This window comes from Roseateles sp. GW821-FHT02E12, assembly GCF_059421665.1.
In genome coordinates this window covers 2051219-2108889 of sequence record NZ_JBWKVK010000001.1, presented here as the reverse complement: position 1 = coordinate 2108889, position 57671 = coordinate 2051219, and the positions used below count along the sequence as shown (strand labels likewise).

The 57671-nt window shown below is 69.8% G+C and carries 43 protein-coding genes (2 of these 43 running past the window's edge); 19 read left to right on the top strand and 24 right to left on the bottom strand.

The window, feature by feature from the left end; genetic code table 11:
* From AC07V5_RS09865 to AC07V5_RS09830, 8 genes are all read left to right on the top strand, one after another.
* A protein-coding gene (locus tag AC07V5_RS09865; protein WP_495115474.1) for a PAS domain-containing sensor histidine kinase crosses the window boundary here: on the top strand, window positions 1-973 show its 3' portion. Its footprint begins 692 nt before the window's first position; only the last 973 of its 1665 coding nucleotides appear in the window; its start codon lies off the left edge, out of view; the stop codon is at window positions 971-973.
* A complete protein-coding gene (locus AC07V5_RS09860) occupies window positions 970-1617 on the top strand; it encodes a response regulator (protein ID WP_495115473.1) in 648 nt (215 codons plus the stop codon). The genes AC07V5_RS09865 and AC07V5_RS09860 overlap by 4 nt, the downstream gene beginning before the upstream one ends.
* 143 nt (window positions 1618-1760) lie before the next feature.
* Window positions 1761-3353 (top strand): hybrid sensor histidine kinase/response regulator, encoded by a 1593-nt coding sequence (locus AC07V5_RS09855; RefSeq protein ID WP_495115472.1) that lies wholly within the window; start codon window positions 1761-1763, stop codon window positions 3351-3353.
* 23 nt (window positions 3354-3376) lie between these two features.
* Window positions 3377-5053, top strand: coding sequence for an ATP-binding response regulator (locus AC07V5_RS09850; RefSeq protein WP_495115471.1), 1677 nt, complete (start codon window positions 3377-3379; stop codon window positions 5051-5053).
* Window positions 5054-5103: 50 nt separating this feature from the next.
* A complete protein-coding gene (locus AC07V5_RS09845; RefSeq protein ID WP_495115470.1) occupies window positions 5104-6087 on the top strand; it encodes a GGDEF domain-containing response regulator in 984 nt (327 codons plus the stop codon).
* Between the two features lie 4 nt (window positions 6088-6091).
* Window positions 6092-7057, top strand: coding sequence for a diguanylate cyclase domain-containing protein (locus AC07V5_RS09840; RefSeq protein ID WP_495115469.1), 966 nt, complete (start codon window positions 6092-6094; stop codon window positions 7055-7057).
* Window positions 7058-7104: 47 nt separating this feature from the next.
* The gene (locus AC07V5_RS09835; RefSeq protein ID WP_495115468.1) at window positions 7105-8103 is read left to right on the top strand and encodes an ABC transporter substrate-binding protein; all 999 of its coding nucleotides are present in this window, start codon (window positions 7105-7107) and stop codon (window positions 8101-8103) included.
* A gap of 162 nt (window positions 8104-8265) precedes the next feature.
* The gene (locus AC07V5_RS09830) at window positions 8266-11574 is read left to right on the top strand and encodes a hybrid sensor histidine kinase/response regulator (RefSeq protein WP_495115467.1); all 3309 of its coding nucleotides are present in this window, start codon (window positions 8266-8268) and stop codon (window positions 11572-11574) included.
* Here AC07V5_RS09830 and AC07V5_RS09825 read toward each other — a convergent pair.
* The gene (locus AC07V5_RS09825) at window positions 11528-12556 is read right to left on the bottom strand and encodes a sensor domain-containing diguanylate cyclase (RefSeq protein WP_495115466.1); all 1029 of its coding nucleotides are present in this window, start codon (window positions 12554-12556) and stop codon (window positions 11528-11530) included. The genes AC07V5_RS09830 and AC07V5_RS09825 overlap by 47 nt on opposite strands.
* Window positions 12557-12736: 180 nt before the next feature.
* Between AC07V5_RS09825 and AC07V5_RS09820 the strand changes: the two genes are divergently transcribed.
* Complete coding sequence (locus AC07V5_RS09820) at window positions 12737-13345, top strand: DVUA0089 family protein (RefSeq protein WP_495115465.1); 609 nt, start codon at window positions 12737-12739, stop codon at window positions 13343-13345.
* Window positions 13346-13387: 42 nt separating this feature from the next.
* The gene (locus AC07V5_RS09815; RefSeq protein ID WP_495115464.1) at window positions 13388-13843 is read left to right on the top strand and encodes a hypothetical protein; all 456 of its coding nucleotides are present in this window, start codon (window positions 13388-13390) and stop codon (window positions 13841-13843) included.
* Here the strand turns inward: AC07V5_RS09815 and AC07V5_RS09810 are convergent.
* A complete protein-coding gene (locus AC07V5_RS09810) occupies window positions 13824-14687 on the bottom strand; it encodes a carbonic anhydrase family protein (protein WP_495115463.1) in 864 nt (287 codons plus the stop codon). The two genes, AC07V5_RS09815 and AC07V5_RS09810, sit on opposite strands and share 20 nt — an antisense overlap.
* Window positions 14688-14834: 147 nt before the next feature.
* Complete coding sequence (locus AC07V5_RS09805) at window positions 14835-15305, bottom strand: Lrp/AsnC family transcriptional regulator (RefSeq protein WP_495115462.1); 471 nt, start codon at window positions 15303-15305, stop codon at window positions 14835-14837.
* A 192-nt stretch (window positions 15306-15497) separates the two neighbouring features.
* Between AC07V5_RS09805 and AC07V5_RS09800 the strand changes: the two genes are divergently transcribed.
* Complete coding sequence (locus AC07V5_RS09800; protein WP_495115461.1) at window positions 15498-19040, top strand: indolepyruvate ferredoxin oxidoreductase family protein; 3543 nt, start codon at window positions 15498-15500, stop codon at window positions 19038-19040.
* On the opposite strand, the gene AC07V5_RS09795 is transcribed toward AC07V5_RS09800, so the two are convergent.
* Both AC07V5_RS09795 and AC07V5_RS09790 read right to left on the bottom strand, forming a co-directional pair.
* Complete coding sequence (locus tag AC07V5_RS09795; RefSeq protein WP_495115460.1) at window positions 19035-19385, bottom strand: hypothetical protein; 351 nt, start codon at window positions 19383-19385, stop codon at window positions 19035-19037. The two genes, AC07V5_RS09800 and AC07V5_RS09795, sit on opposite strands and share 6 nt — an antisense overlap.
* Window positions 19385-19942, bottom strand: a complete 558-nt coding sequence (locus AC07V5_RS09790) for a DinB family protein (RefSeq protein WP_495115459.1) — start codon at window positions 19940-19942, stop codon at window positions 19385-19387. The genes AC07V5_RS09795 and AC07V5_RS09790 overlap by 1 nt, the downstream gene beginning before the upstream one ends.
* Window positions 19943-20045: 103 nt before the next feature.
* On the opposite strand from AC07V5_RS09790, the gene AC07V5_RS09785 reads away from it, so the two are divergent.
* The gene (locus AC07V5_RS09785; RefSeq protein ID WP_495115458.1) at window positions 20046-22763 is read left to right on the top strand and encodes a sensor domain-containing diguanylate cyclase; all 2718 of its coding nucleotides are present in this window, start codon (window positions 20046-20048) and stop codon (window positions 22761-22763) included.
* Between the two features lie 46 nt (window positions 22764-22809).
* The gene (locus AC07V5_RS09780; protein ID WP_495115457.1) at window positions 22810-23937 is read left to right on the top strand and encodes an ABC transporter substrate-binding protein; all 1128 of its coding nucleotides are present in this window, start codon (window positions 22810-22812) and stop codon (window positions 23935-23937) included.
* A gap of 27 nt (window positions 23938-23964) precedes the next feature.
* Here the strand turns inward: AC07V5_RS09780 and AC07V5_RS09775 are convergent, their stop codons facing one another.
* Window positions 23965-24408 carry an Lrp/AsnC family transcriptional regulator gene (locus tag AC07V5_RS09775; protein ID WP_495115456.1) on the bottom strand — a complete coding sequence of 148 codons (444 nt, stop codon included), beginning with the start codon at window positions 24406-24408 and terminating at the stop codon, window positions 23965-23967.
* An 84-nt stretch (window positions 24409-24492) separates the two neighbouring features.
* Here AC07V5_RS09775 and AC07V5_RS09770 point away from each other — a divergent pair, with 84 nt between their 5' ends.
* Together AC07V5_RS09770 and AC07V5_RS09765 are read left to right on the top strand one after the other, a co-directional pair.
* On the top strand, window positions 24493-25083 hold the full coding sequence (locus tag AC07V5_RS09770; protein ID WP_495115455.1) for a LysE family translocator: 591 nt from the start codon (window positions 24493-24495) through the stop codon (window positions 25081-25083).
* A 114-nt stretch (window positions 25084-25197) separates the two neighbouring features.
* On the top strand, window positions 25198-27963 hold the full coding sequence (locus AC07V5_RS09765; RefSeq protein ID WP_495115454.1) for an FG-GAP repeat domain-containing protein: 2766 nt from the start codon (window positions 25198-25200) through the stop codon (window positions 27961-27963).
* On the opposite strand, the gene AC07V5_RS09760 is transcribed toward AC07V5_RS09765, so the two are convergent.
* Both AC07V5_RS09760 and AC07V5_RS09755 read right to left on the bottom strand, forming a co-directional pair.
* On the bottom strand, window positions 27960-29003 hold the full coding sequence (locus AC07V5_RS09760) for a transglutaminase family protein (protein ID WP_495115453.1): 1044 nt from the start codon (window positions 29001-29003) through the stop codon (window positions 27960-27962). The two genes, AC07V5_RS09765 and AC07V5_RS09760, sit on opposite strands and share 4 nt — an antisense overlap.
* Entirely contained in the window at window positions 28969-31617 is a 2649-nt protein-coding gene (locus AC07V5_RS09755) for a circularly permuted type 2 ATP-grasp protein (RefSeq protein ID WP_495115452.1), read from the bottom strand. Before AC07V5_RS09755 ends, AC07V5_RS09760 begins: the two co-directional genes overlap by 35 nt.
* A 135-nt stretch (window positions 31618-31752) precedes the next feature.
* Between AC07V5_RS09755 and AC07V5_RS09750 the strand changes: the two genes are divergently transcribed.
* A complete protein-coding gene (locus AC07V5_RS09750; protein WP_495115451.1) occupies window positions 31753-32154 on the top strand; it encodes a cupin domain-containing protein in 402 nt (133 codons plus the stop codon).
* Between the two features lies 1 nt (window position 32155).
* Here AC07V5_RS09750 and AC07V5_RS09745 read toward each other — a convergent pair whose 3' ends face one another.
* The 6 genes from AC07V5_RS09745 to AC07V5_RS09720 all read right to left on the bottom strand — a co-directional run bounded on the left by AC07V5_RS09745 (window position 32156) and on the right by AC07V5_RS09720 (window position 41347).
* Entirely contained in the window at window positions 32156-33004 is an 849-nt protein-coding gene (locus AC07V5_RS09745; protein WP_495115450.1) for an alpha/beta fold hydrolase, read from the bottom strand.
* 84 nt (window positions 33005-33088) lie between these two features.
* Window positions 33089-36502, bottom strand: coding sequence for a transglutaminase family protein (locus AC07V5_RS09740; RefSeq protein ID WP_495115449.1), 3414 nt, complete (start codon window positions 36500-36502; stop codon window positions 33089-33091).
* A 15-nt stretch (window positions 36503-36517) separates the two neighbouring features.
* Window positions 36518-37462, bottom strand: coding sequence for an alpha-E domain-containing protein (locus AC07V5_RS09735; protein WP_495115448.1), 945 nt, complete (start codon window positions 37460-37462; stop codon window positions 36518-36520).
* A gap of 14 nt (window positions 37463-37476) precedes the next feature.
* Entirely contained in the window at window positions 37477-38910 is a 1434-nt protein-coding gene (locus AC07V5_RS09730) for a circularly permuted type 2 ATP-grasp protein (RefSeq protein WP_495115447.1), read from the bottom strand.
* Window positions 38911-39047: 137 nt separating this feature from the next.
* A complete protein-coding gene (locus AC07V5_RS09725) occupies window positions 39048-41033 on the bottom strand; it encodes a TonB-dependent receptor (RefSeq protein WP_495115446.1) in 1986 nt (661 codons plus the stop codon).
* Between the two features lie 68 nt (window positions 41034-41101).
* The gene (locus AC07V5_RS09720; RefSeq protein ID WP_495115445.1) at window positions 41102-41347 is read right to left on the bottom strand and encodes a DUF2946 family protein; all 246 of its coding nucleotides are present in this window, start codon (window positions 41345-41347) and stop codon (window positions 41102-41104) included.
* Between the two features lie 382 nt (window positions 41348-41729).
* Here AC07V5_RS09720 and AC07V5_RS09715 point away from each other — a divergent pair, with 382 nt between their 5' ends.
* Together AC07V5_RS09715 and AC07V5_RS09710 are read left to right on the top strand one after the other, a co-directional pair.
* Window positions 41730-42923, top strand: a complete 1194-nt coding sequence (locus AC07V5_RS09715; RefSeq protein WP_495115444.1) for a M20 aminoacylase family protein — start codon at window positions 41730-41732, stop codon at window positions 42921-42923.
* Entirely contained in the window at window positions 42920-43462 is a 543-nt protein-coding gene (locus AC07V5_RS09710) for a DUF1415 domain-containing protein (protein ID WP_495115443.1), read from the top strand. Before AC07V5_RS09715 ends, AC07V5_RS09710 begins: the two co-directional genes overlap by 4 nt.
* Before the next feature lie 148 nt (window positions 43463-43610).
* On the opposite strand, the gene AC07V5_RS09705 is transcribed toward AC07V5_RS09710, so the two are convergent.
* Window positions 43611-43964 carry a hypothetical protein gene (locus AC07V5_RS09705; protein WP_495115442.1) on the bottom strand — a complete coding sequence of 118 codons (354 nt, stop codon included), beginning with the start codon at window positions 43962-43964 and terminating at the stop codon, window positions 43611-43613.
* 162 nt (window positions 43965-44126) lie between these two features.
* Here AC07V5_RS09705 and AC07V5_RS09700 point away from each other — a divergent pair, with 162 nt between their 5' ends.
* Complete coding sequence (locus AC07V5_RS09700) at window positions 44127-44816, top strand: response regulator transcription factor (protein ID WP_495115441.1); 690 nt, start codon at window positions 44127-44129, stop codon at window positions 44814-44816.
* On the opposite strand, the gene AC07V5_RS09695 is transcribed toward AC07V5_RS09700, so the two are convergent.
* From AC07V5_RS09695 to AC07V5_RS09655, 9 genes are all read right to left on the bottom strand, one after another.
* Window positions 44813-45730, bottom strand: a complete 918-nt coding sequence (locus tag AC07V5_RS09695; protein WP_495115440.1) for a CheR family methyltransferase — start codon at window positions 45728-45730, stop codon at window positions 44813-44815. The two genes, AC07V5_RS09700 and AC07V5_RS09695, sit on opposite strands and share 4 nt — an antisense overlap.
* An 88-nt stretch (window positions 45731-45818) precedes the next feature.
* Entirely contained in the window at window positions 45819-47531 is a 1713-nt protein-coding gene (locus tag AC07V5_RS09690) for a sensor domain-containing diguanylate cyclase (RefSeq protein WP_495115439.1), read from the bottom strand.
* Window positions 47528-48154 carry a Crp/Fnr family transcriptional regulator gene (locus tag AC07V5_RS09685; RefSeq protein WP_495115438.1) on the bottom strand — a complete coding sequence of 209 codons (627 nt, stop codon included), beginning with the start codon at window positions 48152-48154 and terminating at the stop codon, window positions 47528-47530. Before AC07V5_RS09685 ends, AC07V5_RS09690 begins: the two co-directional genes overlap by 4 nt.
* On the bottom strand, window positions 48151-49980 hold the full coding sequence (locus tag AC07V5_RS09680; protein ID WP_495115437.1) for a patatin-like phospholipase family protein: 1830 nt from the start codon (window positions 49978-49980) through the stop codon (window positions 48151-48153). The genes AC07V5_RS09685 and AC07V5_RS09680 overlap by 4 nt, the downstream gene beginning before the upstream one ends.
* A complete protein-coding gene (locus tag AC07V5_RS09675) occupies window positions 49977-51020 on the bottom strand; it encodes an adenylate/guanylate cyclase domain-containing protein (protein ID WP_495115436.1) in 1044 nt (347 codons plus the stop codon). The genes AC07V5_RS09680 and AC07V5_RS09675 overlap by 4 nt, the downstream gene beginning before the upstream one ends.
* Window positions 51013-51354: an Hpt domain-containing protein gene (locus AC07V5_RS09670; RefSeq protein ID WP_495115435.1), complete on the bottom strand. Its 342-nt coding sequence runs from the start codon at window positions 51352-51354 to the stop codon at window positions 51013-51015. Before AC07V5_RS09670 ends, AC07V5_RS09675 begins: the two co-directional genes overlap by 8 nt.
* A gap of 75 nt (window positions 51355-51429) precedes the next feature.
* Window positions 51430-53670: a response regulator gene (locus tag AC07V5_RS09665; RefSeq protein WP_495115434.1), complete on the bottom strand. Its 2241-nt coding sequence runs from the start codon at window positions 53668-53670 to the stop codon at window positions 51430-51432.
* Window positions 53671-53686: 16 nt separating this feature from the next.
* Window positions 53687-57355, bottom strand: coding sequence for a response regulator (locus tag AC07V5_RS09660; protein ID WP_495115433.1), 3669 nt, complete (start codon window positions 57353-57355; stop codon window positions 53687-53689).
* A protein-coding gene (locus AC07V5_RS09655; RefSeq protein ID WP_495115432.1) for a GAF domain-containing protein crosses the window boundary here: on the bottom strand, window positions 57352-57671 show its end. 3820 nt of this gene lie beyond the right edge of the window; 320 of the gene's 4140 nt are visible here — the last part of the coding sequence; its start codon lies off the right edge, out of view — the gene reads right to left on this strand; the stop codon is at window positions 57352-57354. The genes AC07V5_RS09660 and AC07V5_RS09655 overlap by 4 nt, the downstream gene beginning before the upstream one ends.

Sequence of the window (57671 nt, the reverse complement as noted above, 5' to 3'; positions counted from 1 at the left end):
GGCGCTCACCGACAGCCAGTCCAAGTTCCGCGCCCTCTTCCACACGGTGCCGGTCGGCATCGCGTTGATCGACGTCGCCAGCGAAACCGTCATCGAGTCCAACGACGAACTCGGCCGCCTGCTCGGCTGGCCGACGCTGTCCGTCGTCGGCCAGACCGCCACGGCCCTGGGCCTGGCGCCACTGCCGGGCGTGGATGGCCGCACTGAGATCGACGACCGGGAACTGCTGCCCATCTCCGGCTGCCACCTGCATGCCAAGCTGGTGGCCGAGCCGGTGGAGCTGCGCGGCCGGTCGCTGCTGCTGTGCGCCGTTGTCGACATCTCCGTGCAGGTCGACGCCGAGGCCGCGCTGTCGGCCCTGGCCAAGCAGCTGATGGACCAGGAACGCCGCACCACGCAGAACCTCGCCCAGGCGCTGCACGACCAGCTCGGCCAGACGCTGACCGCGCTGCGCCTGACGCTGGACCTGGGCGCGGCCGACTCGCGCCAGCAGGCCCAAGGCCTCATCGACCAGGCCCTGCGCGAGGTGCGCCAGGTGCTCGTCGACCTGCGCCCGCCGCTGCTGGAGGACGAGGGCCTCGCTGCGGCGCTGGACAACGAGCTCGCCCAGCGCCGCGCGCTGCACCCGGGCGTGCGCCTCGTGCTGGACGTCGAAGACGCGTTGCTGCAGCAGCGCCTGCCGGTCCAGGTCGAGTACGCTCTCTTCATGATTGCCCGTGAAGGCCTGGAGAACGCGCTGCGCCATGCCGAGCCCGCCCACGTCGAGGTGAGCCTCTACGGCTTTCCGGACGAAGTCGAGCTCGGCGTCGCCGACGACGGCTGCGGCCTGGACGACGACTTCGAGCACCGCCCCGGACACCTCGGCCTGGTCGGCATGCGCGAACGTGCCCGTGCCATCCGCGCGACGCTGGAGCTGGGTCCGCGCGAAAGCGGCGGCACCCAGCTGACGCTGCGCTGGCAGGCACCGGAATGACCCAACGCGCCCGCGTCTACCTCGTCGACGATCACGCCATGGTGCGCCAGGGCCTGCGCGCTCTGCTCAGCGAGGCTGGCCATGACGTCGTCGGCGACAGCGGCGACATCACCGCGGCGCTGGCCGACTTGCAGCAACTCGTGCCCGACGTCGTCCTCGTCGACCTGTCGCTGGGCGAGCGCTCCGGCATGGAGCTGCTGGCCGAGCTGCAGCGCCGCCACCTGCCCACGCGGCCGCTGGTGCTGACGATGTCGGCCCAGCCCCGCCACGTCGGCATGGCGCTCAAGCTGGGTGCGGCCGGCTATGTGCTCAAGGGCTCGCCGTCGGAGGAGCTGCTGCAGGCCATCGAGGCCCTGCGCGCCGGCCGCCGCCACCTCGGCGACGGCGTGGCCGAGCTGGCCGCCCGGGCCCTGGCCCAGGGCGACGGCGAAGACCCTTTCTCCAGCCTGTCGGTGCGCGAGCGCCAGGTCGTCATCATGGTCGTCGACGGCCACTCCAGCAGCGAGATCGGTACCGCCCTGCACCTGTCGCCCAAGACGGTGGACAGCTACCGCAGCCGGCTGATGGCCAAGCTCGGCGCCGCCGACGTGACGGCCCTCGTCAAGCTGGCGTTGCGTCACGGCCTGATCAGCAACGACACCTGAACACGGGGCTGCACAGGCCCCCTGACAGCCGGGATCAAGAACTCCCCGCATCGCTCCGGGGTGGGCCCGCCTAGATTGCTGACACCGGCCACCCGGCCGCCGAAAGCCAGCAATGCCCACACCCCAACGCCCCGAGGCCAGCCATGCGGGCCCATGAACTCCCCGCCAACGAGGCCGAGCGGCTGCAGTGCCTGGTCGAGCTGGGCCTCAGTCGCCCGCCCGCCCAGCCCGAGCCCGACGCCGTGCTGGACGGCCTCGTGCGCTGCGCCGCTCACCTGTTGGGCTATCCCATCGCGTTGATCAGCCTGGTCGGCGAACGCCGCATGTGGTTCAAGGCCCGCTACGGCACCGAGGCCGTCGACGGCGAGCGCGACCAGTCCTTCTGTGCCCACACCATCCTCGGCGAGACGCTGTTCGAAGTGGCCGACGCCCACGCCGACCCGCGCTTTGCCAACAGCCCCTGGGTCACCGGCGAGGCCAACGACGGGTTCCGGCTGCGCGCCTACGCCGGCCTGCCCATCCGCATGGGCGGCCTGACGCTGGGCGCGCTGTGCGTGGGCGACACCGTGCCGCGCCGCCTGGACGCCGTGCAGGCCACGCTGCTGGCCGATATCGCCAACGCCGTCGGCGCCTGGTTCGCCCATCGCCGCGAGCATGTCGACCTGCTCGCCAGCCGCGCCCATCTGCAGCAGCAGGCCGAACTGCTCGGCCGCCTTAGCAGCGAGACGCCCGGCATGCTGTTCCAGTACCGCAGCCAACCCGGCGGGGGCGGCCAGCTCGGTTTCGTCAGCGACAGGTTCGAACATGTCTTCGGCGCCGCCGCGCCGCTGCGGCCGGAGGGCCTGCGCGCCTTTGCCGAGCGCGTCCACCCCGACGACCTGCCCGGCCTGCTGGACGGCATGCGCCAGGCCGAGGCCACCCAGCAGCCCTGGCAGCGCCTGTTCCGCGTCTGCCTGCCCGGCGCGGACAGGCCGGCCTGGCGCTCCGGCCGCGCCAGCCCCTCGGCGCAGCCGGACGGCAGCGTGCTCTGGCATGGCTTCATCGCCGACGTCGACGAGCACATCGAGATCGAGAACCTGCGCCGCGACAAGCTGGCCGCTGAAGCAGCCAGCGCCACCAAGAGCGCCTTCCTGTCGCGCGCCAGCCATGAGCTGCGCACACCGCTCAACGCCGTCCTCGGCTTCAGCCAGCTGCTGCTGCTCAGCACCGACGAGCCGCTGACACTGCGCCAGCAGGAACGCATCGAGTGGGTGCTCAACTCCGCCAAGCGCCTGCATGAACTCGTCGACGGCCTGCTCGACGTCGAGCGCGGCCAGGGCGGCGGCCGCAACCCAGGCCGCGACGCCGGCCCCGACGCCTTCACGCTGCTCTACATCGAGGACGAGCCGCTGAACACCTTGCTCGTGCAGGAGGCCCTGCGCGACCGCCCCGACTGGCGCGTGCTGCATGCCGGTGACGGCCACAGCGGCCTGGCGCTGGCCAGGACGCGCAAGCCCGAAGTGGTGCTGACCGACATCAACCTGCCGGGCCTGTCGGGCCTGGACGTCGTCAAGGAGCTGCGCGCAGACGCAGCCCTCGCCGGCACGCTGTGCATCGCGCTGTCGGCCGACGCGACGCCGGGCCAGATCGAGCGGGCCATGCAGGCCGGCTTCGACGACTACTGGACCAAGCCCCTTGATGTGCTCGAGCTTCCCGGCCGCCTGGCCGACGCGCTTGCGCAGCACGGCGGCCGCTGACCGGATCTCAGGGAGAGAACATGATGAACACCGTCACCCGCGCCAGGCTTGTCACGCCTTCACGCCTGGGCCGCCCCACCCGGCGCCCGCCGGCGGCAGCCGCTGCCGCCAGCGCGCCGGCCACGCGCACGCGCCTCATCCACCTGCTCGTCGTCGACGACGACCTCGCCACCATCGAGTACCTGGGCCAGCTGCTCAAGGGCTTCGCGCAGATCAGCTTCGCCACCAATGGCGAGGACGCGCTGCGGCTGGCGGAGCTGCACCACCCCGACCTCGTGCTGCTGGACGTCGAGCTGCCCGACCTCGGCGGCTTCGAAGTCTGCCGGCGGCTGCGCGCGGCGCCGGCCCTGCGCGACATCCCCGTCATCTTCGCGAGCAGCCACTGCGACGCGGCCACCGAGGTGGCGGCCCTCAAGCTGGGCGCCGACGACTTCCTGCGCAAGCCCTTCGACGACGTGCAGGTGCTGGCGCGGCTGCGCACCCAGTTGCGCGCCACAGCCACCAACTCCGCCAGGCCCGAGGCCACGGCCAGCGGCCCGGCGCGCATCCTCATCATCGACGACGACACCACCAGCATCCAGCTCGTGCGCAGCCTGCTGGCCGATGTCGGCGAATGCCACTTCGCATTGAACGGCGCGCAGGCCCTGGCACTGGCCGGCGAGCTGCAGCCGGACCTCATCCTGCTGGACATCGACCTGCCCGACAGCGACGGCTTTCGCGTCTGCAAGCAGCTGCGCGCCGACCCCGGCCTGGGCCAGGTGCCCATCATGTTCCTGACTCAGTCCAGCACCATCGGCCACGAGGCCCGCGCGCTGGCCCTGGGCGGCGACGACTTCGTGCGCAAGCCCTTCAGCGCGCCGGTGCTGTGCGCCCGCGTGCGTCGCCTTGTCGACCGCAAGCGCTCGCAGGGCGGCCGGCTCGATCCGGCCGGCGATGACCAGGCCGAGCACGAGCGCGCGCAGGCCCGGCAGCGCCGCCTGGACGAGGCCGCCATCGCACGCCGCGCGACCGCGTCCATGCTGTCCTACATCGCCCACGAGATCGGCAACCCCGTCAACGTCATCAAGGGCTTCGCCCAGCTGATGCAGGGCGAGCATCTGTCGACCGGGCAGGCCGAGAAGCTCTCCCACATCCTCGACGCCGTCGGCCGGCTGGGCGGGCTGCTGGCGGAAGTGACCGACGTCGCGCGCATGGAGTCAGGCCAGTTCGTCGTCGAGCTCGGCGATGTCGACGCGCGGGAAGTGGCCACCCAGGCCTGCGCGCAGATCGAGACCCAGGCCGCCCAGGCCGGCATACGCCTCGCCGCGCCGCCGCCGACGCCCCACATGTCCGTGCGCGCCGACGCGCGCCGGCTGCGCCAGTGCCTGGACAACCTGCTGTCCAACGCCTTGAAGTACGGCGGCAACAGCAACCATGGCGGCCCCGGCATCGAAGTCGAGATCCAGGCCCGCGGGGACGACATCGCACTGACCGTGCAAGACCACGGCTGCGGCCTCAGCGAGGAGCAGCTCACCCATCTGTTCGAACCCTACAACCGCCTCGGCCGCGAGGGCGGCGCCATCCCCGGCACGGGCCTGGGCCTGATGCTCACGCGCGACCTCGTGCAGAACATGGGCGGCCAGCTGCTCGTGCACAGCAAGCCCGGTCGCGGCTGCCGCTTCGAGATCCTGCTGCCCGCCAGCCAGCCGCCAGCGAACTGAACATTCGAATTGACTCACTGTCGCCGCGTGGCCCCACAATGTCCTGCGCCATGCCATTGACCGTACCCAGCCCCATCCGCTCCGCCGCGCCCAGCCCGTTGGCCAGCCGGCTCGATGGCCTGCTGCCTTCGCTGGCAGATGCCCGCCTGCTGCTCGTCGACGACGACCCCGGCATGATCCAGATGCTCGGCCGCCTGCTGTCGGGCTACAGCCAGTTGCGCTTCGCGACGGACGGCGAACAGGCCCTGGCCATCGCGCAAACCTGGCAGCCCGAGCTGGTACTGCTGGACGCCGAGATGCCCGGCCTCGACGGCTTCGAGGTCTGCCGCCGCCTCAAGGCCGACCCGCTGCTGACCGAGGTGCCCGTCATCTTCGTGACCCAGCACACCGATGCCCGCGTCGAGTCCGCCGTCTTCGAGCTCGGCGCGGCCGACTTCGTTGCCAAGCCCGTTGCCGGCCCGGCGCTGCGCGCCCGCGTCGCCATGCAGCTGCGCCTGTACCGCACCGCCCAGCGCCTGGTGCGCCTGGCGCGCCGCGACGCGCTGACCGGCCTGGCCGAGCGCGCCCAGTTCGACGACGAGCTGGACCTGGAATGCCGGCGCGCCCGCCGCAGCGGCCAGCCGCTGGCACTGCTGCTGGCCGGCATCGAAGGCCTGGCCGCCTACCAGCAGCGCCACGGCCGCGGCGCCGCCGACAACGCGTTGCGCCATGTCGCCGGCGTTGCCCAGCAGGTGCTGCAGCGGCCGGCCGACCTGGTGGCCCGCCATGGCGATGACGTCTTTGCGCTGCTGCTGCCCGACACGACCGCCGCCGGTGCCGTGGCGCTGGCCGCGCGGCTGCGCCAGGCCCTGGCGGCTGACGGCCCCGACGGCCTCACGCTGGCGCTGGGCATCGGCCTGCTGGCCACCGGCGCGGGCGACCCTGCCGCCGCCGCACAGGCCGCGCTGGCGGCTGCGCGCGCCAGCGCCCCGGGCGGCGTGCAGCTCTGCACCGCCCTGCCCGGCGGCGGCCATGAAGCCCCTGTGCCGGCCTGATGCCATGAAGACACCCACTAACACCGCGTGGCCCACCGACATCGACACGCGCCAGAGCCTGCTCGTCGTCGACGACGACGCTGCCAGCGTGCAGGTGCTGGCGCGCATGCTGAGCGGCCTTGGCGAGCTGCGCTTCGCGCTCTCCGGCGAAGACGCGCTGCGCCTGGCGCGCGAGAGCCCGCCCGACCTCGTTCTCATCGACGCCGAGATGCCTGGCCTGAGCGGCCTGGAGGTTTGCGCCGCGCTGCGCGCCGACCCGCTGCTGGCCGACCTGCCCATCATCATCGTCACCGGCCACACCGAGGTGACGGCCGAGGTGGCCGGCTTTGCGGCCGGCGCATCGGACTTCATCCGCAAGCCACCGGTCGCTGAGGTCGTCGTCGCGCGCGCCCGCACCCAGCTGCGCCTCAAGGCCTTGGGCGATGCCCTGCGCGCCTCGGCGTTGACCGACGGCATGACCGGCCTGGCCAACCGCCGCCGCTTCGACCAGGACCTGCGCGTCGAATGCGAGCGCGCCCGCCGCGGGCACGACAGCCTGGCCCTGCTGCTCATCGACGTCGACCACTTCAAGCGCTTCAACGACCGCTACGGCCACGTCTCCGGTGACGCCTGCCTGCGCGAGGTCGCCACCGCCATCCGCAACTGCATCCGCCGCCCGGGTGACCTGGCAGCGCGCTACGGCGGCGAGGAATTCGCCGTGCTGCTGCCGCAGACCGACGCGGCGGGCGCGCGCGCCATGGCGCAGCGCATCGTCGATGCCGTCGCCGCGCTTGCGTTGCCGCACGTCGACGCGCCGCCAAGCCGCCTCGTCAGCGTCTCGGTCGGCTGGGCCGCGGCCCGGCCCGATGCCGACGCCAGCGTCGTGCAGACGCGCGGTGAGGCCCTGGTCGAGGCAGCCGATCGCCTGCTCTACGCCGCCAAGGCGGCCGGCCGCGGCCGTGTCGGCGAAGCTGCTGCGGCCGGCGCGTGATCGTGCGCCGCGCGCCCCCTGTTTTCACCCCCACACAAGGCCTGGACATGCCCCGGACCTCGCAACTCCCGCTCGCGGCGCGCCGCCGGGCTGCTGCCCTGCTGGCCGGCCTGGGCCTGCTGATGGGCCTCTTCGCCGAGGGTGCCCGGGCCGCACCGCTGGCCATCGCCATCGGCGAGTCGACGCTGTTCGCGCCGCTGCAGATCGCCGTCCTGGAAGGCTATTTCGCCGCCGAGGGGCTGGAGGTGCGCGTGCAGCCCTGCATCAACGGCCGGCGCTGCCTGAAGCACCTGACCGATGGCGAGGTCCAGGTGGCCACCGTGGCGGACACGCCCATGGTCTTCGCCCTGCATGGCGGCCATCGTTTCGACATCGTCGCCACCTTCGGCACCTCCGCCAAGGACACCGCCTTGATCGCGCGTGCCGACCGCGGCATCCGCACGCCGGCCGATCTCGCCGGCAAGCGCATCGGTGTCGCGCGCGGCACCAGCGCCCACTACTTCGCCAACGTCTTCCTGCTCGTCAACGGCGTGTCGCGGGATTCGGTGCAGTTCGTCTTCCTCGACCCCGGCCGCGGCGCCGAGCCGCTGCTGCAGGGCGAGGTGGACGCCGCCTCCTTCTACCGCCCCGTCGGCCCGCAGGCGCTGCAGCAGCTCGGGGCGAAGGGCGTGCAGCTGCCGACGCTGCGGCCCTACACCGTCATGGCCAACATCGTTGCCCAGCCGGGGGTGAGCCAGGACACGCTGCTGCGCCTGCTCAAGGCCACGCAACGCGGCATCGCGCTGATGAACAGCCAGCCTGCACGCGCCCAGGCCCAACTGGCGACGCTCTGGAAGCAGGACGCGAAGACCGTCGCCAGCCAGCTGGACGGCTACGACTTCCGCCTGGCCTTGGACCAGAACCTGCTGTCCACGCTGGAGGCCGAATCGCGCTGGGCAGTGCGCGAGGGCCTGGTGGACAACCCCAAGATGCCCGACTACCTCGACCTGATGCGTGTCGAGCCGCTGCGCGCGATGGACCCGCGCGCGATGACCGTCATCAAGTGATGGCGCCCCTCGCCTATCCACGCCCGGCTGAACGCGGGCCTGTCCAGTCGGTCCCCCTGGGGGACGGCGATGCATGCGGCGTTGAGCCGCAAGCACATCGCCAGGGCGGGCCGGCTTGGGAGCGGCCCGGCACTCGTCCCGCGAACGCCTGCGGTCACTGACGTGCGCTTGCGCCCCGCCCTGATGACCTGCGTGATCGCCGCGCTGCTGGTCGTCGGCGCGCGGCTGACGAACATCACCATCGAGCGCCAGGCCTCCGAGCGCAACGACAGGCAGCGCGAAACCGTCGAGGTCATCGCCCGCGACGCCGCTGGCCTGCTCGTGCTGACGCAGGACTACGGCCTGCACCAGAACGAACGCGCGGCCAGGCAATGGGGCCTTGTGCATGAACGGCTGTCGCACGCGTTGGCCGACTACGCCACCGCCGATGCCGGCAGCGCCGACCAGGTCGACGAACTGCAGGGCACGGCGCGCGCGCTGCCGCAGATCTTCGCGGCCTTGCGCCGCGCGACCGTCCGCGACGACATCGACGCACTAGCGCGCCGCGAGACGCTGACCGACCAGCTCGTCAACGAGACGCGCCGCGTCAGCGATGGCGCCTTCGATCTGTCGCGCAACCTCGCCGAACGGCGGCGCCTGGAGGCCGAGCGTCAGCGCTGGCTGGCCGTGGGCACGCAGCTCACGCTGCTGACGCTGACGCTCGTGCTGGCCGGCCTGCTGCTGCGCCGCGTGCTCGCGCCCATCGACCGCCTGCGCGGCGTCGCCCAATCCGTCGAGGCCGGCGACCTGTCGGCGCGCAGCGCACTGCAGCGCCGCGATGAACTCGGCCAGCTGTCCCAGGCGCTGGACGCCATGACCGAGGCCCTGCAGCAGCGCGATGCGGCGCTGCGCGACTCCAACCGCCATCTCGCGCGCAACGAGGCCTTCCTGGAGCGCGCCGGCCAGATGGCGGGCGTGGGTGGCTGGGAGCTGGACCTGGGCAGCGGCCGGCTCACCTGGACCACACAGACCCACGCCATCCACATGCTCAAGCCTGGCCCCGAGCTCGACCCCGAGGCGGTGCTGCGCAGCTTCATGCCCGAGTCCGAGCAGCGCCTGCGCGAGGCCATGGCCGTGGCTGCGCAGACCGGCCAGGGCTGGGACCTGGAGCTGGAGCTGCTGGCACCCGATGGCCAGCTCCGCTGGCTGCATTCGGTCGGCGCCGCCGTGCGCGACGCCGGTGGCGAGACGGGCGGCCAGGAGGGCAAGGTAGTGCGCCTGGTGGGCGCCGTGCAGGACATCACCGAGCGCCGCGCCGCTGCCGACACGCTGCGCCGCGCCACCGAGGCGGCCGACGCGGCCAGCGCGGCCAAGAGCGACTTCCTGGCCAACATGAGCCACGAGATCCGCACGCCGATGAACGCCGTCATGGGCCTGTCCTTCCTGCTCGAACGCACGGCGCTGGACGCCGGCCAGCGCGACCTGCTGGGCAAGATCAGCAGCGCCAGCCGTTCGCTGCTGGACGTCATCAACGCCGTGCTGGACCTGTCCAAGATCGAGGCCGGCGAGATGGTGCTGGAGGCCGCGCCCTTCGACCCACGCGCGCTGCTGCAAGACATCGCAAGCCTCTTCCAGCCCCAGGCCGAGATCAAGGGCGTCACGCTCAGCCTGGACCTCGACGCCGGCCTGCCGGCGCTGCTGCTGGGCGACGCGGCGCGGCTGCGCCAGGTCGTCGGCAACCTCATCTCCAACGCCATCAAGTTCACCGCGGAGGGCAGCGTCAGCCTGGCGGCGCGCTGCCCGCGCCCTGACGAACGGCCGCTGCCGCTTGAGATCGCCATCGAGGACACCGGCATCGGCATCCCGGCCGACGCGCTGTCGCGCCTCTTCACGCCCTTCACCCAGGCCGACAGCTCCACCTCGCGCCGCTACGGCGGCACGGGCCTGGGCCTGTCCATCGTCAAGCAGCTCTGCGAGCTGATGGGCGGCCAGGTGGGCGTCAGCAGCAGCCCCGGCGGCGGCACGCGCTTTGTCGTGCGCGTGGCCTTCGAGCCGGCCCTGGGCCTGGCGCTGGCCACGCGCCCGCTCGTGCTGCTGCTGGCCAGCGACGACGCCAGCCAGCGCGACGCGTTGCAGCGCCTGTGCGCCGACCTCGGCTGGCAGCCCGAGGCCCTGGCCGACACGGGTGCCTTGAGCGAACGCCTGGCCGGCGAGGCGCCCGACCTCGTGCTGCTGGACCACCGCCTGCTGCAGCCGCTGGCCGAGGCCGAGCGGCAGGCACTGACGGCCCGGCTCGCCCCGCTTCCCTGCGTGCTGATGAGCCGCGCCTCGGGGGCCGAAGGTGCGGGCCAGTTGCAACTGCCGGCCGATGTGTCCAGCCTGTTCGACGCCGTGCATGCCGCGCTGGCCGCGCGCGGTGCCGCGCGCTCCCTGCTGGCCAGCACGCGCGGTGCCTCGGCCGTGCAGTTGCTGCCGGGCATGCGCGTGCTGGTGGCGGACGACAGCAGCATCAACCTCGAAGTGGCCCAGCGCATCCTGGAGCAGGAAGGTGCCCTCGTGACACTGGCCCAGGACGGCGCCGCCGCCGTCGCGCGGCTGCGGGCCGACCCGACCGGCTTCGACGCTGTGCTGATGGACGTGCAGATGCCGGTGCTCGATGGCCTGGCCGCGGCGCGGTGCATCCGCGACGATCTCGGCCTGCGCGACCTGCCCATCCTCGCGCTGACGGCCGGCGCGCTGCTCAGCGAGCGCCAGCGCGCGCTGGACGCCGGCATGAACGGCTTCGTCAGCAAGCCCTTCGACCCCGCGGGCCTGGTGCTGCTGCTGCGCGAGCAGGTCGAGCGCGCACAGGCGCGGCGCCTGCCGGTGGCCACGCGCGGCAGCGAAGCCCCGCCGACAGAGGACTGGCCGGCGCTGGAGCACATCGACATCGCCACGACCCGGCAGCGCCTGCCGGGCGACCTGGACTTCTTCGCCCGGTTGCTGACACGTTTGCTGGACGAGTTCGCCGATGTCGCCGAGCCCACCGCCATGCCTACCGATGCGGCCCAGACCGCAGCGCGGCTGCACAAGCTGGGCGGAAGCGCCGGCCTGCTGGCAGCGACGGCCCTGCACCGGGCGGCGCAGCGCGGCGAGGCCCAGGCCCGCGCCGGGGCCGACTTCAGCGCCGAGCTGGCCGAAGTGGGCCGACTGATGGCCGCGCTGACGGCCGAGGCGCGGCCCTGGCTGCAGCGCCACCAGGCCGCGCGGCAGGCCGCCGAGCCGGTGGCCGCCGGCCCGCTGGACATGCAGGCGCTGGCCAGGCTGCAGAAGGCGCTGCTGGCGCACGACCTGGCGGCGCTGGACCTGTTCGAGCCGCTGGCTCCGGCGCTACGTGCGGCTTGTGGTGAGCCGGGCTACGGGCGGCTGCGGCGTGCGCTGGAGACGCTGGCCTTCGAGGCCGCGCTCACCGAGCTGGCAGCGCTCCGTCCTGCTGGCGACGCGCCAGCTTGACGCGGTACATCGCCGCATCGGATTCGCGCAGCGCCTGCTCGGCGCCGACCTGGTGCGGGTCCAGGCAGGCCACGCCAACACTGGCACCGGCGTAGTCGACGGTGGCCGCACCGGCCGCGTAACGGCCCACGGTGGCCGACGCCAGCCGTTGCTGCAGCAGCCGTGCGGCCGCCAGGCCGTCGGCATCCAGCTTGGGGCCAAGGCCGATGACGACGAACTCGTCGCCGCCCATGCGCGCCAGCACGTCGCCACCGCGCAGCGCCGCCTGCAGCTGAGCCGCCATGCCGCGCAGGAACTCGTCGCCGGCGTCATGGCCGTGGACATCGTTGATCTGCTTGAAGCCGTCCAGGTCGATCGCGCCCGCCAGCAGCCAGCTACCGGTGCGCTGGGCCAGCGACACGAGGCGCACCAGCTCCTGCATCAGCGCGCGCCGGTTCTGCAGCCCCGTCAGCGCATCGGTCAATGCCTGCGTCCTGAGCTCGGCGTTCACGCGCTGCAGCTTCTCGACGAGGCGCTCGCGCTCCACATGCTGCTCGATCAGGCGGGCAAAGAGCTGCAGCGCCTGTGAGGCCGCTTCGGTCAGCGGTTGGCGGCGCGAACTGGCAGCGCACAGCGTGCCGTACAGCGCGCCGTCGTCGGTACGCACCGGCGTGCTGACGTAGGTTTGCAGGCCCAGCTGCTGCGCCGCTTCGGAGTCGCCCCAGATGCTGGCCACGTCGTCGGTGTAGGGCCGTCCTTCGTCCAGCGCGCGCTTGCACAGCGTGTCGCCCCAGGGCACGCTCAGGCCCTCGGGAATCTGCAGGTCGCGCGAGTTGTGCGCGTACACGACATGCTGCAGGCCCTCCGCCAGGTCGATGGTCGTCAGATAGGTCGACTCCAGGCCGGAGACGGTTTCGAGCATCTCGAGCAGGGGCCGGGTCAGCTCCTCCAGCGTGCGCGCCTTGGAGACCGAGTCGGAGAGCTGGGCGAAGAACGAGTCCATGGGAGGCGACAAGTGGCGACCAGCCTAATGTAGACAGGCCGCCGCCTCGTTGCCAAGAGACAAGGCGGTTACTGGGGCCACGTCTTGACCCCCCGCAACCGGGGCAGGACGGCGGTTCTAGGGGTCGACGCTGGCCGAACCCGGCGCGCAGCATGCCTGGCGCCTCGACAAGGAGTTGCCATGCTGCCCAGATCCGCCGCCACGCTCGCCGCCTTGGCCGCTCTCGTCGCGAGTACGGCCGCGCCAGCGGCCACGCTGTCCGCGCGAGGCCTGCTGGCGGCCGGCGACCCGAACGACGTCGCGTTGATCGAGTTCGAGACCAGCGCCGTCGCGGCCCTCGACGCTCAGACCTGGAGCTTTGGCGGGGGCGTGAACGCCGCCGGCCAGGCCATCGCGGCCGGCGGCTTCGACACCTATGTGTCGCTGTTCGCGGGCTGGAGCGGCACCGCCACCTTCCTGGCCTCGAATGACGACGGCCTGTGCCCGCCCGGCACGGCCGCGCCCAGCTGCGCTGATTCGACGCTGCACGTCGGCGCGCTGCCGGCGGGGCGCTACACCATCGCCATCAGCCTCCCCGCCAACTTCTCCTTCGCCGAGAACCTCGGCAGCGGCACGCTGGGCGACGGCTTCATCGGGCTGGCGGCGAGCTGGTCCGACGGCGCCTGCGCGGCCAGCTGCAGCAGCGCCTATGCGCTGGACATCACGTCCAGCGCCCTCGTTCCCGAGCCGGCGGCGCCCCTGCTGCTGGCGGCGGGCCTGCTGACGCTCTGGCTGAAACGGCGCGACTGAATCCCGCCCGCTCCTTTGGCTTCCCTTTGAAAGGACATTGCCATGCGACTCCTGCCTGTTCTGCGTTGCCTGGGTCTTGCCGCGCTGTCGGCGCTGCCCCTCGCGCCCGCGCTGGCCGTCACCAAGGCGGCGCTCGTCGAATCGGTGCTGCCCAGCCGGCCCTTCAACAACTCGGCCAACGGCTCGGCGAACTACGTAACCATCGGCCCCGGCACGGGCGGCGTGCTCGGCATCACCGCGATCACGCTGACCAACCTGGGCAGCGTCAACCGCGCCATCTTCGTCTTCGCGCCCGTGCTGGCCGACGGCCAGGTCTGCGGCAGCACGAACGTGATCGGCGGCAGCTTCCCGCGCTTCTACGTGCAGGTGCCGGCCGGCCAGACCGTGCACCTCACCTATCCCTCGCCGCTGGTCTACAACCCGATCAGCGGCCAGTCCTGCGTTGCCTTTGGCGGCGCGGCCGGTGTCGACATCACCGTCAACGGCCTGCTGAACTGATGGGGGCGGTGCCGGCCGAGCGCGGCAACGCGGGGCTGGTGGTGTAGACCAGCGTCGGTGCCGTCTTGGTGCCCCGCACGTTGTTGGCGATCAAGCCGGCCTTGTTCAGGCCTGCCCCCAGGGTGTAGAGGGGGTCACCGTTGCCACCGTACTTGAGCGGGGTTTGCAGCACGAACCATTGCACGCCGCCGCTGCAGGGCGGTGTCGTCAGCGAGCCGCTGTAGGAAAAGAAGGCTCCCGTCGAGAAGGCACCGAGCAGCGGCATGACGTCTGCCGACTGGGTGGATGCAGGGCTGACATAGGCCTGGTTGGCGGCCACCAAGAAGGTGTCGAGCACCGTAGGGGCCGGTCCAACGGAGTCCTGCGCCAATGCGATGGAGAACACCCCGTTGCCTGCGGGCGAGCTGCCAACGATGTGCAGCTCGCCGTAGGTACGACTGCCCTCAGCGGGCACCCACGTACTGAGCTGATGCTCGGTTGGCGTGCCACTTTCGGCCCCGAAGTGGAAGTGATAGCCAAGGATCAGGTACTTGTGGCTGAACACCACCGTGCCGTTCTGCGATAGCGTGACGCGGACCTGGGAGGCGAAGACGACGTTGTTGTCATGCGGGTCGAACTGCCCCGGCGGGATCAGGGTTACGGTCGCCGTGGCTGCCTGGGCCGGCGTACTCAGCTGGGTGAAGTCGATGGGCGACTGCTGGACCGTGGTGCTGTCGCACTGCGAGCCGGTGATGAAACGGGAGCCCCAACTCGCCCCCTGCTCGGGGTAGCCCCAGTTGGCAGCTTGGACAGACGGCAGGGCGAGTGCCGAAACGAGGCCGAGGGTCACGCGATGCGTGTTCATGAGGGTCTCCGGGTGTGGGCGCGGCGGCAGAGTGCCAAGCCGCCAGGCAACGCTATCGCCCACCCCTCGCGCTTGGCTTGAAGCAGCGCTGAAGGGATCTGAAACCTTCTGAAAGCGGCACGCCACCTGGCCGCCGCCTGGCCGCGGTCAACCCACCGGCAGCGCCGTCTCGTACTTCACCTCGCGCAGCACGACGTTGCTGCGCACGCTGCTCACGCCCGGCAGCTTGAAGATGTTCTGCTGCAGGAAGAGGTCGTAGGCCTTCATGTCGGCCGCGACGACCTTGATGACGTAGTCGGCCTCGCCGGTGATGGCATGGCATTCGATGATCTCGCGCTGCGTGGCCACCAGCCGCTCGAACTGCTCCACCGCGCCCTCGCTGTGCCGCACCAGGCTCACATTGGCCAGCACGCAGATGGACAGGCCGATCTTTTCGCGGTCCACCAGCACCACATGGGCGCGGATGACGCCGCGCTCCTCCATCTCCTTAACGCGCCGCCACACCGGCGTGGCCGACAGGCCGACCTTCTCGGCCAGGGCCTGCGTGGACAACCGCGCATCGGCTTGCAGGGCCTCCAGGATCTGCAGGCTGGCGCGGTCGAGTTCGTTTGTTTCCATGTCAGTGGTGCCCGGCCGCCCGAAGCCGCTGACACGTCCCCTCGGGGGGCAGCGAGCAGCGCGAGCGTGGAGGCGTTTCGTTTAATTGCCTGTTTGGAGAAGAATCATCTCATTGGCCCGGCAATCCACCGGCATTGAGGCAAGTTCTTCCGGCCCTGAGGGGGAAGAATTCCTCGCCCTCCAGGAGCCCCGATGTCAGACACCGCCACGCCCAGCCTGCGCCCCTACCAGCTCAGCGACAACCTCGCGGCCGACAGCGGCGCCGTCTTCCTGACCGGCACCCAGGCTTTGGTGCGGTTGCTGCTCGCGCAGAAGGCGCAGGACGAGCGCGCGGGGCTGAAGACCGCGGGCTTCGTCTCCGGCTACCGCGGCTCGCCGCTGGGCATGGTCGACCAGCAGCTCTGGAAGGCCAAGAAGTTCCTGGAGAAGGCCCACATCGAGTTCCTGCCCGCCATCAACGAAGACCTGGCCGCCACGGCCTGCCTGGGTGTGCAGCGCGTGGGGCTGGACCCGCAGCGCACCGTGGATGGCGTGTTTGCCATGTGGTACGGCAAGGGGCCCGGTGTGGACCGCTCGGGCGATGCGCTCAAGCACGGCAACGTCTATGGCACGAGCACGCAGGGCGGCGTGCTCGTCGTCTGCGGTGACGACCACGGCTGCGTGTCCAGCAGCACCCCGCACCAGAGCGACCAAGCGTTGCAGGCCTGGAGCATGCCGCTGGTGCACCCGGCCAACGTGGCCGAGTACCTGGAGTTCGGCCTCTACGGCTGGGCGCTGAGCCGCTTCTCGGGCGCCTGGGTTGGCTTCAAGGCGATCTCGGAAGTTGTCGAGAGCGGCATGACGGTGGATCTGGACGCGGTGGCGCTGGACTTCGACAACCCCGTCGACTACGTCGCGCCGACGAATCTGCACATCCGCACGGTGGACCTGCCCTCGCTGGAGCTGGAGTCGCGCCTGGCGCACAAGATCGACGCAGTGAAGGCCTTCGCCAAGGTAAACAGCATCGACAAGCACATCGTGACGAGCCCCGCCGCCACTTTGGGCATCGTGACGGTGGGCAAGGCGCACTACGACTTCATGGAAGTGCTGCGCCGGCTGGACCTGGACCCCAACGCGCTGGCCGCGGCCGGCGTGCGGGTCTACAAGGTCGGCCTGGTGTTCCCGCTGGAGCCGACACGCATCGTCGAGTTCTGCAGCAACCTGACCGACGTACTCGTCATCGAGGAGAAGGGGCCGGTCGTCGAGCGCCAGATCAAGGAGCTGCTCTACCACCTGCCCGAGTTCCAGCGCCCGCGCGTCGTCGGCAAGACGGACGAGCATGGCGCGGCCGTGCTGAGCGCGCTCGGCGAGCTGCGCCCCAGCCGCATCATGGGCACCGTGGCCGACTGGCTGGCACGGCTCAACCCCGCGCTGGACCGCCGCCACCTCGTCGTTGACTTCCTGACGCCCTGCCTGCTGAGCAACGCGGCGGACGGGGTGCGCCGCCAGCCTTACTTCTGCTCGGGCTGCCCGCACAACACGTCCACCAAGCTGCCGGAAGGCTCGCGCGCGCTGGCCGGCATTGGCTGCCACTTCATGGCGAGCTGGATGGAGCGCGGCACGTCCGGCCTCATCCAGATGGGCGCCGAGGGCGTGGACTGGGCTGCGCAGAGCCGCTTCACGAAGGAGAAGCACGTCTTCCAGAACCTGGGCGACGGCACCTACTACCACTCGGGCTATCTGGCCATCCGCCAGGCCATCGCCGCCAAGACCAACATCACCTACAAGATCCTCTACAACGACGCCGTCGCCATGACCGGTGGCCAGCCGGTGGACGGCCAGACCAGCGTGCCGCAGATCGCGCGGCAGGTGGAGGCCGAGGGCGTGAAGCGCTTGTGCGTTGTGTCCGACGAGATCGGCAAATACAACGGCCATCACGGCCTGTTCCCGGCCGGCACGACCTTCCATGACCGGGCTGAGCTGGACGCCGTGCAGCGCGAGCTGCGCGAGATCGAAGGCGTGACGGTGCTGATCTACGACCAGACCTGTGCCGCCGAGAAGCGCCGCCGCCGCAAGAAGAAGGAGTTCGTCGATCCGCCCAAGCGCATCTTCATCAACGAGGCGGTCTGCGAAGGCTGCGGCGACTGCGGCGTGGCCAGCAACTGCATGAGCGTCGTGCCCGTCGAGACCGACTGGGGCCGCAAGCGCGCCATCGAACAGAGCAGCTGCAACAAGGATTTCTCCTGCGTGAACGGCTTCTGCCCGAGCTTCGTGTCGGTGCATGGTCCGGAGCTGAAGAAGAAGGCCGGCGCCAGCTACACGGCGCAAGACCTGGCGCGCGAGATCGCCGCCATCAAGCCGCCGGCCGCGTGGAACTGGACGGGGCCGTTCGACCTGCTGGTCACCGGCGTGGGCGGCACCGGCGTCGTCACGGTCGGTGCGCTGGTGTCCATGGCCGCGCACCTGGAAGGCAAGCAGGCCTCGGTGCTGGACTTCATGGGCTTTGCGCAGAAGGGCGGCGCGGTGCTCTCCTTCGTGCGCGTGGCGCCCACGCTGGACCTGCTGAACCAGGTGCGCATCGACACCCAGCAGGCCGACGTGCTGCTGGCCTGCGACATGGTCGTCGGTGCCTCGCCCGATGCGTTGGGCACGGTCAAGCCAGGCCGCACGGTCATCCTCGCGAACACGCACGAGCTGCCCACAGCCGGCTTCGTTCGCAACCCGGATGCGTCGCTCCAGGGCGACTCGCTGCTGGCCAAGATGAAGTTCGCCGTCGGCGAGCAGGGCGCGCTCGACACGGTGGACGCCCAGGACATCTCGCAGCGCCTGATGGGCGACACCCTGCCCAGCAACATCATCATGCTGGGCGCCTGCTGGCAGCGTGGGCTGATCCCCGTCAGCGAGGCCGCGCTGATGCGGGCCATCGAGTTGAACGGCGTGGCTGCCGAGGCCAACAAGACCGCCTTCGCGCTGGGCCGCCTGGCCATCGCCGCGCCGGACGCCATTCCGAGGCTGGCCGGCGACGTGAACGTCGTCAAGCTCTTCAACTTCGACCAGCTCGATGGCCCTGACGGCCTGATCGAGCGGCGCGCCAAATTCCTGACCGACTATCAGGACGCCGCCTATGCGCAGCGCTATCGCGCCTTGGTCGAGCGCGTGCGCGCGGCTGAAAGCGCGCTCGGCAAAGGCCAGCGCCTGACGCAGGCCGTGGCCCGCTACTACGCCAAGCTGCTGGCCATCAAGGACGAGTACGAGGTGGCGCGCCTGTACACCGACGGCCGCTTCGAGGCCGCCATGAAGGCCCAGTTCGAGAACTGGGAATCCTTGAGCTTCCACCTCGCCCCGCCGCTGATCTCCAAGCCCGGCGCCGATGGCCGCGCGAAGAAGATCGAGATGGGCTCCTGGACCTTCACGGCCTTCAAGTGGCTGGCCAAGTTCAAGGGCCTGCGCGGTGGTGTGCTGGACATCTTCGGCAAGACCGAGGAGCGCCGCATGGAGCGGCAGCTGATCGTCGACTACGAAAAGCTGGTGGATGAGATCCTGGCCTCACTGACGACAGACAACCTGAATACCGCCGTCGACCTGGCCCGCCTGCCCGAGAAGATTCGCGGCTACGGGCATGTGAAGCACGCCAACGTCATTGCGGTGAAGAAGCAGTGGCAGGCGCTGCTGGACCGCTTCCACGGCCGCACCGTGGAGGTGGCGGCTCAGCCGGTGGCGATGCCGGTGCGGGTCAAGGGTGTGGCGGAGCTATGACCGGTTTCTGACAGCGTCCGAGAGGGTTTGCCAGACCGCGTCTGGCCTGTCGTGTTTGTCCTCCAGCGCGCTCTTCCATTCCAGAAGCAATTCCGCCACGCGTAGTGCCTGCTCTGGGTTGGGCGTCAGTCCCATCCCGGAGCTTTCGATTTCCACGAGGAAATCAGCAAGCGCCTGTGCGGTGGTTGACTGCAGCAGCATCCCTGTCGCGCGCAGCGCGTAGCCCGAGTATTCGTCTCTGGCAGTCGGTGAGTTGGAAACACCTATGGGGTCCCACAGGTAGTAAAGCGCCTCGTCAACTCGTTGGCCGAGTTCGACTTCGAAGGGGGTGGGTTTTCGACTCACTACACAGGCTCCGCCCACCCCAACGACGCCATGTCGTCCGTTCGATGCTTGTCGTCCCCCAACAGGATGAAGTCATCCAGCTGCGGCGGCTTCACCGAGGTGCCGGCCAACATCGCATGCGCCTGCCCGCGGTGATGGGTCTGATGCATGAAGAGGTGGGCCAGCACCCGCCCTACCGGCTCGCGCGGGCCGTTCTCGATGCCGGCGCCACGGTCGAAGGCGACGATGCGGTCTTCGTCGCCCGGCCGTAGTCCGGCACAGAAAGCCACCAGCCGCCCGTCGCTCACATCCTGGCGCTCGGCCAGTTCCTGCGCTGTTTGCGCCGGCACATAACTGGCCCAGATGCTGCGCATCGCCACGTCGCCATGCAGCGCCGCGAGGTAGTAGTAATCAACGTTGAGGACGTGGTTCAGCGTCAGCGCGAGGCTCGGGAAAAAGCTCGTCCGCGCGGCGTGGAATTCCGCTGCCGACAGCGTTGCCACCGCGCCAAGCAGGCGCCGGTTGGCCAGGCGGTTGGCGCGGGCCTGGGTGTGAAAGAGGTCGAGGGCGTGATTCATGCGGCAATTCTGCTGCCGCGCCCAAGCCCTGCGCGTTTGAATGAGCTGACGCCGCGGCTGCGCCATGCTTCAATGGCTGAAAACCAGCACAAGAGAGACAAGCTTGCGCATCGGAGACGGCTATACCGGGCCTGAGATGGTCAGCACGACCGCATGGGTGGCTGCGGCAGCAGTGCTGTCCATCGGCCTGGCGCTGACGGCGGGCGCCGTCATCTGGCAGCAGCAGCGCGCCGGCGCCGAGGCGCGCGGCCTGCAGGAGCGCCAGATCGAGCGCCTGCAGGGTGACGTCGTCAAGCGGCTGACGATGCCGGTCTATGGCCTCAAGGGCGCGCGCGGTGCGCTGGCGGCGCTGGAGGGCAAGTTCAGCCGCACCGCCTTCGACGCCTATGTCGAGTCGCGCGACCTGCCCAAGGAGTTCCCCGGCGTGCGCGGCTTCGGCTTCATCGAGCGCGTTGCGCGCCGCGACCTGGACGCCTTTGTCGCCGCGCATCAGCGCGAAGGCTCCACGGGCTTCCGCGTCCACGGCACGGGCCAGGACGAGACGATGTATGTCGTCACGCAGATCTCGCCGTTCTCGCGCAACTTCGCGGCCTGGGGTATCGACTCGGGCGCCGACCCGGTGCGCCGCCAGGCCATCGAGCAGGCGATCGACAGCAGCGAGGCGACGCTGTCCAGCCCCGTGCGCCTGGTGCAGGACCCGCTGAAGGGCCCTGGCTTCATGCTGCTGGTGCCCGTCTACCGGGAGGGTCACGACCCCGGCACGCCGACGCAACGCCGCGCGGCGCTGCTGGGCGTGCTGTACGCGCCGCTGGTGGCCAACGAACTGCTGCACGGCGTAGCCGAGCCGGCGTCGGCGCTGCTGGACCTGAAGCTGTCCGCCCGCACGGTGGACGGTGAGTTCCAAACCCTGCTGGCGACGCGCCAGGGTCAAGCCCTGACACCCGAGGAGGCGGCTGACTACACGCTGGCCGAGGCGCCGACGGCCGAGACGCTGTACTTCACGGTCGCCGGGCGCGAGTTCATGCTGGATGCCGCGCTGACGCACGACGCGTCCATGAAGCTGCTCGGGCTGTCCGGCCTCGGCCTGGAACTGGGCGGCGCGCTGCTGAGCCTGCTGCTGGCCGTGACGGTCTATCTGCTGGCCGCCGGCCGGGCGCGTGCCGAGCAGATGGCGCGCGGCATGACGGCCGACCTGGCGCGGCTGGCGATGGTGGCCAGCCACACGACCAACGCCGTGCTCATCACCGACGCCGAGCGCCGGATCACCTGGGTCAACGACGGCTTCACGCGCCTGAGCGGCTTCACGAGCGCCGAGGCCATGAATCGGCTGCCCAACGAACTGCTGCATTCCGAGCTCACCGACGAAGACACCGTGCATGGCATGCGCGAAGCGATGAACGTCGGCCTGGGCTGCAAGGCCGAGCTGATGCACCGCACCAGGGACGGCCGCAACTATTGGGTGGACATCGAGATCCAGCCGCTGCACGACGACGACGGCGCGCTGACGGGATTCATGATCATCGAATCCGACATCACGGCGCGCAAGGCCCTGCAGTCCCAGGCGGACGAGGCACGCCAGAGCCTGCAGGATCTCTACGACAACGCACCCTGCGCCTACTACGCACTGGATGGCAACGGCCGCTTCCTGCAGATCAACGCGCTGGGCCTGAGCTGGCTGGGCTGCACGGCCGAGCAGTTGATCGGCCGTGCCAGCCCGGCGGACTTCTTCAACGACGAGGGCCGCGCACTGTTCAAGACCGCCTTCCCGCGCTTCATGCGCGAAGGCCGCGTCTCGGGGCTGGAGTTCGACATCACCGGCCGCCACGGCAAAACCCGCCGCGTCAGCCTGTCGGCCACGGCCATGTACGACGCGAACGGTGGCTATCTGCGCAGCCGCTCAGTGATGTTCGACATCAGCGAGACCCACCGCATCCGCCAGCAGCTGCACCAGCTGACGCTGGATCAGGAAGCGATGCTGGAGAGCGACCTCGTCGGCATCATCAAGCTGCGCGACCGCCACACCGTCTGGCGCAACCATGCGTCGGAACGCATGTTCGGCTACACCGACGGCGAACTGCTCGGCCAGCCGGCCCGCATGCTCTACACCGACGACACGGCCTACGAGACGCTGGGCGCCCTGGCCTACCCGCAGCTCAAGGCCGGCGGACGCTTCCGCACCCAGTTGCAGATGCGCCGCAAGGACGGCTCGCTGATCTGGGTGGATCTTTCCGGCGTCGATCTGCCCGGCAGCGGCGGCGAGTCGCTGTGGATGATGGTGGACATCACCCAGAGCAAGGCCCACGAGGCGCGCATGGAGCGCGCCGCCCTGCACGACTCGCTGACCGGCCTGCCCAACCGCCTGCTGCTGGCCGACCGTCTACGGCAGGCCATCGCCGCGGCTGATCGCAACGGCCATGTCTTCGCCCTGGCCTATCTGGACCTGAACGGCTTCAAGCAGATCAACGACAACCACGGGCACGATGCCGGCGACGAGGTCCTCAAGGCCGTGGCCTCCCGGCTGCAGGCCGGCCTGCGTGCCAGCGACACGGTCGCCCGGCTGGGAGGCGACGAGTTCGTCGTGCTGCTCACCCCGCAGCAGGCGCCGGCCGACGCCGAGCCGGTGCTGAACCGGCTGCTGGATGCGCTGAGCCAGCCCATCACGCTGAGCTCGAACGTGCAGGTGGCCGTCGGCAGCAGCCTGGGCCTGGGCCACTTTCCCACGGACGGCCGCACGCCCGACGCGCTGATGCGCCACGCCGACGAAGCCATGTTTGCTAACAAACGCGCCGGCCGCCTGCGAACAAGTGCCAGCAGGAGCTGATTTAGTTCACAGAATCATGCCGCCGGTCGGGGCATGATTCGAACCCATGCTCAGCCGCCGTAACGCCTCACTCGCACTGGCCAGCCTCGCGCTGCCCGCCGCCCTCGCCCGCGCCCAGGAACGCCGCGCCATCGTGCTCGGCCAGTCCGTGCCGCTGACCGGCCCCGCCGCCCAGTTGGGGTTGCAGATGCAGCTCGGCGCCAAGGCCTACTTCGATGCCGTCAACGCCGCCGGCGGCGTGGGCGGCCTGCCCGTCGTGCTGAAGACGCTGGACGACGGCTACGACCCCGCGCGCTGCAAGGCCAACACCGAGAAGTTCATCCAGGAGGATGTCTTCGCGCTGTTCGGCTATGTCGGCACGCCAACCTCGCTGGCGGCCCTGCCCCTCGTCAACGCCGCCAAGATCCCCTTCATCGCCCCCTTCACCGGTGCCGAGGCGCTGCGCGACCCCTTCAACAAACTGGTCTTCCATGTCCGGGCGTCCTACTACGACGAGACCGAACTCATCGTCAAGCAGCTGACCCAGCTCGACCTGAAGAAGATCGCCGTCTTCCACCAGAACGACGCCTACGGCCAGGCCGGCCTGAAGGGCGTGATGCGCGCGCTGGAGAAGCGCGGCCTGCAGCCGGTGGCCGTCGCAACGGTGGAACGCAACAGCACGGACGTCGCCGCCGCGCTGAAGACACTCGTGCCGGCGCAGCCCGAAGCCATCGTGCAGATCAGCGCCTACAAGAGCTGCGCCGCTTTCATCCGCGAGGCGCGCAAGGCAGGTTACTTTGGCCAGTTCTACAACGTGTCCTTCGTCGGCACCCAGGCCCTGGCCGACGAGCTCGGCAAGGACGCTGCCGGCATCGTCGTCTCGCAGGTGATGCCCTCGCCCTTCGGCACTGCGGTCGGCCTCGTCAACGACTACCAGCAGGCCTTGCACAAGCTCGACACCAAGGCCGAGCCCAACTACACCAGCATGGAAGGCTATGTCGCCGCGCGCGTCATCGTCGACGGTTTGCGCCGCCTGGGCGGCCGTTTCAGCCGCGAGGCCCTGATCGCCGCGCTGGAAACCCTGTCAGGCTACGAGTCACGTGGCTACCACCTGCATTTCTCCGCCAACAAGCATGCGGGCTCCAGCTTCGTCGAGCTGTCGATGCTGACGGGCGACGGCAAGGTCAAACGGTAAGCACTTCGCCCAAGGCGGGCCGGCGCGTCATCCACGCTCGTCCTTGGGCGAGTCCATGACGATGTAGCTCGTGATCATGCTGACCTGGGGCAGGCCGCCCAGCACGTCGGCATGGAAGCGCTTGTAGGCGGGCAGGTCGGCCACCTCCACGCGCAGCAGGTACTCGAACGCGCCGGCCACGTTGTGGCACTCGCGCACCACCGGGCAATCCTTCATCGCCTGCTCGAAGCCCAGTTGCTCATCCAGCGTGTGGCGCGACAGGCCGATGGCCACGTAGGCCACGAAGCCCGTGCCCAGGCGCATCGGGTCCAGCACGGCACGGTAACCCTTGATGACACCCAGCCTCTGCAGCTCCTGCACGCGGCGCAGGCAGGCCGAGGGGCTCAGCGCAATGCGCTGGGCCAGCTCGGCATTGGTCAGGCGGCCATCCCTGACCAGCTCACGCAAGATTTTCTCGTCGATGGCATCCATGACCGCAGATGATTGCACATCCGCTGCTCACCGCACTGCAGAACGCAAGCCCATTCGCCGCTCACCTGCCTAGAGTTGCGCTCCATGGAAACCACCCTCAGCATGCTCGCGGCCCTGGCCGGCTTCGCCTTCGTCATGTCCATCACGCCCGGCCCCAACAACCTGATGCTGCTGGCCTCAGGCACGCATTTCGGCTGGCGGCGCAGCATGCCGCATCTGCTGGGCATCAGCTTCGGCTTCGGCGTCATGCTGGTGCTCGTCGGCTTGGGGCTGGGCGAGGTGTTCGGGCGCTACCCGAGCCTGCACGGCGCGCTGAAATGGGTGAGCCTGGGCTATCTGCTGTACCTGGCCTTCAAGGTTGCCACCGCGGCGCCGCCCACGGCGGGCGGCACCGGGGACAGCCGGCCGATGGGCTTTGGCGCCGCGGCGCTGTTCCAGGTCGTCAACCCCAAGGCCTGGGCGATGGCGCTGACGGCCGTGACGGCCTACGGCGAGCTCGGCATCCCGGCGCTGACCGCTGTCTTCGTGCTCGTCAACCTGCCCTGCTGCGGCTCCTGGGCGCTGCTGGGCGAGCAGATGCGCCGCTGGCTGCACCGGCCGCGCGCGCTGCAAGTGTTCAACTGGGGCGCTGCGGCGCTGATGGTCGTGTCGGTGCTGCCGCTGCTGCGAAGCTGAGCGCCGACGCCGATCACTTGGCCTTACAACTCGAAAGATTCACCTCGCGTGGCGTGAAACATAACGCAGTGAGAATGCGCACCCATCGACGATGAAGGTGTCAGGGTGGGCTCGATGAAAGCGATGCTGTTGATGGCGGCCATGCTGGCGGCCGCTGTATTGAGCGCCTGCGGTGGCGGTGATGGTGCACACATGCCCAGCGCCAACGTGGCCCCTTCAACGGCCTCGGCGGCCATGCTGTCCATGGTTCAACCCGGGCCGGGCATGGATGAGGTGCTGAGCCAGCCCCGCAAGGCTGCCCAGGCCACGGAACAGGCCACCGCCAGGCGCCTGGATGCCGGCAGCCCGGCCACCGGGCATCCTGACCTGATCTGGTTCAACGCCACCACGGGCCAGACCGTCAGCTGGACCATGTCCGGTGCCAGTGGCACGGCGTCCAACTACCTCTTCCAGTCGCCCGATTGGCGGCTGACCTTCACCGCCGATCTCGACGGTGACGGGCAGGACGACTACATCTGGGAGAACGCGAGCACCGGCCAGCTGGCGGTTTGGCTGATGAAGGGCCCCGCCGTCACCGACGCGAGCGAGATCAAGGTCATCCTGCAGAGCCCGGGCTGGAAGGTCACGCAGGTGGCCGACTTCAACGCCGACGGCCGCGACGACCTGATCCTGGTGAATGAATCCACGGGCCAGACCGTCATGTGGCTGATGAACGGCAGCCAGATCTTGGAGAGCACCCTGCTGTTCACGGATCCGGCCTGGCGCGTGGTGGCCGCCGCCGACCTGGACGGCGACGACTTCGCCGATCTGGTCTGGGAACAGCGCGACACGAAGGACTACAGCGTCTGGTGGATGCGTGGCTCTACCGGCAAGAACGCGGGCGTGCCCGCCTCCAAGGGCAGCGCCGAACGCGTTCGACTGGCTGCGTCGACGATGGGTACCGGCCGCAGCGAACTGCTGTTCGACGGCCCCAGCAACCCGCCCCGCACGGCACAGGCCGTGGGCATCGTGCTCGGCTACGGCTCGATGAACTACAGCTGGATCAGCCAGCCCGGTGTCGTGAGCTCGCAGCTCAGCGCATCGGGCGACGTCAGCGGCAACGGTCGCGCAGCGGTGCTATGGCGAGACGGCAAGACCGGCGCCACCTTCATCTCCGAGCGCCAACCTGGCGGCGACAGCACCGACACCTTCTACACCGGCATCTGGCGCACCGAGATCCTCAACCACGATGGCGACTGGCGGGTGGAGCGCACGGCCGACCTCGATGGCGACGGCCGCGCCGACCTGATCTGGCGCCGCACGAGCACGGGCCAGGTGGCCGTGTCCTTGATGGACGGGCTGGAGCCCAAGGTTGAAGCCGGCCTGCTGACCAATCCCGCCTGGGCTGTGACCGGCGTGCGCGTCACCGGCAAGCCGCCGCGGGCACGCATCGAGGCGCAGAACAGCTCCCTCGTCGGCCAACCGGCAGCCCTCGACGGTCGCGCCAGCAGCGCCCGCGGCAACGGCGCAGTCAGCTACGCCTGGGTGCTGCTGTCCCGCCCGGATGGCAGCCAGGCCGCCTTGAACGACGCCAGCAGCCCGCAGCCGACCTTCACGCCAGATCTCGTCGGCCGCTACGAGGTCCAGCTCGTCGTGACCGCCGGCGGCCGAACCAGCAAAGCCTCCCGGTTCAGCATCGATGCCGGCGGCGCTTCACCCCTCGGCCAGGTGAAGCTGGAGCCCACCTGGCGTGCCACCAGCAAGACGCTGAACAGCATCAACTTCTCCTTCCAGCTGAAGGACGGCCTGCTGGCCAACCAGGCCATCGTGGTGGACGTGCCCGCGGAGTTCGGCACGCTGGATGCCTGGCAGCTGTCCGGCTCGCAGCGCTTCGAACTCAGCCTGCAAGGGCGCCAGCTCCGCTTCCGGCTGCGCGAAAGCTATGGCCGCTTCCCAGCCGGCGCCTGGATCACGACAAACGATCTGGGCCTGTCCTATGTGGTCAACCCGCCCCAGCCCGGCAGCTACGTCTTCAAGGTCTCCAGCGACGCGAACCCCACGCCCGTCGCCGTGCCCATGCGCGTCGCCGCCGCCGACACGCCGCTGGACCGCGCAGCCTTCTCGTTCGGCTCGGCCGTCATGGGCGTCTCCACTTCCTTCAGCCTCGACGTGACCAGCACGTCTGGCCTGCCCGAAGGCTCGCGACTCTTCGTCAACCTGCCCGAAGGCTTCGACGTGAGCAAGGCGCGGCCGGCCTCGACGACCAACGCCGTCGATCTGGAAGTCGTCTCGCGCCCAGCCACCCAGCAGCTCATCTTCACGGTGAAGACCAGCGCCGCCGCAGCGCCGGGGGGCCGCCTCGGGCTGGCCGACCTGCGCGTGGACGGCATCGTGAATCCGATCTGCCCCTACGACCCGTCCAACTATTACGTGACGCAGCCCACGCCGCTGCTGGGGCTGAACAGCACCGAGGACCGCGTGAATGCAACGTTGGCCGTCCCGGAAGTCGTGGCCGGCACCAGCGCCGTCGGGCAGCCGTCCATCCAGGGCAGCATCGACGGCTCAGGCCGCTGGACCTGGAGCCTGAGGCTGGTGGCCACCGGCGGCCTGCCCGAAGGCGCCAAGGTCCTGATGAAGCTGCCACCGGAGCTGCTGGACTGGTTCTTCAAGTCCAACCTGAGCTACGACAGGCCGCCCTTCGTCGAGTTCCGCTGCGCACCCTATCGCAGCGTGACGATCCCGGTTGGCCAGGCGATCGCGCCGGGTGGGCTCTTCGATTCGGCGACCCTCATGGCCTTCGAACCGCTGGTGCCGCCGCCGCCGGGCAACTACGAGTTCGAGGTCTACACGAGCGTGGACAGCAAGCCCGTCAAGGCGACGATGGCCGTGCCGGCTCGCTAGGCCACGGGCTCCACCGTCACCCCCACCCGCAGCGTCGCCACGCCACCGCCGCGCAGCACACCACGCAGCGGCGCCACGTCGGCGTAGTCGCGACCCCAGGCCAGCGTGACGTGGTCCAGGCCGGCGGGCACGGCGTTGGTCGGGTCCAGGGCCAGCCAGCCCTGCTCGGGGCACCACAGCTCGACCCAGGCATGCGAAGCGTCGGCGCCAACGAGCTTGGTCACGCCCTCGGGTGGGCGGGTCAGCAGGTAGCCCGACACATAGCGCGCCGCCAGGCCCAGGGATCGGCAGGCGGCGATGAAGACGTGGGCGAAGTCCTGGCAGACGCCGCTGCGCTGCGCGAGTGCGTCGGCGGCGCGCGTAGCCACCGTGGTGCTGTGCGGCAGGTAGCGCAGGTCGGTGTGGATCTGGTGCATCAGCGACAGGCCGCCGGCTGCCAGCGTGCGGCCCGGCGAGAAGGCGCGGCGGGCGTAGGCGGCCAGCGTGGCATCGGGCGCGGCATAGGTGGAGGCCAGCGCGAACTCGTCAGCGACCTGCAGCGTGCGGCCGGCACGGTAGCGCAGGCTGGCGGCGACGGCTTCCCACGACGGCCCGCGGCCGGGGTCGGGCGTGGGCCGCGGCTCAAGCTCGACCTCGAAGCGGCTGTCGACGACGAGGCGCTCATGCACGCGCGCATGGCCGAAGCTGAGGTGGCGGTTGCCCCAGGGGTCGCGGCGCAGGTGGCGCGCCAACTCGGCCACGTCCAGCTCCAGGCCGACGTCGTTCCAGCCGGCACCCCAGCCGTCGGGCAGCGGGTCGATGTTGAGCCGCCAGCCGCTGACCTGCTGCCAGGGCGTGTCGCCCGGCGCCAAGCAGGCCGCGTGGTAGGCCCATTCCACCGAGTCGTCGTAGGTGTACTCGGTGACGTGATGAACCGCGAGCCTGACTGTCATGGCTGCGCCCTTCGCGCTACGCGCTGTCCCGCCGAGCGGGAGCGAGCTTGCTTGGGACGGCCCGGCGCGGCGCTCATTGCCAGACCCTCTGTTCCGCACCGATGACATGCGCGAAATAGCGCTGGCTGATGAGGCTGGACAGCTCCCCGGCCTGGGCCGCGGCGCGCTGCAGATGCTCGACGAGGGCCGGCCCGGGCGCTGCCAGCTCGGCCAGCGGCCAGGCCTCGGGCACGGGCAGTTCGGCGGCGGTGTCGGCCGCCCAGCCGGGGTCGTGGCGGGCCAGCTTGGCAAAGCGGTCGCGCAACGTGCGCGCCACCCACGCGAGGGACCGCGGGTTGTCGGTGTCGTGCACGAGCAGGTGCAGCAGCGGCGGCGCCTCGCGGCGTGCCTGGAACTGGGCGCGGTAGGTGATGGTCGAGTCGAACACGCCGAGCAGCAGGCTGAAGCCATCCTCGCTCAGCGCGAGGCCGTGCTCGAAGGTCTCGGCCAGCACCTCGGCGTGGAAGGACAGGCGCTCGATCTGGCGACCGATGGACAGCAGCCGCCAGCCGTCGTCGCGCGTCATGCGGTCGGTCTGCGCCCCGGTGATGGCGGCGAGGTGGGTGTCGGCACGGGCCAGCACATTGAGCACATCGGTCACGGGCGTGGCATGGCCGGGGCGGTCGAGCACGGCGCGCAGATGCTGCTCGAACTGCGCCGCCGTCTCGTGAATGAGGCGCCAGGCTTCGGGCGACAGGCGCTCGCGCAAGGCCTGGGCGCAGGACTGCAACGCGCGCAGGTTCCAGCCAACGCTGGTCTCGCCAGACGTGGGCAGCAGCGCCGCCAGCAGCGCGCGCTCGAAGCCGCGCGGGTCGTCCTGGGCCTGCGGCGCCTTTGCACCGACGAGGCCGTGGTGGCGCGCGAGGGCATCCAGCAGCGGCAGCATGGGCTGCGGCATGGCACCACGCTGCACCATGACACTGGCCTCGATGACATGACGCGCCAGCCGCGCGCTGTTCTCGGCGCGCTCGGTGTAGCGGCCCAGCCAGAACAGGTTCTCAGCGGAGCGGCTGGTGACGGTCCAGTGCACCTGAGCCAGGTCGGCGGCCTGCAGCGGCTGGGACAGCAGCGTCGTCGGGTCGACCTCACCGTCGGTCATGACCCAGGTGTCTGCACTGAGGCTGCCGCGCTGGATGGACAGCCAGGCATCGGCCAGCGGGTCGCGGCGCGGCGCGACGCGGGTCAGGCCACCGGGCAACACCTTCCAGCCACCCTGGCCATCGGTCATCGCGAAGACACGCAGCACTGCCACGCGCGGCTCCAGCGCGCCGCGCGTCCAGACCGGCTGCTTGGTGGGCTTGACGCGGGCCTGCAGCGTGTAGGCGGTGGGGTCGGCAGTGATGCGCTCAGACAGCTCCCAGCGCTGCTCGTCGTTCAGCTCAGCGGCGACGATCGGGGAGAAGCTGCGCGTCGTGCTGCTGGCCGAGAAGGTCGGCACCACGACGAACTCCGCCAGCCGCGGGCGCAACCGGCGCCAGGCGCTTTCCTCGCCGCACCACCAGCTCTGGATGGCCGGCAGCGTCAGCTCCTCGCCGAGCAGGCTTTCCGCCACACCCGGCCAGAAGGCGGCCAGGCCCGGGCTTTCCAGCCAGCCGGCACCCGGCACATTGGCGATGACGACCTCGCCGGCGCGGGCTGCCTGCAGCAGGCCCGGCACGCCGAGGATGGAGTCGGGGCGCAGCTCCAGCGGGTCCAGCCAGGTGTCGTCGACGCGGCGCAGCAGCACGTGCACGCGCTCCAGGCCGGCCAGCGTCTTGAGATACACCTTGTCGGCGCGCACGGTCAGGTCGGCGCCCTCGACGAGGGTGATGCCGAGGTAGCGCGCCAGGAAGGCCTGCTCGAAATAGGTCTCGTTGCGCGGCCCCGGCGTCAGCAGCGCGACACGGCTGCGCTCGCCGGCCGGCGAGAGACGGGTCAGCGCCTGGATGAAGTCGCGGTAGCTGGCCGCCAGGCGCTGCACGGCCATCTGGCGGAAGGCCTCGGGGAACTGCTGGGCAATGATGAGGCGGTTCTCCAGCACATAGCCCAGGCCCGACGCGGCCTGGGTGCGCTGGCCGACCACCCACCAGTGGCCGTCGGCGCAGCGCGTCAGGTCAAAGGCCAGCACGTGCAGGTGCACGCCGCCCGAGGGCTTGTTGCCGTGCATGCCGCGCAGGTATTGCGGGTGCGCCAGCACCAGCGATGCGGGCAGCAGGCCCTCCTGCAGCAGGCGGCGCTCGCCATAGGTGTCGGCCATGACGGCGTTGAGCAGGCGGGCGCGCTGGGCGATGCCGGCCTCGATGTGGCGCCACTCGTCCGGCTCGATGAGCATGGGCAGCAGTTCCAGCGGCCAGTGGCGGGCCAGCGGCGTTGCGTATTCGCCGTTCTGGCCGGGCAACGGCGGGGCGTCGCTGTGCACGTTGTAGCTGGCGCCGTCCTCCAGCACGCGGCGCTGCACGCGCAGGGCCTTGGCGCTGAGTTCCTGCCAGCCCGCTGCACCGCCGGCCGCGACGAAGCGCCGCCAGCGTTCGGACAGGCCACCCTGGGGCTCACCGGGCTGGTTGACCTGGCCAGTCAGCTCGTAGAAGTGGCCGTCACGGCTGCGCAGCGCGGCCGATAGTGCCTGCGCCAGCGGGTCGGGTGCCAACGCCTCCTCGGGCTCGTCGGGAAGCAGGCTCCACTGGCTGGGAGTGAGCTCAGACATGGGCGAGGCGGGTCGATGCAGTCATGCGGCGCGAAAAAGGCGAAAAGGCATTGTCAAGCAATGTCTGCGCCGCCCGCCCTTGAGCAAACACTGACGGCGGATACTGCCTCCTCCTTTTTTGTCGAAGGTGCCCCCATGCAGCAACGAGTTCTGAAGTGGAGCCTGGGCGTCGCCGCCCTGGCGGTCGCCGGCGGCCTGTTCGCGCAGGCCACTGGCCTGACGCGCACGCTCGTGGGCCGGGCCGACGTGTCCATCCCGGGCAAGGAGGCGGTGGTCGCCAGGGTTGAGGTGGCGCCGGGCGCACGCGCCGGCAGGCACACGCATCCGGGCGACGAGATCAGCTATGTGGCCGAGGGCCAGGTCGAGCTGCTCATCGACGGCCAGCCGCCGCGCGTGGTGAAGGCGGGCGAGTCCTTCGTCGTGCCGGCCGGCACCGTGCACGATGCGCACAACACGACCGATGCGCCCACCAAGCTGATCGGCGTCTACGTTGTAGAAAAGGGCAAGCCGCTGGCGACGCCGGCGCCAGCGCTCTAAATCACGCGGCGAGAAAACGGCGCAGCACCCGCTCGGCCGCCTCGGGGTCGTCGCGCCAGGCGCCGTGGCCCACGCCGGGAAAGCGCTCGAAGCCGGCCACCCATTGCGGCGGCAGCGCCGCGACGATCTCCTCGGCATCCTCGGGCGGCGTCACCGGGTCTTCCTCGCCAGCCATGACGAGGATGGGGCACTGCACGTTCGCCAGGCCCGGCCGCAGGTCCATGCCGGGCAGTTCGGTGCGCGTGTGCTCGAACAGGATCTCGGGCTTGAACATCATCCAGCCGCCGGCATCCGGCTTCTTGGGCTTGGTGTTGTAGAGATGGCGGCAATGCGTCTCGTAGGCCGCCCAGGTGTCGGGGCCCGGGCGCTCCCAGAAGTCGCGCGTGGCCTGCGCCGCCGCAGGCCCGCCGAGGCGGCCGAAGCGTTCGATCTTGCGCGGCAGGCCGAAGTGGTGGGAGGTGCTCGACAGCACGACCTTGGCAGGATGCGCCGGGTGGCGCGCCAGGTAGCGCTGCGCAACGAAGCCCCCGAAGCTCTGGCCAAGCACGATGGGCTTGACGATGCCCAAGCGATCGCACAGCCGCACGACGTCGTCGGCGAACACGTCCAGCCGCCATTCCTCGGCCGGCCGGGGGTCGCTGCGGCCATGGCCGCGCTGGTCGAAATAGACGACCTGGCAGAGGTCGGCAAAGCGGCTGAAGAAGGGCCGGAAGGCCGTATGGTCGAAGCCCGGGCCGCCGTGGATCAACACGAGGGTGGGCTTCTCCCTCAGCGCGCGGCCGTCGGGCACACAGCCAAGGCCCTCGATGTCGACGAAGAGGCGGACGCCGGGTTCGATTTCTATGCGCATGTCAGTGGTGCCCGGCCGCCCGAAGCCACTGACCGCCCCCTTGGGGGGCGGCTCGCGCCGCGAGCGTGGGGGCCGTTGTTTCGCTCAGGATACTTTCCTGAGGTCCAGCGTGAATGGGAACTCCAGGCTGCGCTGCGGCTCGCCCACCTCGACCTTGCCCGGCGTGTGCCCCATGGCCGCAAAGCGCGTGAGGCGCCGGCTCTCTGCCTCGTAGGCATTGACCGGCAGCGTCGCGTAGTTGCGCCCGCCCGGGTGGGCGACCGAGTAGCGGCAGCCGCCCAAGGACCGGTGCTGCCAGGTATCGACGAGGTCCACCGTCAGCGGCGCGTGGATGGGGATGGTCGGGTGCAGGGCCGACTGCGGCAGCCACGCGCGGTAGCGCACGCCGGCCACGAACTCGCCGACGCGGCCAGTGGGCTGCAGCGGCACGGGCACGCCGTTGACGGTCACGCGGTGGCGCGGGTCGACCAGGCCGCTGACGTGCAGCTCCAGCCGCTCCATCGACGCATCCACATAGCGCACATTGCCGCCGGCCGAGCCTTCCTCGCCCATCACGTGCCAGGGCTCCAGCGCGCTGCGCAGCGTCACATGCACGCCGCGTGAGGCGAACTCGCCGTACTTGGGGAAGCGGAACTCGAAGTGCGGCGCGAACCAGCTGGCGTCCAGCGCGTAGCCAGCCTCACGCATGTCCTGCATGACGTCGGCGAAGTCCTCCGACACAAAGTGCGGCAGCAGCCAGCGGTCGTGCAGCTCGGTGCCCCAGCGCACCAAGGGCGCGCGGTAGGGCTCCTTCCAGAAGCGGGCCACCAGGGCGCGCAGCAGCAGTTGCTGCACGATGCTCATGCGCGCATGCGGCGGCATCTCGAAGGCGCGCAGCTCCAGCAGGCCCAGGCGGCCGGTGGCCGAGTCGGGCGAGTAGAGCTTGTCGATGCAGAACTCGCTGCGGTGGGTGTTGCCGGTCACGTCCACCAGCACGTTGCGCAGCATGCGGTCGATCAACCAGGGCTGCACGCTGTCACCACGCTCGTCGCTGAGCTTGTGGATCTCACCCAGCGCGATCTCCAGCTCGCGCAGCTGATCGTTGCGCGCTTCGTCCACGCGCGGCGCCTGGCTGGTGGGGCCGATGAATAGGCCGCTGAACAGATAGCTGAGCGACGGGTGGTTGTGCCAGTAGGCCAGCAACGAAGCCAGCAGCGCGGGCCGGCGCAGGAAGGGCGAGTCCGCCGGGCTGGCGCCGCCGAGCACGAAGTGGTTGCCACCGCCGGTGCCGGTGTGGCGGCCGTCGATCATGAACTTCTCGCTCGACAGGCGCGTGAGCCGTGCGGCTTCGTACAGGAACTCGGTGTGGTCGACCAGCTCGCGCCAGTTGTGGGCCGGGTGGATGTTGACCTCGATGACGCCGGGGTCGGGCGTGACCTGCAGCAGCTTCAGGCGCGGGTCGCGCGGCGGCGGGTAGCCCTCCAGCACGATCTTGTAGCCCGTGTCTTCGCAGGCGGCCTCGACGGCAGCGAGCAGCTCCAGGTAATGCTCGAGCTTCTCAAGCGGCGGCATGAAGACGTAGAGCACGCCGCTGGCCTTGCCCTTGGCTTCGGCAGACGGGCCGTTGGCGCGACGCGGGTCGCGGGCCTCGACGCACAGCGCCGTGCGCGTGATGTCGCGGGCGCTCTCGAAGCGGCCGGGTGCGGCGGGGGCAGTGCCCGCGCCGCCGGCAGCGCCGGCCTTGCCGCCGGGCAGCAAGCCAGGCGTCGGCCCGGCCGACGTCACGCCCAGCGTCTGCACGCGCAGTGCTGCCGCCGCGGGCAGCATGCCGCGCGGCGCGAAGGGGTCCTGCTCGTGCAGGTAGGGGTAGTCGCCCTTGCTGACCCAGGGCAGCGAATCCAGCGGCAGCCGCCAGCCCATCGGCGAGTCGCCGGGGTGGAGGTAGAGGCGATCGCCGCGGAAGAACCAGGGGCCGGTCTGCCAGCGCGTGCCGGCCAGGGCCGGCGAGTCGCCGCTGTGGCTGATGGGCAGCACGTAGCCGACGACCTGGGCCAGCCCCTGTTCGAAGATGCGGCGCAGGCGCACGCGCTCCATCTCGTCGTCCAGGCGCGAGTCGAAGGGGTCGACGTTGACGGGCAGGCGGCGCTCGCGCCACAGGTAGTAGAAGGTGTCCTCGTAGGCGGGCTCTACATGCGTGTCGGGCAGGGCCAGGCGGCGCGTCAGCGCGCTCATAAAGGCCTGGGCATGCGTGCTCGTGTAGGCGTGGCCCTCGCGCTCATCGGCGAACCAGTCGGGGTTGCGCCAGCAGGGCTGGCCGTCGGCGCGCCAGTAGATGGACAGCGCCCAGCGCGGCAACTGCTCGCCGGGGTACCACTTGCCCTGGCCAAAATGCAGGAAGCCGCCCTGGCCGTATTCGTCTCGCAGCTTGTGCGTGAGTTGCTGGGCGTAGACGCGCTTGGTGGGGCCGAGCGCCTCGGTGTTCCATTCGGGCGCGTCACGGTCGTCGATGGAGACGAACGTGGGCTCGCCGCCCATCGTCAGCCGCACGTCGCCGGCGACGAGTTCGCGGTCCACCTGCTCGCCGAGCTTGAGCACCTCGGCCCATTGCTCTTCGGTGTAGGGCTTGGTCACGCGCGGCGACTCGTAGATGCGCGTGACGCTCATCTCGTGCTCGAACTCGACCTCGGCCTTGTCGACGCCGCCGCTGATGGGCGCGGCGCTGCCGGGCGTGGGCGTGGCCGCCAGTGGGATGTGGCCCTCACCGGCCAGCAGGCCGGAGGTCGGGTCCAGGCCGATCCAGCCCGCGCCGGGCAGATAGACCTCGCACCAGGCATGCAGGTCGGTGAAGTCGATCTCGGTACCGCTGGGGCCGTCCAGCGCCTTCTCATCCGGCGTCAGCTGGATCAGGTAGCCCGACACGAAGCGCGCCGCCAAGCCGAGGTGGCGCATCAACTGCACCAGCAGCCAGCCGGAGTCGCGGCAGGAGCCCGAGGCCTTTTCCAAGGTCTCCTCGGGCGTCTGCACGCCCGGCTCCATGCGGATCAGGTAGGAGACGCTGTTCTGCACCTTCTGGTTGAGCTCGACGAGGAAGTCATTCGTCGAGCGCCGGTCGAGCGGGATTTCCTTCAGGTAGGCGGCCAGCAAGGGCGTCAGCGGCTCGACCTGCAGATAGGGCGCGAGCTCGATCTGCTGGACCTCGTCGTACTTGAAGGGGAAGCTCTGGGCGTGCTCCTCGAGGAAGAAGTCGAAGGGGTTGTAGACCGCCATCTCGGCCACCAGGTCCACCGTGACGGTGAACTCGGTCGTCTTCTCGGGGAAGACGAGACGCGCGAGGTAGTTCGCGAACGGGTCTTGCTGCCAGTTGATGAAGTGGTCGGCAGGTTCGATGCGCAGCGAATACGACAGCACCGGTGTGCGGCAGTGCGGCGCCGGGCGCAGGCGCACGACCTGCGGGCCGAGGCTGACCGGGCGGTCGTATTTGTAGCGGGTGACGTGCTTGAGCGCGACGTGGATTGACATGCGTGGCCCGTCTGGTCAGGTCGAAGGAACGAGGAAGTCGCGGCTGATGGCGGCGCCGAGGTCGGCCACCTCGGCGAGGAAGCCGTCCAGAAAGGGATGCAAGCCCTGCGCCAGGATCTCGTCGATGCGGCCATAGGCCAGTTCGGCCTCCAGCCGGCCGACGCGGCGCAGCGTCTCGCCGGACTGGGCGTTGGCCACGCGCTTGAGGTTGGCCTGCATGCGCGTCATGCAATGCGAGAGGGACCGCGGCATGTCGGGGCGCAGGATCAGCAGCTCGGCCACCTTGTCTGGCTGGATGACGTTGCTGTAGACCTTGCGGTAGATCTCGAAGCCCGACACTGAGCGCAGCACGGCCGACCAGTAATAGAAGTCGCGCGCCGCGTCGCGCTCCGTGCCGGTGTCGTCCTGGCGGTAGAACTTGATGTCCAGCAGCCGCGCCGTGTTGTCGGCCCGCTCCAGGAAGGAGCCGATGCGGATGAAGTGGAAGGCTTCGTCCTGCAGCATGGTGCCCACCGTGACGCCGCGCGACAGGTGCGAGCGGTACTTGACCCACTCGAAGAGCTGCGACGGGTCTCGCGCCAGCAGGCCTTCACGCAGCAGGCGGCGGAACTCCAGCCAGGTCTGGTTCATGGTCTCCCAGACTTCGGTCGTCAGCGCCCCGCGCACGGCCCGCGCGTTCTCGCGCGCGGCACGCAGGCAGTTGAAGATGGACGAGAGATTGCTCTCATCGGCCACCATGAACTCCATGACGTTGCGGCCGTTGATCGTCGCGTACTTGGTGCCGTAAAGGTTGTTCAACTCGGAGATGGACACCAGGCTGCGCCAGGTCTGCTCGGACTCGCTGGCCGACTGCGGCTGCAGCGAGGTTTGGTAGGCAATGTCCAGCAAACGCGCGGTGTTCTCGGCCCGCTCGATGTAGCGGGACATCCAGTAGAGGTGGTCAGCGGTTCTTGAAAGCATCGATCAGTCCTCCCTTAAGCCTCAAGAACCCAGGTGTCCTTGGTTCCACCGCCCTGGCTGCTGTTCACCACCAAGGAGCCCTCCTTCAACGCAACCCGGGTCAGCCCCCCGGGCACCATGCGCACCGACGACCCCGACAGCACAAAGGGTCGCAGATCGATGTGACGCGGCGCGATGCCGCTTTCGACAAACGTGGGGCAGGTCGACAGCGACAGCGTCGGCTGGGCGATGTAGTTGCTCGGGTTGGCGATGAGCTGCGCCCGGAACGCCTCGACCTCGGCCTTGGTGGCCGCCGGCCCGACGAGCATGCCGTAGCCGCCCGCGCCGTGCACCTCCTTCACCACCAGCTCGCTGAGGTTGGCCAGCGTGTAGGCCAGGTCTTCCTTGTCGCGGCAGACGTACGTCGGCACGTTCTGCAGGATGGGTTTTTCGCCGAGATAGAACTCGATCATCTTCGGCACGTAGGGGTAGATGGACTTGTCGTCCGCGATGCCGGTGCCGATGGCGTTGGACAACGTCACCTTGCCCGCCTTGTAGGCGTCCACCAGGCCCGCGCAGCCCAGCTGCGAATCGGCGCGGAACACCTTGGGGTCGAGGAAGTCGTCGTCCAGCCGGCGGTAGATCACGTCCACGCGCTTGGGGCCGCGCGTGGTGCGCATGTAGACGAAGCCGCCGTCGACGAACAAGTCCTGACCCTCCACCAGCTCCACGCCCATCTGCTGGGCCAGGAAGGCGTGCTCGAAGTAGGCCGAGTTGTACATGCCCGGCGTCAGCACGACGACGGTCGGGTCCGACACGCCCGAGGGCGCCACGCTGCGCAGCGTGTCCAGCAGCAGGTCGGGGTAGTGGGCCACCGGCGCGATGCGGTGGTTGACGAAGAGCTCGGGGAAGAGCCGCATCATCATCTTGCGGTTCTCGAGCATGTAGCTCACGCCGCTGGGCACCCGCAGGTTGTCTTCCAGCACGTAGTAGTGGCCGCTGCCATCGGCATGGCCGGCGCGCACGATGTCGACGCCGGCGATGTGGCTGTAGACGCCGCCAGGCACGTCCACGCCCATCATCTCCTTGCGGAACTGGGCGTTGTTCAGGATCTCGTCGGCGGGCACGATGCCGGCCTTCAGGATCTCCTGGTCGTGATAGACGTCGTGGATGAAGCGGTTCAGCGCCGTCACCCGCTGGGCCAGGCCCGCCTGCATGGACGTCCATTCGCTGGCCGGAATGACCCGCGGGATCAGGTCGAAGGGGATGAGGCGCTCGGTGCCCTCCCCGCTGTCCTTGTCGCCGTAGACGGCGAAGGTGATGCCCACGCGCCGGAAGATCAGCTCGGCCTGCTCGCGCCGTTCGCGCATCAGCGACTCGGGCTGGTCGGCCAACCAGCGGGCGTAGGACTCGTAATGCGCGCGGGTTGTCGGCCCCGCTGCGTTCATCTCGTCAAAGGCGGTCTGCATCGTCGCTCCTGTTCCCTGCCTCGCGACGCAAGTTTCGCGCCCGCGCAAGAAGAAGCTCCTGGTGCGTGCACGCACGACTTGCGTGCATACCGCCCGGTGCGTGGGCGGCATGCACGGTTGTACACCGGCTCGGGGGCTCAGAAACGCAGTTGCAACCCTGTACTCGCCGAGCGACCGGCCTGCGGGGCCAGGTCCCGGATCGTCGGCACGGCCGTCGCGTTGTAGGCCAGCTTGTTGCCCAGGTTGTCGAGCTTCAAGTACCAGAGCGCGTCGGTCTGGCCCCAGCGCAACTGGCGGGCGACGGACAGGCGCAGCGTGCCGTAGCCAGGGGTGGGCGTGTCGAACTCGGCAACGCGGGTCTGGCGGGCGGCGCCGCGCCACTCGAGCTTGCCGGACCAGTCGCCCCGCTTCGCCTCAACGCCCAGCATCGCGCGCAGCGGCGCCAGGCGCGGCAGCGGTTCGCCGGTGGCCCGGTTGTCGCCGCGCACCGCGTCGAGCTGGCTCAGCAGCGCGATGGCCGGGTGCAGTTGCCAGCGGCCTTCCAGTTCGACGCCACGCAGACGCGCCGGCACGGCCTGGAAGTTGTAGACCGGCACGGCCTCGCCATCGTTGTCCACCGTCGCGCCGGTGGCCTGCAGCGCGATGTAGTTGGAGAAGCGGGTCTCGTAGACGTTGACGTGCACATGGCTGCCGTCGCCCTCCCACTTCAGGCCGACGTCCAGCCCCTTGGAACGCTCCAGGCCCAGCGTCGGGTCACCCCGCTCATAGGCCGCGCTGGCCAGGTGCAGGCCGTTGGCGAACAGCTCGTAGTAAGCCGGGGCACGTTCGGTGCGGTTGAGGTTGGCGCTCAGGCTCCAGGCGCCAGAGAGCGGGTAGACGCCACTGAGTGCCACGCTGACCGGCCGGAAGCGCCTGGAAGCCGGCGCGCCGAAGCGGTCGCCGCCGTCCGAGTCGATCGTCACCCGTTCGGTGCGTGCGCCGGCCGACCAGTCCACGCCGCCAAGCTTGGCCTGCTCCAGCAGGAAGACGCCGGTGTTGCGTGTGCGCGTGCTCGGCACGAAGGCCTCCTCGCCCAGGGCCGAGAAGTCCAGCGACTCGGTCTGCAGGCCGACCAGGCCCTTGACCGGGCCCCACGGCGTCTGGATCGCCGCATGCTCCACCTCCAGCCGGCCATCGGTGCCGGTGCTCTTGAAGGTGGTGCCGACCTCGCCCGTGCCCTCCACCTCCTGGTGCTCGTAGCGGTTGCGGCTGAGCTGCCAGCTGATGCGGTGGACCGGGCCGTCGGCCGTCGCCCATTCACCCGCCGTGGCCACGCGCTGGCGCTGCATGCGGATGGTCACGTCCTCTTCAGCCGTGGTGCCGTAGTTGGTGTGGAAATCGTCCACCGACACGCCGGCAAAGCCACCCTGGAAGAACACCGAGCCGCCCACCGAGCCGCCGTGGCTGCGGGCGGCGGAGTTGCGCACGCTGGTACGGCTTTCGCCGTCACTGTCGAAGCGCGGGGCGGTCTGGTCGCTGGCGTCGCGGCCGGCCAGGTCGACGTGCCAGCCGAAACCCGAATGTGGCTGGCCGGTGCCGCCGTCCAGCACCACGGCGCCGCTCTTGTCTCGCGAGGCGCCGCCCAAGCGGATCTCGGCCGCGCCGCTCAGGCCGTCGATCAGCGTGCGCGGAATGCGGTTGTCCAGCGTGTTGACGACACCGCCCACCGCGTTGCCGCCGTACAGCAGCGCCGCAGCGCCGCGCAGCACCTCGACCTTGTCGATGACCAACGGGTCGATGGCCACGCCATGGTCGAAGCTGAGGTTGGACGCATCCACCGACGCGCCGGAGTTGTTCAGGATGCGCACCCGGTCGCCGTCCAGGCCGCGGATGCTGGGCCGGCTGGCATTGGGGCCGAAGTTGGTGGCGGCAACGCCGGGCAGGCCCTGCAGGGTGTCACCGAGGTTGGCGGCGCGGGTCAGCGTCAGCTGGTCGCCGGAGAGGGAGTCGCTGGGCTGGGCCAGCACCTGGCTCTTCAGCGGGTTGCCGGTGACGACGACCTTGTCGAGGGATTCGGCCGGCTCGGCGTGAGCAGAAAGGGAAAGGCAGGCGGCCGCGAGGGGCGCCAGGGCAAAGGAACGCATGAGAGGTACTTCCGCAACAAGAAAACGCAAACGCCCGCGCCACAGCTGGGCGCGGGAGGGCTTGGAGTTCAGGCGGAAGCGGGAGGCGCCCGGGCGGGCGGCAGGCCGAGGCTGACGGCGCGTGGCGCACCGCCGCGGGCGACCAGCGGCGCGGCATGCACGGCCGGGCTGGTGGCCAGCGCCGCCGGCTCGGCGGCCGGCGCGCCGGTGCCGAGATCGGCAGCAGTCAGGCAGAGGTCGCAATGAACCAGGTGGGCAATGCCATCGTCCTGGCGGTCACCACTGACGTGCGACAACGCGTGCACTCCTGCCATCGCTTGCGCGAGGGGCAGGAGAAAAGCCAGCCAAAGAAGCCAGCCACGGAGGTTGCGACGCAGGTTCACGGAAGGGTCTGTTTACCGGGCAAAGATCGGGTGCGAGAGGGTCTGCGCGGGTGCAGGGCTAGGCGTGCGCCGCCACCTGGGCTCATGCCCAGGCAAGGCGCGCAACGACGCCATGCGCCCGCGCAGACCCTCTCCCGAAGGGTTGTCACTCAAAAGCCCGCGCGCGGCGTTGCGAAGCCTCGCTGGGGATGACCCCAGCTTCGACTTCGCGCCTTGCTCGCGGGCTTTTGAGTGGCAACGCACCCGACCTTTGCCCGGTAAACAGACCCTAATCCTAAACTGCAGCTCTTACAGAGCCTGAAGTCACCCTCTCATGAAGCTCATCGACACCATCCTGGCCGACGCGCCGGCGATCACGGCCATCCGCCGTGATCTGCACAAGCACCCTGAACTCTGCTTCCACGAGCAGCGCACCGCGGACGTCATCGCCCAGGCGCTGACGGACTGGGGCATCCCCGTCCACCGGGGCCTGGGCAAGACGGGCGTCGTCGGCATCGTCAAGAACGGCACCTCGGACCGCGCCGTCGGCCTGCGTGCCGACATCGACGCGCTGCCGATGACGGAGCGCAACGAGTTCCCGCACGCCAGCAGCTACCTGGGCCGCATGCATGCCTGTGGCCACGACGGCCACACCGCCATGCTGCTGGCCGCAGCCAAGCATCTGGCGACCAACCGCAACTTCGACGGCACGGTCTACCTCGTCTTCCAGCCCGCCGAGGAAGGCGGCGGCGGGGCGCGGGAGATGATCAAGGACGGCCTGTTCGAGAAGTTCCCGATGGAAGCCATGTTCGGCGCCCACAACTGGCCCGGCATGCAGGCCGGCCAGTTCGCGCTGAAGAGCGGCCCGGTGTTCGCCAGCAGCAACGAATTCAAGATCACGCTGCGCGGCAAGGGCTCGCATGCCGCCATGCCGCACCTGGGTATCGACCCGGTGCCGGCCGCCTGCCAGCTCGTCACGGCCTTCCAGACCATCGTCAGCCGCAACAAGCGGCCCATCGACCCGGGCGTCATCTCCGTCACCATGATCCATGCCGGCGAGGCGACGAATGTGGTGCCCGATTCCGTCGTCATGGAAGGCACGGTGCGCACCTTCACGCTGGAGCTGCTGGACCTGTTCGAGCGCCGCATGAAGGAGATGACCGAGCAGCTGGCCGGCGCTTTCGAGTTGCAGGCCGAGTTCGAGTTCCGCCGCAACTACCCGCCGACCATCAACCACCCCGAAGAGACCGAGTTCGTGCGCCGGGTGCTGACCGACATGGTCGGCGCGCCCAATGTGCAGGAGTTCGAGCCCACCATGGGCGCCGAGGACTTCAGCTACTACCTGCTGGACAAGCCCGGCTGCTATTTCCTGATCGGCAACGGCGACGGCAGCCACCGCGTCGGCGGCCATGGCATGGGCCCTTGCATGCTGCACAACCCCAGCTATGACTTCAACGACGACCTCATCCCGCTGGGCGGCTCGATGTGGGTGCGCATGGCGGAAACCTGGTTGAACACGCCGCGATGAATCACGAACAGATCATCCAGGACACCCGCGACTGGGTCGTCAAGGCCGTCATCGGCCTGAACCTCTGCCCGTTCGCCAAGGCCGTCCACGTCAACGAGCGCATCCGCTACGTCGTCAGCGAGGCCACCGATCCGGAACAGCTGCTGAAGGACCTGGCGCACGAGCTGCTGGCCCTGAACCGCGCCGACCCGGAAGAGATCGACACGACGCTGGTCATCCACCCCGGCGTGCTGACCGACTTCCTGGACTTCAACGACTTCCTCGACGCCGCCGATGCACTGGTAGAAGAGCTCAAGCTCGACGGCATCCTGCAGATCGCCGACTTCCACCCCGACTACCAGTTCGGCGACAGCGAACCCGACGACATCGCCAACTACAGCAACCGCTCGCCCTACCCCACGCTGCACCTGCTGCGCGAGGAGAGCATCGAGCGCGCCGTCGAGTCCATGCCCGACACGGCCTCCATCTACGAGAACAACCTCGAGACGCTGGAGAAGCTGGGCCACGAGGGCTGGGCCGCCCTGGGGCTCAAGCGCTGAAGCACCGTTGCGGGCCGAGCGCCGGGCCGCTCCCAAGCCGGCCCGCGCTGGCGATGTGCCTAGCGGTCGATCCGCTAGGCATCGCCATCCCCTCGGGGGACCGGCTGGGATCGCCCGCGTTCAGCGGGAGCGATCCCAGACGAGGGGCTCACTCCTTCACCCAAGAGAACGCGCCACCGCCCTTCTTGGGCGAGTTGGCCCGCGTGCGCAGCACCGCGTCGAAACCGCTCTTGCCGCCGTTCCAGATCGCCGTCAGCAGGCTGATGACGTCGTCGCGCGTGTAGGCGTCCAGGTCGCTGCGGCACTGCTTGATCGCGGCGGCCAGCACGTCGCGCGGCAGCTCCTGGTGGGTGGCCAGCACGATGAGCATGGCCGAGTGCAGATCGGGCCAGGCCGCGCACAGCGACTGGATGCGCTTGAGCGCCTCGGCGGGGGCAGCGCGATGGCCGGGCAACAGCCAGCCCAGCGGGTCGAGCTCATCGTCTCGGAGGGCATCGTCCATCGCTTGTCTCCGTTGTTTTGCAGATTTCACACTCTGCAGGGCCGTTGTCAATCATTTATGGCCAAAAGACTGCGCAAATCGGCACGTTCCAAGCGATTGAATGGATGCTGACGCCTCCATCATGCGGCAAACTTCGCGGTTGCTCTCGAGCCCAACGCCGCCATGCAGCCCAAGAACCTCGCCCTCATCGACGACGATGCCGAGTACTCAGAATTCCTGGCCCAGTTCCTTCAGGAACAGGGCATCGCCGTCAGCCGTTTCGATGACAGCAACGCGCTGCTAGCCGCGCCCGACGCCTTCTCCTACGACTTCTATCTCGTCGACCTGATGCTGCCCGGCGTCAACGGCGTGGAGCTCATCAAGATCCTGCGCCGCCGCACCGACGCCGGCGTCGTCGTCGTGTCGGGCCGCCTGGGTGCCGAGGTCTTCCGCGAGGTCATCACGGCCGGCGCCGACATGTATCTCGTCAAGCCGGTGCAGTTCGAGCAGGTGGCCCTGGCCATTGCCGCCGTGCAGCGCCGCGTCGCCAAGCCCTCGGCGGCCGACGCCGTCTGGAAGCTGGACCGCGCCAGCGGCGAACTCGTCGTGCCCGACGGCACGCGCATCCAGCTCAGCGAAGCCGACCGCCAGTTGCTCGAATGCTTCGCCCAGGCCAATGGCGAGCCCGTCACGCGCGAGGCCCTGCTGAACAAGCTGGGCCGCGAGGTCAACGAGGGCGAGACCGATGACGGCCTGTCGGCCACCATCTACCGCCTGCGTCGCCGCATCGAGCGGGCCACGCCCACGCTGGTGCCGCTGCAGAGCAAGTCGCGCGTCGGCTACGTGTTCCGCGCGCCGCTGCAGCTGATCTAGGCCTGTTTCCTGAAAACGCCCGGAGCCAACAGGTCCAGGCCCGGTGTCGCCACGAGCCCCTGCTCAGCCACGCCGACGAAGAACAGCCCGCCGGGATGCAGCCGCGCAAGCACCTGGGCCAGCACGGCCTGGCGCGTCACCGCGTCGAAATAGACCAGCACCTGGCGCAGCCAGACCGCATCGAAACCCTGCGCCCCGTGCAGAGGCGAGCGCAGGTCGTGGCGCTCGAAGTGCACGCGCTCGCGCAGGCCGGCCTGCATCTGCACCAGGCCCTGGTGCGACGCCTCGCCGCCCAGGCAGTAGCGCCGCAGCCGCTGCGGCGTGACCTGGCGCAACTGCGCTCTCGGATAGAGACCCTCGGCCGCACTGCGCAGCCGGCGCTCGCTGATGTCGGTGCCCAGCACCCGCCAGTCCGCGCCGATACGGCCGGCCTGCTGCAGGTCGGCCAGCAGCATGGCCAGGCCGTAGGCCTCGTCGCCGAAGGACGAGCCCGCGCTCCACAGCCGCAGCTGCTGGGGGCGCAGCCGGCCCAGCTCGGATTCCAGCAGGTCGAAGTGGGCCTGCTCGCGAAAGAACCAGGTCTCGGGCGTGGTCAGCAGGTCGACGGCCATCTGGAGCTCGTCGCCGCCGTCAGCACCTGCGATCAGCGCGAAATAGTCCTCGTGGCTCGCCAAGCCCAGGCGCTGCAGCCGCGGTGCCAGCCGTGCCGCGACCACGGCGCTGCGCGTCGTCGTGAAGCTCAAGCCCAGTTGGTCGCGCAGCAACCCGGTGAGCCGCTCGTAGGTGGGCTCGCGCAGCTCCGGCACCGCCATGGTCCATGAATCTTCACGGACCGTGGCGGCCAGGGTGTCGCCATCGCTGGCAGGGTGCAGCGCTCCCGTTGGACTGGGCGATGCGAATGAGGCGTCAAGCATGGGCGGGAGCCTATGGGCGCGCCCGCGTTGCCGATGCAGGGAGTTCTTGACTGCAGCTGTCGGGCCGCTTCGAGCGATGCGCCCAGCTCTAAGCAGCCGCCCCGGCTGTCTTCAGCACGACGGCGTTGCGGCCGCCGCGCTTGGCTTCGTACAGCGCGGCGTCAGCGCGTGCGATCAACGGGCCTACGGCCTCGTCATCCGGCGAGGCCAGGCTCACCCCGACGCTGATGGTCAGCTTGCCGACCTCGGCGAAGGTGGCCGCTTCCACGGCCGCGCGGATCTTCTCGGCCGCCATGACGGCCTCCAGCGGCCCGGCCAGTTCGGGCAGCAGCACGGCGAACTCCTCCCCACCGAAGCGTGCCGCCACGTCGCTCACCCGCACGGTGGCCTGCAGCATCTGCGCGAGCTGGCGCAGCACGGCGTCGCCCGCAGGGTGGCCGTAGACGTCGTTGACGCGCTTGAAGTGGTCCACGTCGATCAGCAGCAGGCCGTGGACACGGCCGTTCTGGCGCCCGTAGCGGCGGTCCAGCGCCTGGGCTTCGGCAAGGCGGGTGTCGAGGCTGCGGCGGTTGTGCAGGCCGGTCAGGGGGTCGCGCGTAGCCAGGTGCTCCAGTGCTGCATTCGCGGCCTGCAGCTCGGATGTGCGCTCCCGAACCTGGACTTCCAGCGTCGCGTTGATCTTCTGCAGCGCCTGCTCGGTCTCGAGCAGCGACTTCGCCATCGACTGCATCGCGTCGCTGAGCTGAGATAACTCGCGGGAGGCCGGCTTCGCGGGAAACTCGGGGATGCGGCGCTCGGTCTCCACCCGTTCGGCGATGTGGGCCAGTTGCTCGACCGGCCGGCTGATGCGCCGCGCCAGCAGCAGGGCCGCCAGCGTCAGCGCCGCGGCCACCAGCACGCCCAGCAGCACCAGCTCGCGGCGCAGGTCGCGGACCGGGCGCATGGCCAGCTCCATGGGCTGGCGGGCGACGATGCGCCAGCCAAGCTCGGCATTCGTGCGCGCCAGCAGCGGCGCCTCGCTGGTCAGGTAGTCCTTGCCGTCGCCGAAACGCAGCGAGCCCTCGAAGCGGCCGTTCGCCAGCGCCTTGGGCAGCACGGACTCGCCGGCCATCTGGGCGACCTTCAGGGCCTCGGGGTAGAGCACGCGGCCCTGGCGGTCGACGATGAGGGCGTCGATGCCGCGGCCTGGTTGAAGGCGGCGCGTCGTGCCGTCGACGATGCCGGTGATCCAGCGCCAGTGCGCGTGCGCGCCGACGACGCCGCGCAGCCGCCCCTCGCTGTCGCGGATGGGCGCGGCGAAATCGATGAAACGCGTCGGCTCGCCGTTGGGCTGGGCCGGCAGCAAGGTGGCCAGCAGCTTGGCCTCGTGCACATCGCCCACGTAGACGCGCTCACGCGCCGCAACAAACCATTCGCGCTGGGCCACCGAGCGGCCGGTCAGCATGCCGCCGGTGGCCTGCAGCACCTTGCCGTCGGGGTCGGCAACGCCCATCCACGCGAACTCGTCGTGCAGGGCCGCGCGGCGGTCCAGGGCATCGCGCACCTGCGCCGCATCCAGCGCACCGCTCACGAGATGAGGCGCCAGGCTGAGCAGCTCGATCTCGCGCTCGCGGTCACGCAACTGCGTGGCCAGCAGTTCGGCGGCGGACTGGGCCGTGGCGCGCACGGCGGACTGCTGGGCTTCGTAGAGCTCGTCGGTGGCAACGCCGCCGAGATAGCCGCCCACCAGTGTCAGGATGGCCAGGGCCAGGCCACCCAGCACCAGGCTGAGCTGGCTGCGCAGGCTAAGGGGACCCTTCATGCCGCAGGTTGAGCAGCTTCAGGCCGGTGGCGCTGCACGTCGCGCATCAACCGCGCGACGATGAGGCGCATGACGTGAAAACCAAGCTTGGGGTTCTGGTAGTAAAGCAAGGCCATTTCCTCGGCTGTGAGGCTGTAGACGACACAGTCGCTCACGGCCTCCAGGGTCAGCGTGCGACGGTTGTCGGGCGCAAACAGGCCGATCTCGCCAACGAGGCTGCCGGGCTGCAGCGCCTCGTCGTACTCGGCCAGGCGCAGCGTACCGGCATCGAGGTAGAGCATCTCGGTCGCCGCGTCGCCCTTGCGCCACAAAGTCGTGCCAGCCGTCACGGTCCGGCGGTGCATGTGCGGCAGCAGCCACTCCGACACCGGTGTGTCGGCGCGGGCGTTCTCGATGGCCTTGACGAGCTTCCTGATCTGCAACGTCTTCTTGATGTTGATCGGGATCAGCACGCCGTAGAGCAGCAGCGTCGGCAACGCCTGCTTGAGGGCGCCGTAGGCGACGAGGAAGCAGCAGGCCGTGAGCGCCGCGATGCGCAGCGGCAGCATGCTCTTCATCAGATAGCTGGCGAGCATCAGCGCGGCGCCGATCAGGCCGAGGACGGTGGCGAGGATGTCGGTCATGGGTTCAACAAAGCCTTCACTTCGGGACGGGCCAGCACCTCCTCGGCATGGGCATGGCCCTGCTCGACGATGGCATCGAAACGGTGCCAGGCCAGCAGCCCGACACGCTCAAGCGGCGGATTGAAGTAGACATCACAGGCGGCCTGCGCGGCGCGGCGGCGCGAGCTGCTGTAGAGGATGGTCACGTTGAGCAGATAGGCCGACAGCGGTGGCAGCCGGTAGCGCCGCCGCGAGCGCGAGCGCCAGCGGTCGCGCAGCAGCGCCCAGGGGCTGGGTACCTCGTCGAAATCGAGCTTGCGGGCCTTGTGCAGGCTCAGGTCGGCGCCAATCACCAGGCCCACGCCGCGGCGTACCCGCATCACGTCGACGGGGAAGTTGTTGAAGCTGCCGCCGTCGCACAGCAGGTCGCCGTCGACGACGACGGGTGGCAGCGCACCGGGGATGGCCGTGCTGGCCCGCAGCGCGCGCTCCAGCCGGCCGTGGGTCAGCAGGGCCTCGCCGGCCTGGGAGTAGTTGGTGGCGACGCAGTAGAAGGGCTTCCACAGGTCTTCGATGCCGGCATCGGCGCCGATCAAGGCACCCAGCGCGCGCTCCAGGAGGGTGCGCAGCCGCCGGCCGCGGATCAGCGAGATCAGCGGCAGCAGGTTGAAGTCGCCAGTCGGGTTGACCTTGAAGGCCTCGCGCGCAACGGCCATGACGCGCTCCAGCGGCTGGTCGGTCGCGGCCAGCGCCGCCATCACCGAGCCCATGCTGGTGCCGCCCACGCAGTCCACCTCCACGCCCTGCTGCTGCAGCGCGCGCAACAGGCCGAGATGGGAGAAGCCGCGCGCGCCGCCGCCGGCCAGCACCAGGCCCACGGCGCGCCGTGCCTGCAGGCGTGCCAGCCGGGCCAGGTCGCGCGCCAGTGCCGGGCGCACGTGGAAGTGGTCGGCCACCGGCCGGCGTGCCAGCCAGGCCGCCGTGCCGCGCGGTGCCGGCGTGTCGGCGGCGTGCAGCAACACGAGGATCTCCGCAGCCTCGGTGCGCGGCGGGCGCTCGATGAGGCATTGCGTCTCGCTCGCGTGCACAACCGGCGGGGCGGCGGCGTCGCCCAACAGCAGCACCTCGTCGGCATGCCGGCAGCAGCGCTGCGTCCAGGGCGTTGGCGAATCGTCGGCCAGGAGCAGCACGAAGTCGTGCACGGATTCGACCTCGTCCAGCCACAGCGAAACCTGGCGGTAGCGCTCGCCTTCGTCGGCGGTGGCGCCGACAGCGGCGTCCACAGCGGCCGCGTCGATGACACGCACGCGGCCGAAGCGGCCCAGCTCGGCTGCCAGGCCCTGGGCCAGGCCGGCCGCGTCGACACCGGCCGTGATGGGCAGCAACGTCTGCACGACCGGTGCAGCGAAGGGCGCGGGCGCATGCTCGGTCTGCAGCCGGTGCACGATCTGGCGCGTCAGCGCGACGCCCACGCTCGGCTGCTGCTCGATGAGACGCAGGAACTGGGCCTTGTCCATGCGCACCAGCACGGAATCTCGGATGGCAACGACGGTGGCCGAACGCGGCGCGGCCGTGTACAGGCTCATCTCGCCGATGACCTGGCCGCGCCCCATCTCGCGCACCATGCGCGGCGGCTCGCCGTCCTGGCTCACGTAGGCGCGCAGCCGGCCGCTGACCGACAGGTACATCGAGTCGCCCGGCTCGCCCTGCTGCATCAGCGCCTGGCCGCCGGCCACCTCCACCCAGGTGAGCTGCTCACGCAGCAGCGCCAGCGTGGCGGCATCCAGCTCCCCGAAGGCCTGGGCCAGCAGCTCGCCGAGCAGGCGGTCGTGGTAGCCCTCGGTCATCCCAGCACCAGGGCGAACACGTCCACGGTACTCGTCTTGCCCTTGAACTGCACCGGCCCGAGCGCCTCGCTGGGCAGCGCGCCGGCCAGTTGGGCCTGGGTCGCTGCGTCGAAGAGCACGGCATGGCCGGCCACCTTGGTGTGGGCCTCCATCCGCGCCGCGACGTTGACCGCGTCGCCGATGCAGGTGTAGGTGGCGCGCTGGCGCGTGCCGGTGTAGCCGGCCACGACGTCACCGCTGGCGATGCCCACGCCGATGCGCACCTCGGGCCGGCCGGCGGCGCGCTGCTCCTCGCTGAACTGGGCCACCATCTCGATCATCTCGGCCGCCGCCAGCACGGCGCACTGGCCGGCAGCCGGCAGCGGCTGGGGCGCGCCGAAGATGGCCATCAGCCCGTCGCCGATCATCTGGTTGACGACGCCGCCATGGCCGTTGATGGCCGCGAACATCAGCGTGTAGTAGGTGTTCAGCAGCTCGATGATGTCCTCGGGCGACTGCGACTCCACCAGCGTTGTGAAGCCTCGGATGTCACAGAACATCACCGTTGCCTGCACCTTGCGCCCACCCAGGGCAAAGCCCTCGGACTCCAGGTCCTGGGCCACCTCGCGGGTCGCAAAGCGGCGCACCAGCTCGCGCTGCTGGTCGCGCAGCCGCTTGCGCTCCAGGCTCGCGTTGATGCGCGCCTTCAGCAGCACCAGGTTGACGGGCTTGTGCAGATAGTCCTCGGCGCCCAGCTCGATGCAGCGCACGACGCTGTCCATGCCCTCGACGGCCGACGTCACGATGATGGGCAGCTCGCGCAGCTCGGGATGCACCCGCAGCCGCTCCATCAGCTCGATGCCGTCCATGCCCGGCATGTGGATGTCCAGCAGCAGCAGGTCAAAGGCGGCATCCTGCAGGCGCGCCAGCGCCGCGTGGCCGTCCTCCACCGCCTCGACCTGATGGCCCAGCAGTTCGACGTGGCGGGCCAGCAGCAGCCGGTTGACGCGGTTGTCCTCGACCAGCAGCACACGGGCCGACTTGGCGCGGCGGTCACGCATGGCGGCGCTCCTTAAGCTCGGTGGCCACGGCGCCGAACAGCGCCTCCAGCACATCCACCCGGCCGGCGGCGGCGGCACCCAGGTCGGCCAGCGGCGTGTGTTCCAGCTCGCGGGCCACCTCGGCGAAGGCGGTTGCGCCGAAGGTCACGCCATTGCTTTTCAGCGAATGCGCCTCGCGGCGAAAAGCCACCGCGTCGCCGGCCGCGACGGCCGACCGCAGCGCCGCCAGCCCCTGCGGCGCGTCCTCCAGGAAGGAGTCGATCAGCTCGGGCATGAAATCCGCCCCGGCACTGTCCACCAAAGCTGCAAACACCTCATCGTCGATCACCGCCATGGCTCTTTCTCCTTCGCACCGCCCCGCCGCAGCGACGCCATGCAGATTTCTCAGCAGCCGGTCCCGGGCACGCCATCATGACCTCGCCACCGTCTCTTGCAAGGCCCGCGCCAGCGCTTCGACGCGGATGGGTTTGATGATGTAGTCGTCCATGCCCGCGGCCAGGCAGGCCTCGCGGTCGCCCTGCATCGCGTTGGCCGTCATCGCGACGATACGGGGGCAATGTGGCAGGGCCCTGAGACGCTGCGAGGCTTGCAGCCCGTCCATCCCGGGCATGCGCACGTCCATCAGGATGAGGTCGTAGGCTTGGCGCTGCACCGCCTGGACGGCCTCCAGCCCGTTGTGAGCAAGGTCGGCCTGGTAGCCCATCTGGCTGAGCAGGCGCAGCGCCAGTTTCTGGTTCACGCTGTTGTCTTCGGCCAGCAGGATGCGCAGTGGATGGCGCGCGGCCAGTTCGGGGTCGCCGCGGGGCATGGCCGGGGTCTGCGCCGGGGGCTCGCAGGCCGGGGCCTGGATCTGAAAGCTGAACGTGCTGCCGCGCCCCGGCCCCTCGCTGTGCACGCTCATGCCACCGCCCATCAACTCGGCCAGGGTCTTGCTGATGACCAGGCCCAGCCCCGTGCCGCCATAGCGGCGCGCGGTGTCGCCTTCGGCCTGGCTGTAGGGCTGAAACAACCGGGCCAGGCCCTCGGCGCTCAGGCCGATGCCCGGGTCCCGGACCTCGAAATCGATGCGCGCGCCCGGCCCCTGCTGCACGCTCAGCCGCACCTCGCCTTGCGCCGTGAACTTGACGGCGTTGGACAACAGGTTCAGCAGGATCTGCCGCAGCCGCATCGGGTCGGAGCGCACCGCCGCCGGCAGGTCGGCGCCGAAATCACAGCTCAGGGAGACGCTCTTCTCGGCGGCGCGGTAGTGCAGCAGCTCGACGCAGGCCTCCACCGTCTCGCGCAGGCGCATCGGCGTGGACTCCACCGCCATCTTGCCGGCCTCGATCTTGGAGAAGTCCAGGATGTCGTTGATGACGACCAGCAGCGCGTCGGCCGAATCGCGGATGGTGCAGGCATGCTCGCGCTGCTCGTCCGACAGGGGCGTGTCCAGCAGCAAGCCGGTCATGCCGATGACGGCGTTCATCGGCGTGCGGATCTCGTGGCTCATGGTCGCCAGGAAGTCACTCTTGGCGGCGTTGGCCGCTTCCGCCACGGCACGCGCCGCCTGCGTCTCGTCGAACAGGCGGGCGCTCTGCAGGGCGATGCCCATGCCGGCGGCGAGCGTTTCAAGCAGGCGTACGTCGTTGTCGTCGTAGGCATGCTCGCGCTCGCTGCTGGCCAGCGACAGGAAGCCCAGCACCGCACCGCCATGCAGCACCGGGGTCATCACCTGTGACTTGCGCATCTCCCCCGGCAGCAACGGTGCGGAGCCCAGTCGGCGCAGCGCGCCCTCCCAGTCTTCGTTGACGACGAGGGTACGGCCGGTGCGCACCACCTCGGCGGCAAAGCCTGTCAGCGGCAGCGGCGCCACGTTGACGCGCTTGCCGCCAACGGTCTGGTAGACGTAGTGCATCAGGCCGGTCTGCGCGTCCAGCAGGCGCACACCGACAAAGGCGGTGCGAAAGACCTCCCCGAGCGTGCGCCCGACCACCTCGCAAACGCCGTGCTGCGTCAACTCATTGGCCAGCGCCAGCTGAACCCGGTTGAGGGTCACGAGCTCGTCGTTGCGCCGCTGGGCATCGCTCAGCAGGCGCTCGTTCTCCAGGCGCAGGCGGATGGAAGTCAGGATCACCCGGTGGTGGCGCTGCACGTAGGCGATCACGACGACCGCCACGATGAACAGGGCGACCACCAGCAGGGCTTGCATTCGAACGCCGCTGGCCAGCGCGCGCACCGTGAACGGCAGCAGCATCGGCACGACGAAGGCGTAGACGCTGGGCAGATGGGTCGCCGTGGCCGTGGCAGCCGCCGCCGTATTGCACAGCAGGGCCACCGACAGCACCATCAGGCGCAGCGGGTCGGGTGTCAGGTAGAGCGCGCCGGCCACGCCCCAACTGGCACCCAGCACCAGATGAAACATCGTCTGCAGGCGCGCCACCTTGTCGTAGCGGCCCGCGGCGGCCTGGCGCCTTTGCATCGGCACCAGGAACACAAAGTAGACCGCCACCAACGCCACGGTGAACGCGGCCCAGGCGGCAAAACCCGGCATCTCGCCCGACCACGACAAGCCCAGCCCAAAGACCGTGACACCCCCCACATTCGCCGCGATGCCCGGGCGCAGGTTGCGCTCGTGAAGCGCGAACTGCTCGGCCGTCACTGGCGACGCCATGGCGAGCGCATTCGGGTCAGCCAAGCTGGGCTCCGGTCGCCTTCAGGGCCGCCACCAGCGCGTCCACCCGGATCGGCTTGGTCACATAGTCATCCATGCCCGCCGCCAGGCAGGCTTCGCGGTCACCCTGCATGGCGTTGGCCGTCATGGCGACGATGCGCGGGCGCTGTGGCAATGCCTTCAGGCGCCGCGAGGCCTCCAGCCCATCCATCTCGGGCATCTGCACGTCCATCAGGATCAGGTCATAGGTCTGGCGCGCCACCGCCTCGAGCACCTCGATGCCGTTGCTGGCCACATCCGCCCGGTAGCCCATCTGGCTGAGCAGGCGCAGCGCCAGCTTCTGGTTCACGACGTTGTCCTCGGCCAGCAGGATGCGCAGCGGGTGACGCTCGGCCAGGCCCGGGTCCAGGCGCGGCGCGGCTGGGGCATCGCCAGTGGCCACGGCCTTGCCGGCAAGCAGCGCCATCAGCATGTCGTGCAGCTGGCTCTGGCGCAGCGGCTTGTGCAGATAGGCGGCAAAGGCGTCGGCGGCATCGCCCACCTCCTTGCGGCCCAGCGAGCTGAACAGCACGCGCGGCAGCGCGGGCGCCAGCGGCTGCATGCGGCGGGCCAGCTCCACGCCGTCCATGCCCGGCATGTGCATGTCCAGGATGGCGAGGTCGAAGCGCTCGCCGGCCTGCAGCCATTGCAGGGCCTGCTCGGGCGACTCGGTGTCCAGCGGCACCAGGCCCCACTTGGCCAGTTGCAGGGCCAGCACGCGCCGGTTGGTGGCGTTGTCGTCGACCACCAGCAGGCGGCGGCCCTTGAGCGCCGTCTGCGGGCCGAAGAACTCGCGCCGCGCCATCGTCTGCGGCTCCGCCAGCGGGGCCACGATCGTGAAGTGGAAGCTGGAGCCCTGGCCCGGCCCGGCGCTCTCGGCCCACATGCGCCCGCCCATCAGCTCGGCCAGCAGGCGCGAGATGGCCAGGCCCAGCCCGGTGCCGCCGTATTTGCGGCTGGTGCTGGCATCGGCCTGGCTGAACTTCTGGAACAGCTTGGCCAGGGCGGCCTCGCTCATGCCGATGCCGGTGTCGCGCACGGTGAAGCTGATCTCGTAATCCCCGCCGCCGTCGCCGTTGCAAGGCCGGGCGGTGATCGTCAGCACGACCTCGCCGGCCTCCGTGAACTTGACCGCGTTGGACAGCAGGTTGAGCAGGATCTGGCGCAGCCGCGTCAGGTCGCCGTTCACCGAGGTCGGCACGTCGCCCTCGAACAGGTAGGCCAGGTCCAGCCGCTTCTGGGCGGCGCGCGGCGCCACCAGGTCCAGGGCGGACTCGACGCAGTCACGCAGGTCGAAGGGCTGGGCCTCGATGTCCATGCGGCCGGCCTCGATCTTCGAGAAATCGAGGATGTCGTTGATGATGGTCAGCAGCGCATCGCTGCTGTCGCGCACGGTGGTGGCGTAGTCGCGCTGGTCGGCGTCCAGCGTGGTGTCCAGCAGCAGGCCGCTCATGCCGATGACGGCATTCATCGGCGTGCGGATCTCGTGGCTCATCGTCGCCAGGAAGGCGCTCTTGGCCTCGTTGGCGGCCTCGGCCTGCTCGCGGGCCTGCCGGGCCTCGTGGAAGAGCCGCGAGTTCTGGATGGCGATGACGGCCTGGTCGGCGAAGGTGCGCAGCATCGCCACCTCCTGGGGCGCGAAGCCAGACGGCGGGAAGCGCGTGACGTGCAAGGCCCCGATGCCCTCGTCGCGCCACAGCATCGGCACCACGAGCACCGAGTAGTTGCCAAACTTGTGCGCCAGTTCGCGCAGTCCCCAGGGCACGCCGGAACCGCCCAGGACATCCGGAAAATCCAGCACCTCGCGGCGCGCTATGGCCAGCCCTTGCATCGACTGGCCCACCGGCACCGGGTAATAGGTCGCCACCGCCTCGCGCGCCGCATCGGTTTGGCCAAGATGTGCCTCAAGCCGCACCAGCCCGTCCGCCCCGACCACGCCGATGCCGGCGTCCTGCACGCCGAACAACCGGCGGCAACACTCCACGATGCTCTGGAACACGGGCTTGGCATCTGCCACCGCGCCGCTGATGACCTGCAGCACCTCGGCCGACGCGGTCTGCCGCCGCAATGCCTCCCGGGTCTCGTTGAACAGGCGCACGTTCTCGATGGCGATGACCGCCTGGTCGGCAAAGGTCTGCAGCAGCGCTATCTCGCAGGCCGCAAACGCGCGCACCTCGTTGCGCAGCAACGCGATCACCCCCACCGCGGCACCGTTGCGCAGCAGCGGCATGCTGAGCACGCTGCGGAAACCGTGGCGCGCCTGCAGTTCGCGCACCTCCGGGTACTCGGTGGCGATCAGCGGCAGCACGTCTTCCACATGGACGAAGCGCTGTTCCAGCACGGCCCGCCCGGCGATGGAGCTGCGTTGCAACGCCAGCACCTCGCCCTGGGCGGCGCTGTAGCCGGGTCCGTAGCTCGTCATCGCGTGCAGCTGGCCGTCTCGCACCAGCCAGACCCGGGCGCCATCGGCCTTGCAAAGCTGGCCCGCGCGCTGCGCGACGGCGTCCAGCACGGGCTGCACGTCGCTGGGGGATTCGCTGATGACGCGCAGGACCTCGCTGGTCGCGGTCTGGCGCTCCAGCGCCTGCTGGGTCTGGTTGAACAGCCGGGCGTTGTACAGCGCCACACTCATGCTGGCCGCCAGCGTATCGAGCAGGCGCAGCCGGGTCTCGTCGAAGGCGTGCTCCCGCTCGAAGTCCTGCACGACGATGGCGCCCAGCATGCTGTCGCCGCCCGGAATGGGCACCATCGCAAAGGCCAGCGGCTGCCCGGTGCCGGCCTCGGCCTGGCTGCCGTCGGCCATGATCTCGGCCAGTGTGTTCATCACCACGGGCTTGCCGTCGCGCAGCATGCGCTCGCCCGGGCCGCCGGGGCGCGGTGGCACGCGGCGCGACGGCATGCGCTGACCGCGCTCGAAGGCATAGGCCCAGTGCGCCAGCCCGGTCTCGGGCTCGTAGATGACGATGGCCAGGTCGTCGCTGCGCAGCAGCTCGCGCAGCCTGTCGCCGACCAGCTCGATGATGCGATCGAAGTCCAGCAGCCCGGCGACGCCGCGCTGCACCGTGTTGATGACCTCCAGTTCGGCGTTGCGCTGGCGCTCGGCCTCGTAGCTGAAAACGCTGCCCAGCGCCATGCTGAGGCTGGCCGCGACGGTCTCGATCAGCTTGACGGCGGCTGGCGCGAAGGCGCGCTCCCGGCCAATGCCGACGGCCACCACCCCCAGCGCCGCGTCGGCGGTCAGCAGCGGCGCATAGACCCAGGAATGGCCGACGGTGGTGCGGCCCATCACGCGCGGCGTGATGCCGTGCTCGCGCTGGAATTCGCGCAGCTCGACCTCGTCGGCGAACACCAGCGTGCGGTGCTGACGGATGGCCTGCACGCTGACGCCGGGCTGGTTGCTCGGCTCGGGATGGAAGCGCTCGCCATGGTCGACCAGGTAGGGGAAGCTGGTCAGGCCTTGCTGCGCGTCGTGCAGCGCGATACCCAGCACGTCGGCAACGAACAGCTCGCGCAGCTTGTCGCCGACCAGGTCGATGACGGCTTGGCGGTCGAACTGCCCGGCCAGGCCCTGCTGGATGGCGTTGAGGACCGCCAGCTCTGCCTCGCGTTGGGCGAGGGCGCTACGCAGCTGCTCGGCCTCGCTCACCGTGGCGCCTCCTGCAACCGGGCCTGCTCCAGCGCAGCCACCAGCGCCTCGACCCGGATCGGCTTGGTGATGTAGTCGTCCATGCCGGCGGCCAGGCAGACCTCCCGGTCGCCCTGCATCGCGTTGGCCGTCATGGCGACGATGCGCGGCCGCTCGCCCTGCGCCACGCGCGCGGCGATCTGCCGCGTGGCCTCCAGCCCGTCCATCTCGGGCATCTGCACGTCCATCAGGATCACGTCATAGGTCTGGCGCTGCACGGCTTCGACGGCCTCGATGCCGTTGGCCGCCAGGTCGGCCCGGTAGCCCATCTGCTGCA

Excerpts from the sequence above, each read along its gene's own strand:
- AC07V5_RS09860 (WP_495115473.1), top strand. The coding sequence starts at position 970 with ATGACCCAACGCGCCCGCGTCTACCTCGTCGACGATCACGCCATGGTG.
- AC07V5_RS09855 (WP_495115472.1), top strand. The coding sequence starts at position 1,761 with ATGCGGGCCCATGAACTCCCCGCCAACGAGGCCGAGCGGCTGCAGTGC.
- AC07V5_RS09850 (WP_495115471.1), top strand. The coding sequence starts at position 3,377 with ATGAACACCGTCACCCGCGCCAGGCTTGTCACGCCTTCACGCCTGGGC.
- AC07V5_RS09845 (WP_495115470.1), top strand. The coding sequence starts at position 5,104 with ATGCCATTGACCGTACCCAGCCCCATCCGCTCCGCCGCGCCCAGCCCG.
- AC07V5_RS09840 (WP_495115469.1), top strand. The coding sequence starts at position 6,092 with ATGAAGACACCCACTAACACCGCGTGGCCCACCGACATCGACACGCGC.
- AC07V5_RS09835 (WP_495115468.1), top strand. The coding sequence starts at position 7,105 with ATGCCCCGGACCTCGCAACTCCCGCTCGCGGCGCGCCGCCGGGCTGCT.
- AC07V5_RS09825 (WP_495115466.1), bottom strand. The coding sequence starts at position 12,556 with ATGGACTCGTTCTTCGCCCAGCTCTCCGACTCGGTCTCCAAGGCGCGC.
- AC07V5_RS09820 (WP_495115465.1), top strand. The coding sequence starts at position 12,737 with ATGCTGCCCAGATCCGCCGCCACGCTCGCCGCCTTGGCCGCTCTCGTC.
- AC07V5_RS09815 (WP_495115464.1), top strand. The coding sequence starts at position 13,388 with ATGCGACTCCTGCCTGTTCTGCGTTGCCTGGGTCTTGCCGCGCTGTCG.
- AC07V5_RS09810 (WP_495115463.1), bottom strand. The coding sequence starts at position 14,687 with ATGAACACGCATCGCGTGACCCTCGGCCTCGTTTCGGCACTCGCCCTG.
- AC07V5_RS09805 (WP_495115462.1), bottom strand. The coding sequence starts at position 15,305 with ATGGAAACAAACGAACTCGACCGCGCCAGCCTGCAGATCCTGGAGGCC.
- AC07V5_RS09800 (WP_495115461.1), top strand. The coding sequence starts at position 15,498 with ATGTCAGACACCGCCACGCCCAGCCTGCGCCCCTACCAGCTCAGCGAC.
- AC07V5_RS09790 (WP_495115459.1), bottom strand. The coding sequence starts at position 19,942 with ATGAATCACGCCCTCGACCTCTTTCACACCCAGGCCCGCGCCAACCGC.
- AC07V5_RS09780 (WP_495115457.1), top strand. The coding sequence starts at position 22,810 with ATGCTCAGCCGCCGTAACGCCTCACTCGCACTGGCCAGCCTCGCGCTG.
- AC07V5_RS09775 (WP_495115456.1), bottom strand. The coding sequence starts at position 24,408 with ATGGATGCCATCGACGAGAAAATCTTGCGTGAGCTGGTCAGGGATGGC.
- AC07V5_RS09770 (WP_495115455.1), top strand. The coding sequence starts at position 24,493 with ATGGAAACCACCCTCAGCATGCTCGCGGCCCTGGCCGGCTTCGCCTTC.
- AC07V5_RS09765 (WP_495115454.1), top strand. The coding sequence starts at position 25,198 with ATGAAAGCGATGCTGTTGATGGCGGCCATGCTGGCGGCCGCTGTATTG.
- AC07V5_RS09760 (WP_495115453.1), bottom strand. The coding sequence starts at position 29,003 with ATGTCATCGGTGCGGAACAGAGGGTCTGGCAATGAGCGCCGCGCCGGG.
- AC07V5_RS09755 (WP_495115452.1), bottom strand. The coding sequence starts at position 31,617 with ATGTCTGAGCTCACTCCCAGCCAGTGGAGCCTGCTTCCCGACGAGCCC.
- AC07V5_RS09750 (WP_495115451.1), top strand. The coding sequence starts at position 31,753 with ATGCAGCAACGAGTTCTGAAGTGGAGCCTGGGCGTCGCCGCCCTGGCG.
- AC07V5_RS09745 (WP_495115450.1), bottom strand. The coding sequence starts at position 33,004 with ATGCGCATAGAAATCGAACCCGGCGTCCGCCTCTTCGTCGACATCGAG.
- AC07V5_RS09740 (WP_495115449.1), bottom strand. The coding sequence starts at position 36,502 with ATGTCAATCCACGTCGCGCTCAAGCACGTCACCCGCTACAAATACGAC.
- AC07V5_RS09735 (WP_495115448.1), bottom strand. The coding sequence starts at position 37,462 with ATGCTTTCAAGAACCGCTGACCACCTCTACTGGATGTCCCGCTACATC.
- AC07V5_RS09730 (WP_495115447.1), bottom strand. The coding sequence starts at position 38,910 with ATGCAGACCGCCTTTGACGAGATGAACGCAGCGGGGCCGACAACCCGC.
- AC07V5_RS09725 (WP_495115446.1), bottom strand. The coding sequence starts at position 41,033 with ATGCGTTCCTTTGCCCTGGCGCCCCTCGCGGCCGCCTGCCTTTCCCTT.
- AC07V5_RS09720 (WP_495115445.1), bottom strand. The coding sequence starts at position 41,347 with ATGGCAGGAGTGCACGCGTTGTCGCACGTCAGTGGTGACCGCCAGGAC.
- AC07V5_RS09715 (WP_495115444.1), top strand. The coding sequence starts at position 41,730 with ATGAAGCTCATCGACACCATCCTGGCCGACGCGCCGGCGATCACGGCC.
- AC07V5_RS09710 (WP_495115443.1), top strand. The coding sequence starts at position 42,920 with ATGAATCACGAACAGATCATCCAGGACACCCGCGACTGGGTCGTCAAG.
- AC07V5_RS09705 (WP_495115442.1), bottom strand. The coding sequence starts at position 43,964 with ATGGACGATGCCCTCCGAGACGATGAGCTCGACCCGCTGGGCTGGCTG.
- AC07V5_RS09700 (WP_495115441.1), top strand. The coding sequence starts at position 44,127 with ATGCAGCCCAAGAACCTCGCCCTCATCGACGACGATGCCGAGTACTCA.
- AC07V5_RS09695 (WP_495115440.1), bottom strand. The coding sequence starts at position 45,730 with ATGCTTGACGCCTCATTCGCATCGCCCAGTCCAACGGGAGCGCTGCAC.
- AC07V5_RS09690 (WP_495115439.1), bottom strand. The coding sequence starts at position 47,531 with ATGAAGGGTCCCCTTAGCCTGCGCAGCCAGCTCAGCCTGGTGCTGGGT.
- AC07V5_RS09685 (WP_495115438.1), bottom strand. The coding sequence starts at position 48,154 with ATGACCGACATCCTCGCCACCGTCCTCGGCCTGATCGGCGCCGCGCTG.
- AC07V5_RS09680 (WP_495115437.1), bottom strand. The coding sequence starts at position 49,980 with ATGACCGAGGGCTACCACGACCGCCTGCTCGGCGAGCTGCTGGCCCAG.
- AC07V5_RS09675 (WP_495115436.1), bottom strand. The coding sequence starts at position 51,020 with ATGCGTGACCGCCGCGCCAAGTCGGCCCGTGTGCTGCTGGTCGAGGAC.
- AC07V5_RS09670 (WP_495115435.1), bottom strand. The coding sequence starts at position 51,354 with ATGGCGGTGATCGACGATGAGGTGTTTGCAGCTTTGGTGGACAGTGCC.
- AC07V5_RS09665 (WP_495115434.1), bottom strand. The coding sequence starts at position 53,670 with ATGGCGTCGCCAGTGACGGCCGAGCAGTTCGCGCTTCACGAGCGCAAC.